Source organism: Hymenobacter sp. B1770 (genome assembly GCF_049896385.1).
Lineage (GTDB): Bacteria > Bacteroidota > Bacteroidia > Cytophagales > Hymenobacteraceae > Hymenobacter.
In genome coordinates this window covers 284318-341988 of sequence record NZ_JAFCUF010000005.1, presented here as the reverse complement: position 1 = coordinate 341988, position 57671 = coordinate 284318, and the positions used below count along the sequence as shown (strand labels likewise).

Here is a 57671-nt window from a genome sequence, read left to right as displayed (position 1 = left end):
ATAGCTTCCATGTGGGCAGCGCCGGCTTGGTGTTCACCACTCGGCGCCCCGACGATGACCAGACCACCAATTGGCGGGCCGGGTCGTTCGCGCTGGGTTTCACCCGCGTGGCTGACTTCAATATTGCTTCCAGCTACCAGGGCTCGATTAACAATAACCAATCGTTTCTCTCGCGCCTGAGGCCACAAGCCGGCGCCCGCGGCCAAGCTTTCTTTGATGACCTGGACGACCAATTCGACAACAACCAATACACCACTAATTTAGGCCTTGCCTATGGCGCCTATCTAGCCGACATCCGGCAGGCCCGCACCGGGGCCCGGCTCGACTCGGCGGTGGTGCTGCGGCAGCAGGGCAGCCTGCTTAACCAAGGCGAAGTGGTAACGAATTCGGGGTCGCAGTCGCAGTTCGACCTGGGCTATGGGGCCAGCTACCGCGACCGGCTGTATATCGGCGGCGCCATTGGCATCGTGAGCTCCAACTTCACGGAAACCCGCGTTCTCAGTGAAACCGATAATGACCCAAGCACCTATTTCATGGGCCTGCGCAGCCGCAGCGAGCAAACAACGGCTGGTTCCGGCTTTAATGCGCGACTGGGCATGATTTACCGGGCTACCGATAACCTGCGAGTGGGAGCTTCGGTGCAGACGCCCACCTACATGCGGTTTACGGAGACGTTCAACGAGAGCCTGACCTCCAATTTCAGCGCTCAGGGCGCCGACCGGGTACCCAGCGACCTGCCCGTAGGCGAGACAACCGTGGCCTTCGACCCAAATGATTACGAATATGCCCTGACTTCGCCGCTCCGAGCCAACGGCGGCGTAGCTTACACAATAGGCAAGCTTGGCTTTATCACCGGTGACGTGGAATATGTAGGTTACGGACGGGCCCGCTTCAGCAATGATAATAACACAGGCAGCGAGCTTATTACCGAAGAAAATAATGCCATTAAAACCCGCTACCAGAGCGCCGTCAACCTACGCTTTGGGGCTGAAGGGCGCTTCGATATTTTCCGGGCGCGGCTGGGCTTTGCGCGGTACGGCAGCCCTTACAAAACCGATACTGGCAGCGAGCGCGCCCAGAACTTTTATACCGGAGGCATAGGCATGCGGCAGGGCAACTTCTTTATCGACGCGGCCGCGGTGTACACCACCTTCGACCAAGTGTATACTCCCTACTCCTTAGTCAATGACTTGCAGCCGGTGGTGAACGTGAGCAACAACCGTTTCACCACCAGCATCACGGCTGGCGTTACTTTTTAGTATCGTTTTTGGTCTTTACGGCCCACAAGAAAAAAGGCTACTCCATTCCGGGGCAGCCTTTTTGCGTTTTGGCGGAGGCAGGCCTTGCGCTTAGATATCTTTTGGCATGAGCACCGTACCCGCCAGTCCGACTGACTTCTCTACTTCTGTACCCTGATGCTGCAATTGATTAGGGGAGCAGTTCCCGGCACTAGTTCTCCCACTAGCAGCAGGCCGTAGTACCCCTCGCCGGTGCGGAAAGCAACCACGCTGCCGCGGGCCAGCACGCCCGTCGATAAGCTGTCGCGGGTGAACGGCGTAGCCGCCGCAAAGGCCGAGGCGAAGCTGGAAGTGGTTCGCGCATCGGCAAACTGTGCAGCACTGAGGGTTGTGCGCAGCAGCCGGGTGGCGTTTCGGTTGGCCCGAGGCCAGCGGGCTCCCGACAACTGGCGCGCCAGACTATCGGCCGCCATGCCATCGAGCCGGATAGTGCCCCCGGTGCTGCTGGTCACACACACTAAGTCAATCAGTTTCTGATTGGGCTGCACTGTCGCTTCATTGTTCAGCACAGCGTACCGGGGCAGGAGCAAGCCATAGCGCAGGTTGAGAAACACCCGGGCCCGGTTGCGGAGGGTGTCGGAAGCCGTAGCGGGACGGGGACGCATCAGCACGGCATAGTTGTGAAACACGGCGGCAGAATCCGGCTTGCGCACCGTGATGCGGTAGGCCCGGGAAGCGCTTTCGCCGGCGGCATCCGTGGCAGTGTATTGCCAGAGCTCGGTGCCGGAGGTAGAGCGCGCCGAAAAACGGTTGTTAAAGATGTATTCGCCGCCTTTGTAGGGTGAAGTATAGGTGGGCGAGTTGGGAATGGGTGTTATCAGCGAGTCCAGGTAAACAATGGTTTGAGAACCCGGGGCATTATCAAGGTTAAAGTTTGACAGTGGCAGCGGATAGAGAATAGGGCTCAGGCCCGGGGCGTAGGTAACCTCGATACGCAGGCGTCGAAGCGGGCTTTCGTTGCCTACGGCGTAGGCCCGGGTGGTGAGCGTATCGTTGGGCCCGACGCTGCGGTTGCTGGAGGTCAGGGCGGTGTTGCCGATGAAGTCCAGACGCACCGGGGCATTCGTTTTGGAGCAAGCGCCGAGCAGCACGGACAAGAAAACTAACAGGAGGCGAAAACGCATGATGCAAAGGTAGCGGGAGGCGCGCCCTGCACAGGTGCTGCCGGTGGCTATTACCTTTAACGTTCTATTCCCTCCCTTATTTATCTCACGCTCTCTCAGTCTATGCGTTTTCGCTTTTTTGCGCTGGCCGCGCTACTGGCCACCAACGGACCGGCCCTGCTGCCGGGCTTCACCCCTACCACTGTTCAGGCACAGCAAAAGCTGCCGCTTACGTTAGAAGATATTTGGGCCAAACCCACGTTTCGCTCCGCGAGCGTGCCGGGATTCAACTGGATGAACGACGGCCGGTACTATTCGGCGCTGGAAGCCGGGGGCCTCGTGCAGCACGAAGTAACAACCGGCAAGGCCGTGCAAACATTGGTAGCGGCAACGGAGCTGCAGGTAGCCGGCACCAACAAGCCCTTGGCCGTGGATGGCTACTCCTTCAATGCCAATGAGCAGAAAGTGCTGTTTACAACCGAAACCGAGCCCATTTACCGGCACAGTGCGCGGGCCAGCTACTACGTGTTCGACCGCGGCACCAAAAAGCTCACGCCGCTGAGCGCGGGTGGCAAGCAGGGCTACGCCACGTTTTCGCCCGATGGCCAGCGCGTAGCTTTCACCCGCGACAACAACGTGTTTGTGACCGACCTGGCATCCATGCAGGAAACTGCTGTGACCACCAATGGCGTGAAGAACCAGCTCATCAACGGCTCCTCCGATTGGGTGTATGAGGAAGAGTTTGGCTTTGCCCAAGGCTTCTTCTGGTCGCCCGACAGCAAGCAGATTGCCTTCTATACCTTCGACGAAAGCCAGGTACCGGAGTACGACATGCAGAAGTGGGGTAACCTTTACCCCGAGGAGTACCGCTTTAAATACCCCAAAGCCGGCGAGAAAAATTCGGTGGTCAGCGTATCGACCTACGACGTGGCCAGCGCCCGCACCACCAAAATAGACGTAGGCCCCGAGCCCGACCAGTACATTCCCCGCGTGCAGTGGACCACCGCGCCCAATACGCTCAGCATTCAGCGCCTGAACCGCCTACAGAACAAGCTCGAAATTCTACACGCCGACTCCCGCACCGGTGCTACCCGCGTAGTGCTGACCGACACCAATCCGGCCTACGTGGAAATCAACGACGACCTGAAGTACCTGGCCGGCGGCAAGCAATTCATCTTTACCAGCGAGAAGGACGGCTACCAGCACCTGTACCTGCACGACATGAACGGCAAGCAAGTGCGCCAGCTCACCAAGGGTAACTGGGAAATCAGCGCCATTAACGGCTTCGACCCCAAAAGCGGCTACGTGTACTACACCAGCACCGAGGGCTCGCCGCTGCAGCGCCACCTCTACCGCATCAACCTGAAAGGCACGGGCAAAAAACGCATCAGCGACGCCGAAAACGGCATCGATGTGGTGAACATGAGCCCCGACACCAAGTACTTTCTCAACACGCACTCTTCGGCCGGCGTGCCGGCCCTGGTGAGCTTGCGCGAGGGCAGCACCGGCAAGCTGGTGAAGGTGTTAGAAGACAACTCCAAGCTGGTTCAGACTCTGACGCAGTACGACCTGGGCAAGTTTGAGTTCATCAATTTCAAAACCTCGGAAGGTGTGGACCTGAACGGCTGGATGATTAAGCCCAGCAACTTCGACCCCACCAAAAAATACCCTGTGCTCATGCACGTGTACGGCGGCCCCAGCTTCGGCAGCAGCAGCACCCAGACCGTGCTCGACAACGCCGGCGGCGGCACGGCCTTCACCAACTACCTCTGGCACCAGATGCTGGCCCAGCAGGGCTACATCGTGGTTTCGGTTGAGAACCGGGGTACTTCGGGCCGCGGCTCGGCTTTCCGCAAAGCCACCTACGCCAACCTGGGTAAGCTCGAAACCATCGACCAGGCCGAAGGCGCTAAGTATCTCGGCGGCCTCCCCTACGTCGACAAGTCGCGCATCGGCATCTGGGGCTGGAGCTACGGCGGCTACATGACCTCGCTGGCGATGACTAAAAATGCTGACCTTTTCAAAATGGGCATTGCCGTGGCGCCTGTCACCAACTGGCGCTACTACGACACCGTGTACACGGAGCGCTACCTCAAAACTCCTCAGGAAAACCCCGCTGGCTACGATGAGAACTCGCCTGTGCAGTTTGCCCAGAACCTGAAAGGCAAGTTCCTGCTCGTGCACGGCACTGGCGACGATAACGTGCACTTCCAGAATTCCATCGCCTTCGTCGACGCCTTGATTAAAGCCGACAAAGACTACCAAACGCTGTATTACCCCAACCGCAACCACGGCATTGGGGGCGGCAACACGCGCCTGCACTTGTACCGGCAGATGACGAATTTTGTGAAACAGAATTTGTAAGAAGCCCAAGCCCTATAAAAACAGAACGTCATGCTGAGCGTAGCCGAAGCATCTCACTTGTGTTAGCAACTCTATTGTGAGGTCGATGTGAGCGAAATGCTTCGGCTGCGCTCAGCATGACGTTCTATTGCATGGCAATTGTTAAATAAAAAAGGGCTCCCGATTGGGAGCCCTTTTTTATTACGCTGACACTGTGCTAATACGGCTTAGCGTCGTGGGCGAGTTCCTCGGCTTGCTCTACAGCTTCGCTGGCTTTGCTTTCATTAGCCTGCGTAGCACCGTTTTTGCCGTTGCGGGCATTTTGCAGACCCTCAGCCAAGCGGCGGCCCCAGTCGGCGTCGCACTGGGTGCAGAGGTCAATCATCTTGTCCTGGATAACCTGGGCTGCATCGGCCAAGGCACCGGTCATGTTGCTGATGAGGTCGTCGCGCTCCCAGTCTTCGTGCAGGCGGTAGCGTTCGCCGGCCTGCTTGAAGTTGTTGGTGCGGTCGATGGCCTGGCGCATCAGGCGGCCTTCGTAAGCGGGCATGTGCTCGGCACCGGCGCGGGGCGACTCCTTCAAACCCTGCAGGCTGCTGGGCTCGTAGTTCACGTGCAGGTTCTGGCCGGGGGCGGCATCTACGTGGTAAGCCATCTGGCCATCGCGCTGGTTGGTGGCCACGTGCTTTTTGGGCGCGTTGATGGGCAGTTGCAGGTAGTTAGTGCCCACGCGGTAGCGTTGTGTGTCCGAATACGAGAAGGTGCGGCCCTGCAGCATCTTGTCGTCGGAGAAGTCAAGGCCGTCAACCAGTACGCCGGTACCGAAAGCCGACTGCTCTACTTCAGCAAAGTAGTTCTCGGGGTTCCGGTTCAGCGTCATCTTGCCCACGGGCAGGTGCGGGAACTGGTCTTCGGGCCAGAGTTTGGTGTCGTCGAGCGGGTCGAAGTCGAGCTCGGGGTGCTCGCCGTCTTCCATTATCTGCACGCGCAGCTCCCACTCTGGGAAGTTGCCGGCCTTGATGTTGTCGAACAGGTCCTGGGTGGCGTGGTTGAAGTTTTTGGCCTGAATGGCTTCAGCTTCGGCCTGCGTCAGGTTTTTAATGCCCTGCAGCGGCTCCCAGTGGTATTTCACCAGCACGCCCACGCCTTCCTTGTTTACCCACTTGTAGGTATTCACGCCGGAGCCTTGCATCTGGCGGTAGTTGGCCGGAATGCCCCAGGGCGAGAACAGGAACGACACCATGTGCATGGCCTCGGGCGTGTTGCTGATAAAGTCGAAAATGCGCTCGCCGGTCTGGCGGTTGTGCACCGGGTCGGGTTTCTGCGAGTGAATCAGGTCCGGGAATTTGAGGGCGTCGCGAATGAAGAACACCTTCAGGTTATTGCCCACGAGGTCCCAGTTACCGTCTTCGGTGTAGAACTTTACCGCGAAGCCGCGCGGGTCGCGCAGGGTTTCGGGCGAGTGGCCGCCGTGGCCTACCGTGGAGAAGCGCACAAACACCGGCGTCTCCTTGCCGGGCGTATTGAACAGCTTGGCGCGGGTGTATTTCTCAATAGGCTCGTCGCCCACTTTGCCGTAGGCCACAAACACGCCGTGGGCTCCTGCGCCGCGGGCGTGCACCACGCGCTCGGGTACCCGCTCGCGGTCAAAATGACTGATTTTTTCCAGGAACTGATAGTTCTCCAGGGTAGCAGGGCCGCGGTTGCCCACGGTGCGCAGGTTCTGATTGTCGTAGACCGGGTGGCCCTGGCGCGTGGTCAGGGTGTTGGCGTCTTCGCCGGCGGCCATGCGACCATCCAGCGAGCTGCCCGCTCCGTTCACGGCCGTGCCGTGCTCGCCGGGCTGTTTGCCGGGCGTCAGCTCTTGCTCTTGACTCATAGAATAAGTAAGATTAGAAAAGGTTGAAAGAATAATTACGTGTGCTGCGCAAATAACGCCAAAAATGGGAAGGTTGTTTAAGATTATATGGCTTAAACATCAGCTTAGGATACCCGCTTGGAGCCATAGTCAGACTTTTTCATGAAGCAAAGCGCCTGCATGCCCAACTCAGCAACTATCCGGAAAGGAATTGACCGTCAATCCACCGCTGAGACAATAATGATGAGTCTACAATAATATACCTGGCCTTTCACCCCGCTCCGAACAGGCTGGGGTGCTGCACCCAACAAACTACTCACGGGTGCCGCGCACCACACGCGGCTTGTCGAACATATCGGCCAGCACGCGCACATCGGTGAAGCCGTACTCCTGCACCAAGGCCGCCGTTTCCTGCCCCAGCGCTTCGTTAATTTCCAAGTAAAGCCCACCTCCGGGACGAAGCAGTTCGCGCCCTACTTCGCACAAGCGGCGGTAAAACAACAGCGGGTCCTCGTCGGGCACAAACAACGCGGTGGCGGGTTCCCAGGCCAGTACGTTTTCCCGCATCTGGGTCCGTTCGCTTTCGCGCACATAAGGCGGGTTGCTCACGAGGATGTCGAGCGAAGCAGGCGGTATCGTAGCCGGCATCGCCTGCAAAATATCAACCCGCTCAAATGCTACCGTTGGGGCATAACGGGCGGCGTTGCGACGGGCCACGGCCAGCGCTTCCTCCGAAATATCCACGGCCAGCACCTGGGACTTGGGCAGCAGGCGCGCCAGCGCCAAAGCCAAGCAGCCGGAGCCCGTGCCCACGTCCAGCACCTGGAGGCCTGCCTGCCCCTCGCGCTCCATTCGTATCACCCGGACCAACTCTTCGGTTTCGGGGCGGGGAATGAGGGTGGCCGGGGTTACTTCCAGCGTCATTTCCTCAAAATACGCCTCTTGTAGCACGTACTGCACCGGCTCGTGGCGCAGCAAGCGCGCCTGTAGTGGCGGCAGGGCCTCCAGCGCTGCCGCGGGCACCTGCTCCTGGGCATCCATCATGCGCTGCAGGGCATCGATTTGCAGCAAAGACTCCACCACGAGGGTGGCAATTGCTTCGGCTTCGCGGTGGGGGTAGGTAGGCTGCAGCGCGGAGGCCAGGGTAGTGGTGAATTCGCGGATGGTCATCGGAACAAAGGTAGGCCCAAGGCGTAGCTATAACCCGTTCCCTACCTTCACCGAATGAAATCAGAAGATGTCATTTTCATGCGCCGCGCCCTCGATTTGGCACACTTGGGCACTGGCTATGCCCGCCCCAACCCCTTGGTTGGTTGTGTGGTAACTCACCAGGGGCGCATCATCGGGGAAGGCTGGCACCAGCAGTACGGCGGCCCACACGCGGAAGTAAACGCCCTGGCGGCCGTAAAAGACCAGTCGCTGCTGCGCCAGAGCCGCGTGTATGTGACGCTGGAACCCTGCGCGCATCACGGCAAAACCCCGCCTTGTGCCGACTTGCTCATTGCCAAGGGCGTGCCCGAAGTCGTGATTTGCAACGAGGACCCGTTTCCGCTGGTGGCCGGCCGGGGCATCGAGAAGCTGCGCGCTGCGGGCGCGAAGGTTGAAACCGGAGTGCTGGCCGAAGAAGGCCGCTGGCTCAACCGACGGTTTTTCCGCTTTCATGAAAAGAAAAGGCCTTACCTGGTATTGAAATGGGCCGAAACGGCCGATGGCTTTCTGGCCGGGCGCTTCTTCCAGCCGGTGCAAATCAGCTGCCCGCAAGCGGGCCTGCTCACCCACCAGTGGCGGGCCGAGGAGCAAGCCATTCTGGTGGGCACCCGCACCGCCCTGCACGACAACCCCCGCCTGAACGTGCGCGACTGGCCCGGCCCCCAGCCTACCCGCCTTGTTATCGACAAGAACCTGTGTTTGCCACCTTCACATAACCTGCTCGACGGCTCGCAACCTACCCTCATTTATACCTACCGACAGCCCCGCCACACCACCAACCTCGACCTCGTGACCCTGTCCGAAGCCGACGACCTCATCCCCCAAGTGCTGGCAGACCTATACCAGCGCCAGATACAATCGGTGTTTGTGGAGGGCGGACCTACTGTGCTCAACGCGTTGATAAACGCGGGCCAGTGGGACGAGATTCGCGTGTTCCGGGCGCCCATGAAGCTGGGCCAGGGCATAGCCGCCCCGCGCCTGGGCCTAAACGGTTTGCACGAGCGCCGGAACGTTGGGCCCGATGAGTTGTTCTGGTATGTGAACGAACAGTAGCCCACTCGCGGGCGGCTTGTAATGCGCCGCACCCTTTGGCGATTACTCTTGTTAAAAACCCACAACTACTACCGCGAACGGCCACGTTCGCATCATTTATACTATGGCCGAAAACCTCACCCTCGACACCACCCTTACCAAAGCCGAGCAATACCAGCAGCTACTGCCTCAAATCGAAGCCCTCACCACCGGCGAGCCCGACCTCACCGCCAACCTAGCCAACACGGCTGCTGCTCTGCGCCAGGCGTTTGGCTTTTTCTGGGTTGGCTTCTACTTAGTAAAGGAAGATGAGCTGGTGCTGGGCCCGTTTCAGGGCCCCATTGCCTGCACGCGCATCCGCCACGGCAAGGGCGTGTGCGGCGCTAGTTGGGCACAGGCCCAAACTTTATTGGTGCCTGACGTAGAAGAGTTTCCCGGCCACATTGCCTGCAGCTCCGATTCCAAGTCCGAAATCGTGGTGCCGATTATCAAGGAAGGCCGGGTGGTGGCTGTGCTCGACGTCGACAGCGACCAACTCAACGACTTTGACCACGACGACCAAACGGCGCTCGAGCAGCTCATGCAGTTGGCGGCCCGGTGGTTTTAAGGCTACTTTATTAATTCAGAAATTTCCCTGACTTTCTGCTCCAACTTCATGAAAAAGCACTTTCATCCCCTTGGCGACTGGCGGCGCAACGTGCTGCTGATTGCCGCTGCCAGCAGCCTCGGCCTCGCGCTGCCTGCCTGCTCCGATAACAACCGCGCTGACACCAACGGCGCCGAAGCCGGCTGGGGCGGCGACACCTACAGCCAGGGAGTAATCACGGAAATGACCGAAGTGCAGCCCGGCGAATGGAAAATCACGGCCGAGCGTCCGGCGGGCAAGGAAGAGGTGGCGGCGGTATTGCGTCATTTCGATGGCAAGGTTGATACCCTGCAGGGCCAAGCCCTACAACGTCAGATGCAGGAGTACAGCCGCAGCAACCCCGAAAACCGCGCCCAGGGCACCGGCATGATGGACATCCTTATGTGGAGCGGCATTGGCTACATGGCCGGTCGCTTCCTCACGCCCAACCGCGGCGCCTACGCCAACCCTGGCATCATCCAGCAGAACCAGGGCTGGCGCTCCAACGTGGCCCAGGAGCGCCAGACGCAGGGCCGCGGCTTTTATGGCCGGGGCTTTGCTGGTGGCCGCACCTCCCCCAACGCCGGCATACAGGAAAGCCAGTCCACCATGCGCACTTCCCCCCGGCCAGGTTTCCGCAGCGGGGCCCCGGCAGGCCGCAGCAGTGGGTTTGGCAGTCGCGGCGGCATGCGGGGCTTTGGCGGGTAAACGCTAAATATTTAGGTTGCCATCAAAACGGTCATGCTGAGCGGAGCCGAAACATGTCGCGTGGGGTAGCATTCCAATCGTTCAACGATGCGAGCGAGATGCTTTGGTCGCGCTCAGCATGACCGTCTTTAGGGCCTTCTTTTTAAATTCCTTGACTTACCATCTGCCATGATAAATCTCCTCCCCCTTAGCGGCGATGTATCGCCGGCCGTGCGCACGCTGGGCTGGGATTGGGCCATTGAGGAAGCCTGCCAGAACTATGTGGCGCGCGAAGCCGTGCAGCTTCGCGAGAACGAGGCCGAGGCTTTGCTCCAAGCCGCTGATTCGCTCTATGATATGATGGTAGAGGCCGTTCCTGACCCTATTCCGGATGAGTTTCTTCAGCGGCTGGCCATTCCATCCAACCTGTGGGAGGCCGTGCGCCACTCCTGGAACGATGAGCGCCACTGGCACCTCTACGGCCGCTTCGACCTGATAATGACACCAGAGGGCCCCAAATTACTGGAGTTCAACGCCGACACTGCCACCAGCCTACCCGAAACTAGCGTGGTGCAGTGGGCTAGTCTGGTGGCCACGGGACAATCTGACGAAGGCAGCCAAGCCAATGGCTTGTTTGAATGTCTCGAAGACCAGTTTCGTCACTGGCGCACCCTCAACATCGACCGGCAAGCAACCTTATTGCTTGTCTATTTGCCCGGCAGTCCCGAAGACGAAGCCAACTGCGCTGTGCTGGCCGAAGCCGCTCATGCGGCTGGCTTTGCAGACTTCCACATCTGCCCCGTCGACGACATGAAGGTGTCAATAGCTGGCGAGGACCGTGGCATTTGGGCCGAGACAGCACCCAACCAGTGGCAGAAATTCGACTTCTTATTCAAGCTGGTGCCTTGGGAAATTCTGGCTGAGGAAGAGCCGGAGCTCACCGCCGACCTCGTGCACCTGCAGCTTACCCGCGACGTGGTAACGGCCAATCCCGCCTATAGCCTGATGTTCCAGAGCAAAGCCCTGATGGCTCACCTCTGGGAGGTGTTTCCGCACCATCCGCTCCTGCTTGAAGCCAGCCTGACCAACCTGCCTGGGCACCACGTGCGCAAGCCCTTGTTCGGCCGGGAGGGCCAGAACGTGGCCGAAATTCAGCCCAATGGCCGCGCCAGCACCGAGGTGCCGGGCGACTATGCCCACCAGCCGCAGCTCTACCAGCGCTGGGCCGAGCTGCCGACCGATGCACAGGGGCGTAAGTACCAAGCGGGAGTTTTCTGGGCGGGAGAAGCCTGCGCCATTGGCTTTCGGCGCGAGGCAGGGCTGATTACCAACTTATCGGAGTTCGTGCCGCACGTATTAGTCTGAACCACGGATTCGTCGGATTTTACGAATTAATCGAATTTTATAGACGGTCTTTCTTTGCTTCGACTCGAACTAAGTATGAAACAAAAAGCCCGGCTGCATCAATGCAGCCGGGCTTTTTGTATGCTATTAAGCTAGTAGAATTACTTCACTTTGAGCTGACAAATTACAGTTTCGCCGCCTTTTACTTTCTGGCCAAGCTCCACTTTCACTTCGGTGTCGATGGGGACAAATACGTCGACGCGGGAGCCGAACTTGATGAAGCCAAACTCTTCGCCCTGGCTTACTTCGTCGCCCTCGTTCACGTACCATACGATGCGGCGGGCCATAGCGCCGGCAATCTGCCGGAAGAGCACCAGTGGACCGGCATCGCTTTCTACCACTACGGTGGTGCGCTCGTTCTGGGTGCTGCTTTTGGGGTGCCAAGCCACCAAGTAGTTGCCGGGGTGGTACTTGAAGTACTTTACCAGTCCCGAAATCGGGTTGCGGGTCACGTGCACGTTGATGGGCGACATGAAGATGCTGATTTGCTTGCGCTCATCTTCAAAATACTCGGGCTCGAACACGTTTTCGATTACCACCACCTTGCCGTCGGCAGGGGCCAGAAGCAGGTCTTCGTGAGTAAACAGGTGCCGGAACGGGCTGCGGAAGAACTGCAGAATCAACAAAAAGACAATGACCGTAGCCCCTGCAAAAAGCCGATTGAACAAGTCTGCGCCTTTATTGAAATTAAATACCAGTAAGTTGAGCACTAGCAGAATAAGCAGTGTAACAAACAGGATGCGTCTTCCTTCTTTATGAATCTTCATGCGAGTTGCGAATCGTGCCGCCGGGGGTGCAAGTTAGAGCCCTCTAATTAAACAACGGCCCACTTTACCGCAACGGGTAAAGTGGGCCGTATGTTCGCTTGGCACGCAAAACGTTGAGCTTGCGCTACCATCCAGCCAATTAGAACAGTTTCCTGCCTCAGCGGATGGGCTTAAATTATTAGAAACCGCCGCGGAACTTGTAGGTCTGGGCTACTTTATCGATGGCCACGACGTAGGCCGCGATGCGCATCGGCACGTTGTACTTCTGGCTGGTTTGGTACACTTTCTCGAACGCATCGTTCATGATGCGGTCGGCGCGGTCGGTTACCATGTCCAGGCTCCACTTGAAGCCCTGCTTGTTCTGCACCCACTCAAAGTACGACACCGTAACGCCGCCCGAGTTGGCGAGGATGTCCGGCACCACCATGATGCCCTTCTCGTTGATGATGGAGTCGGCTGAGGCCGAAGTGGGGCCGTTGGCGCCTTCCACAATCAGCTTGGCTTTGATGAGGTGGGCGTTATGCTCGGTGATGACGTCTTCCACAGCAGCGGGCACCAGCACGTCCACGTCGGAAGTCAGCAGGTCGTCGGGGTCCATAGGCGTAGCGCCGGTGAAGCCTTCGAGGCGGCCGTTGTGGGCGTTTTTGTAGGCCACAGCTTCGTCGATGTTGATGCCGTTGTCGTTCCAGTAAGCGCCCGAGATGTCGGAAACGCCTTTAATTTTCACGCCCTCGGCGTGGAGCAGGATGGCAGCCCAGGAGCCCACGTTGCCAAAGCCCTGCACGGCGGCCGAAACATCGTTGGGCTTCAGGCCCAGCTTTTTCAAGGCAGCCAGCGCCGACACCATTACGCCGCGGCCAGTAGCCTCAGTGCGGCCCAGCGAGCCGCCCATTACCAAAGGCTTGCCAGTCACCACGGCCGGTGAGGTCATGCCATTGGTTTTGGAGAATTCGTCCATCAGCCAGGCCATTTCGCGGGGGCCGGTGCCCATGTCGGGGGCCGGGATGTCGCGGTCGGGGCCAAAAATATCTTTCAGGGCGAGGGTGTAGCCACGGGTCAGGCGCTCAATTTCGCCGGCGCTCATAGTGGTGGGGTCGCAGATGATGCCGCCCTTGGCCCCGCCGTAGGGAATGTCGACCACGGCGCACTTCCAGGTCATCCAGGCGGCGAGGGCTTTCACCTCGTCGAGGTGCACGTTTTTATCGTAGCGAATGCCCCCCTTGCTCGGGCCCAGAATGGTGTTATGAATAACGCGGTAGCCCTCGAACACGCGAATGTGGCCATCGTCCATGGTTACCGGAATGTTGACGATAACCTGCTTATCGGCAACTTTCAGAACGTTGTAGGTGGCATCGTCAAGACCCAGAATGTCTGCTGCGATGTTGAAGCGCGACATCATGGATTCAAGCGGGTTTTCACGGTCCATTATCGGGGCCGGCTCTTTGTACACAGTGTGGTGGGCTGCCATTCGGTTGGAGAGGTTAGAAAAGTGTTGGGTGGGAGTGCTCGTGCGGTTTAGGGGCGCAAAGGTATTGCTTTTGCCAAGACAAAGAGCCGTTTTGGCGCAAACGTTTGTGGCAGTTTTTTAAGATAGTCTTTCAGTGTAAGAGCCGGCCACGCTAGGTGCCAATGGCTTCCTGCGCTGGCCCGCAACTACAAAGCGCCCGTTACCGTCAGGCTGCAATAACAAGTCCACTTTTTATCCAACCAGCAATTGCAGCAGCGCCAGCACCGGCAGCACCAGCAAAAACGCATCGAACCGGTCGAGCAGGCCGCCGTGCCCAGGCATCATGGTGCCCGAGTCTTTTACGCCCACGCTGCGCTTAAGCATGGACTCGGCCAAGTCGCCGAGTGGGCCAAAGATGGCCACCACGCCCGCCGCCACGAGGCGGTGCGCCAGCGGCACATCAGGCATCATAAAGCTCAATGCCCAACCCACTACTAATGTAAGCAAGAAGCCGCCGGCCCAGCCTTCCCATGTTTTGCCCGGTGAGATACTGGGGGCCAGTTTGTGCTTACCAAAAGTTTTGCCCGCGGCATAGGCGCCGATGTCGGAAGCCCACACGAGAAAAAGCAGAGCGAAAACGCGGCGGTAGTCGTAATACCCTCCGTTATTACTAGTAATGTTATCAATTATATGCGATGGACTAGCATAGGCTACCCCAATGAGCATTGTCATGGGCAAAGACACATATAGTAGGCCAGCCAGTGTAGCTCCAATATTTCCAAATGGGTTGCTGTAACGTGGCCATAGCATGATTTCGCGTATCAGTAACACGGTTGTGAATACCAATAGAGGAGCAAGAATCCATGCAAAAGGAAGAATTAACGTATGCCAACCCGGAGCTCCATCGGTCGCAAAATCTATGCTGGTAATACTTATGTGCATGTACAACTTTAGGTAAGCAGACACGCCGAATACATATACGCTCAAGCCTACCCCCATCCACTTCGCCGGCGCATACCCTGCCGCCCGCATCATCCGATAAAACTCCAAGAGCATTTTGACCTGCACCGCCGCGAAAAACAGCGCAAACGTCCACGCGCTGAACCACACGCTGCCGAGTAGCATGGTGGCCCCAATGGAAGCGTAGATAACCCGCAGGCGTAAGTTACTGGGGCCGCGTTTCTTATCCGTGGACTCGGCTAGTTCGGAGGTAATCGGAGGCGTAGAATTCGACAACGCGAAAGGATAAGGAGGTGCGGAAAGGTAAGTGGAAAGCGGTTTACGCTCAGGGCGCAGGATTAGTGACGGTGCAGGTCCACGCCATTGTGACTGAGCGTGAGCATCTGGGTGGGGGGCGCCGGGGCCGTCATGCGCCTGTAGAGGAAGTAGAGCAGCCCGGCCGAGAGCAGCGCCGACGGCACCACCAGCGTCCAGGGCAGCGCCTCGTTGCCGTCGGGGTCGAAGCCCCAGCCGAACTGCCCGCGCTGGGTGAGGTAAAGTATCAGCAGCTGAAAGGCATTCTGGGTGAAGTGCGCCACTATCGACACGAGGATATTGCCGCTCCACAGGTACAAGTACCCCAGCACCAGCCCGAGCACGAAGCGCGGCACAAACCCAAAAAACTGCATGTGGATGGCGCTGAAAATGGCCGCCCCCAGCCACACCCCCACGTGCGGCGAAAACCATCGCACCAAGTTTCTTTGAATCACCCCCCGAAACACCAGCTCCTCGCCCACGGCTGGCACCACGGCTATCACCAGCACCGCCACCAGAAACCGCGTGCTGGAGTTGAAGCGCGTCAGGTACTTGGTGAGGCCCTGGGCCCGGTCTTCGCTGGCCCGCGCCCACACCTCAAAATTGTGCAGAAAGCTCGGGAAACGAACCTCCGCATTCCAGGCAATGAGGCTGGACATGAAGGGCAGAATGATGACGATGAGCGCCGCGGCCGCCAGCAGCCACCACCCCGCGCCCAACCGGCGCGGGTTGAAATACTCAGCCCAACCGTAGCCCAGCGACGAGGCCAGGGCCAACGCCCCGCCCGCGCACGCCGAAAACAGCAGCACGCCCTGCGCCATCATCAGCAGGCCCCAGCCCTGCGGATAGGCCGACGGATAGGTCATGACTTTGCTCACTTCGGGTAACGAGAGCCCGAACGCCGTCTGCGCCACCCCAAAAATGATGGAATACCCCACACAGACCCCCGCCACCATGAGTACCAGCAGCATTAATACTTGGAGGCCCGGGTGCAGGGTGCGGGGCAGGAAACCTTTCATGGGAGCAGACTAGTTGGGAAGGGCGTAAATTTACCGCAGATTTAAATTAAGGCTTGAATAAACAAGCAAACTTGAACGTCAGGCACAGCAGAACCGTCATGCCGAGCGCAGCAACCCCAAGGTTGGCGCAGCGCAGCATCTCACTCGATTCGTTGAACGATTGGTTTACTGCTGCACACGTGACGCTTCGGCTCCGCTCAGCCTGACGTTCTGTAAAATATCGATAGCACCGTGGTTAACATAGGCCCCAACATCCAGCTCCCCGACTTCCCGCTCCTGCTCGCCCCCATGGAGGACGTTAGCGACCCGCCCTTCCGCGCCGTGTGCAAGGCCAATGGAGCCGATTTGATGTACACCGAGTTTATTTCTTCGGAAGGCCTGATTCGGGCGGCGGCCAAGAGCCGAAAAAAGCTGGACATCTTCGACTACGAGCGCCCCATCGGCATTCAGCTGTTTGGCTCCGATGTGGAAACCATGGGCGAGTGCGCGGCCATCAGCACCGAAGTGGGGCCCGACCTGATTGACATCAACTACGGCTGCCCGGTGAAGCAGGTGGCCTGCCGTGGCGCCGGGGCTGCCCTGCTGCGCGACGTTCCCAAGATGGTGGAAATGACGGCCGCCGTCATCCGCAACACCCACCTGCCCGTGACCGTGAAGACCCGCCTGGGCTGGGACGAGGGCACCAAGAACGTAGAAGAAGTGGCCGAGCGCCTGCAGGATATCGGCATTGCCGCCCTCACCGTGCACGGCCGCACCCGCGTGCAGCTCTACAAGGGCGAAGCCGACTGGCGCCTCATCGCCAAAATCAAGGACAACCCGCGCATTCATATTCCCATCTTCGGCAACGGCGACATTACCTCGCCTGAAAAGGCGCTGGAGTACAAAAACCGCTACGGCGTAGACGGCGTAATGGTGGGCCGGGCCAGCATTGGCTACCCTTGGATTTTCCGCGAAATCAAGCACTACGTGGCCACCGGCCAGCTGCTGGCCCCGCCCACGCTGGAAGAGCGGGTGGCCATGTGCCAGATGCACTTTGACAAAAGCGTGGAGTGGAAAGGCCCGAAAGTGGGCATCTTCGAGATGCGCCGCCACTACGCGCATTATTTCCGCGGCCTGGAGGGCGCCAAAGCTTGGCGCACTAGCTTGGTGAATGCCGAAACGCCGGACGTGGTATATGGCATTTTGCAGGAAATTGCCAGCAGCGACGCCGTGCTGGTGGGATAATTTCACCCTTGCCTTCGGTCCTACAGCCACTTTAGCACGTCATGCTGAGCGCAGCCGAAGCATCTCTATCGCAATAGTGAACCAACCAATTGAGTTAGTTACACGGTAGAGATGCTTCGGCTGCGCTCAGCATGACGTTCTTTATTAGAAATCGACTCCCGTTAATGATTATTCCGATTTACGACCAAAAATCCCGCCTCAAAATACTGATTGCAGTGCTGGCCCTGCTCATTGGGGCGGCCACCGTTGTGTACACCAACTTGCTGGTGCAGCGCGTGTCGGAAAGGGAGCAACAGCAGATTCAACTCTACGCCAAGGCCCAGGAGTTTATTATTAATTCTGAGCAGGACTCGAACACTCTCTTCGTGTTCAGCGAGATAGTGGACGCCAACGCCACCATTCCGGTTATTCTCAGCAGCGATGGCAATGACGTGCTGGCCGCGAAAAACGTTAAGATTCCGGCTCGCACCTCCCCCGAAGACTCGGTAGAGCGCCTCCATGACGAGCTGCAGCGCATGAAGCAGCAGCACCAACCCATAGTGGTAAAGTTTGGGGCAGGCCAAGTCAACTACATCTACTACCGCGACTCGCAGCTGCTGCAGCAGCTGCGCACCTATCCGCTGGTGCAGCTCATCGTCATTGGCTGCCTCGGCATCATTGCCTACTTCGCGTTCAGCTCCTCGCGCCGGGCCGAGCAGAACCGCGTGTGGGTTGGCCTGGCCAAGGAAACCGCCCACCAACTGGGCACGCCCCTCAGCAGCCTGGTAGGCTGGCAAAACTACCTGCGCGACTCCGACCGCTTCAAGGACGAGCCCATAGTAGAGGAACTGGGCAAGGATATTCGGCGCTTGGAAATCATCACCGAGCGGTTCAGCAACATCGGCTCCGTGCCGGTGCTTAAAGACGAAAACCTGTACCACACCACCCGCAACGCTATTGAGTACCTGCAAAGCCGGGTGTCGAAGAAGGTGCTGTTTAAGATTGAATCCGACCTTCCGCTCGACACCCCCGCCCGCATCAACGTGCCGCTGTTTGACTGGGTCATCGAGAACATCTGCAAAAATGCGGTGGACGCCATGGACGGCCGCGGCTCCATCACGCTGCACTTGCGGCGGGTACGCACTCGCCGCACCTGGTACCGGCGCACCGCCCCGGCCCGCCAGGTGGCCGTCGACATCACCGACACGGGCAAAGGCATCCCGAGCAATAAGCTGGAAAGCGTCTTTATGCCCGGCTTCACTACCAAGAAAAGGGGTTGGGGCCTCGGGTTGGCGCTGGCCAAACGCATCATCGAGAACTACCACGGGGGCAAGCTCTTCGTGAAGTGGAGTGAGGTGGGCCGTGGCACCACGTTCCGCGTGGTACTAAATCAGTGAGCGGAATGCTGTAGCGCGGACTTTTAGTCCGCGAGTAACCCATTCACATTCATTCGCGGACTAAAAGTCCGAGCTACGTTACCTATTCGTGATTTCCACGTAGGCGTTGCCCGTTACGGGCTTGCCGTTTTGGGTGCCCGTCACCCGGCACATGCCTTCCCAGTAGCTCAACTTCAGCACTTTGAAAAGGCGCATGTTCAACTCCTGGTTGGGCACCAGGGGCGTCACCGTCAGGTCGTAGCCTTTGCTGGGCACAGTGATGCGCCAGGTGGCCGGATACTTTTTCTTCGATTCAGGGCTGGTCCAGTACGTCAGGGGCTCCAGCTTGAAGTCGGTTTCGGCAAGGTGCAGGTTTTCGCCCTTGGTGCCAAAGTGCGAGCCGCCGCCGATTTGCTGGCCGGTTTTGGTTTCGTGCACGGCGTAGAGCATTATCTCTTCTTTGGGGTCGTCGAGCTGAATGCTTAGCCAGTCCCAGGCCACGTTGCGCTTGTTTACGCCGCCGCAGTTCCACTGCCGGTCGTACCAAAGCTCGCCGGTGACCTGATGGGTTTTGCCGCCTACTTCGATAATGCCGGTGGTGGCCAGGCGCGGGTAGCTGTAGTAGCCGGCCTGGGCCACTGGCCCGTATTGCTCGTAGCCAGTGCCGCCGTGCAGCAGCACGGGCTTGGCCGGCGTGGTGCTAAGGCTGATGGCCTGACCAGCCTTGTTGTTTGGCCCCTTGGTGCTCATGCGGGCATGCAGCTGATACCGGCCCTCCTGGCCAGTAAGAGTCCAGGTTTGGTCGTCTTTGCGCTGGCTAAGGTTGATGGGCAGTGCAGCGGTGAGCGGCACGGCCAGCTTACCCAAGTAGTAGTCGTACTCAAATGCCTGCGTTTGCGGGTCGGTCAGGGCGAAGTTCACCATCTGGTAGTCTTGCTTGCCGTCGGGGTTGAAGTGGAAGAAGACGTACTCCACGCCGAAATTTTCGCCGGTAACCACATCCTTCAAATGGCCTGTGAAGTACCACCACTCCAAGGAGTTTTTCACGTGCGGCGCCTCCTCCTGCGGCAGCTGGGCCCGCCCGGGGAATATGTCGTTTTTAGTAGTTGGCTTAAGGATAGAGCAAGCCGAAGCAATAGCAAGCAGCAGGGTGAAGCGCAGGAATCTCATACCCTTCCAAAAGGCTTTTTGAGCGCTAAAAGTTTGGGCTAATGGCGAGTTTAAAAGCATTTCGGCGAGGCAGCGAAGACCCAAGACCCTGGCGGCTACTTACGTGGTGGCTCAACCGGAGGCACAGGCCACTCAATTAAACCTACTATTTGTCCACGGTGCTCTATCGACTTCATCCGCACCACCAACGGGCCAGGCAATGGGGTATCACGCACATTTACGCTCACGGTTTGCTCCTCGAAATCAAATGGGTTGCCCATGAAGAGCAGCTCTACCGTGCCCCCAGCAATGGGCGTCCAATTAGGTGCCAGTTCCAACTCGAACCGACCTTTTTTATCAGTAGTCGTCCCGTATTGAGTCCCGTTGATGAAGACCCGGACGTCCTCCACCATTTTTTTAGTATTTCCATCGAAAACCTGACCGCGAATAATAATTCGCTGCAATTGCGCGGCGTCCGGGTCAACAGGAGCAGTTTGAAACGACAGTGGCTGGGGCGGCTTGGACGCACGCAAAATTCGACACCGCCAGCCGCGGCACGCGCGCCAATGCGCATACCCGCCGGCTGCCCTGCCGCGCCAGATACGCCATGATTTCCATGTCGCTCAAGTGTGTAAAGTCTACGACTTCGGTAGCGCAGGCGGCGCAGTGGCGGCCGTTGGCGGTGGGCGACATAGCGGCCCAGGGCTGGGCGCACGGCTGCGGAATGGAGATGCGGAGGGAAGTGGCCATGCGGCTAAAGTAGTGGCTTTGCGGGCGGAAGTCCCCAGGCCTAACCTGAGCGAAAGAGACGGGCAATTCTTTGCAGGAAAGAGGGCCGAGGCTTCTTGGTAGGTAAGGCAGGCTGCAGTTGAATGGGGTAGGCCGGCAATGGCATTATGCCCATGATAATCATTTGCTCCCTTCTCGGATAAGAAGCTAGTATTTCGGCCCCCGCAGCTGCGGGGTCGGGGCGCAGTTCAAGAGCGATGGTGTCAATCGCCTTACCGCCAACAGTCAGACGTATCGTTTGAGAGGTATAACCGGCGGCGTGGAAGACAAGGGTGTGTCGTGCGTCTGGGTTTCGGCCTGTGGGTACTAGCAGGTTAAAGCGGCCAGAAGAATCGGTGGTAGTAGCCCGATTTTCCCCTTTGAGAAATACTGCAACTCCCATCACGCCATCCTACGTGGCCGCATCTCGGACGACTCCGCTTATTCGCGTCTCAGCAGCATAAGACTGATGCCGCGGCTTTATCAACTTCTTTTCTCCTTCCGCAGTGCGGTGCTGCGCGCTTGCAGTCTGCGCCCCGGCCGCTGGGCTGGCCACCTCCCGCACGCCCCATATGGCTACAGCTGCTGCCAGCCATGCCCGCCAGCGGTTGGGTACTGGAATGGCGAGTGGCTGTAGTGGCCGGTCTAATTGTTGGCGGTAGAAGCGCCCGCAGGTGCGCCCAAGTGTGGCTCCGGCGAGATAGGCCAAGATTTCAGCGTCAGTTTTGAGGGTAAAGTCGATTACCGTTTTCTGGCAGGCGGCGCAATGGCGGCCAGCCATGGTGGGAGACATGGCCGCCCAGCTTTCGTGGCAGGGCTCTGGGATTGACAGAATGCGGCTGGACTTCATATTATTGAATACAGAATGTTATTGATCTGACTGCGGCTTGAACAGGGAATTGGAGCCTGTCCGAGCTATGGTAGCGCGGCCTCAAAAAGCTGCTTTTAGAGGCCCTGTAATCTCTAGTCTTTCCGAAAAGGACGCGTAATCCAATACTTACTCCAATGATAGAAGCGGCGGGGGTGCCAAGGCCACGGCTGATATTCAATACCGCCCATGATGACTACTACTCCTAATTGCCGCACGTCAGCGGCTAGGGCAAAGGTTTGTGGAGTGCTGGCTGCCGCCAGGGGTAAAGTATGTTGCCGGGTCATGAAGCCGACAGAAGATAACACCAGACGGATGCCGGTGGGCACCACTGACTCAGCCGGCACGGTTAGCTCAAAAGCTCCGGCTGCATTAGTGCTCACCCCGACAGTGGTACCCTGAAGCAGCACCGTCACCCCGGGTATCCCCTCTTTACTGGTAGAGTCGAGCACCACACCACGCACCACATGAGGCAGCTGGCTGACTTTGCTGTGCGGCTGGCTCGCTTCGTTGTCAAGCATGGTCTGGCCCTTCAGGTGATGGGGCACGGGGGCAGCTGTAACATCAGCAGGCGGTGTGGCCGGCGCTGGCCCGCCCCAGTACTGGGCGCGCCATTCCGTGGAGGTTTGAGCCGGTGCTACAGTGCTTGCTGTTTCCCGTAGGCCCCACACGGCTACGGCAGCCGCCAGCCAAGCCCGCCAGCGCGTTGGGGCAGCCGGCACGGCGCGCTGCAACGGCCGGTCCAGTTGCCCCGCCGCGAAGCGCCCGCAGATGCGAACGGTTGCGGCCCCAGCGAGATAAGCCAGGATTTCGGCGTCGGTTTTGAGGGTAAAGTCCACCACCATTTTCTGGCAGGCAGCGCAGTGGCGGCCCGCAGCAGCAGGGGACATGGCGTCCCAGCTTTCGGGACAGGGCTGCGGGATGGAAAGGGTGATGGGCGGCATATTTGGTGCAGTCAGTTAATGGCGTGTCCTGACCGATGCCTGAGGCAAAGAAATTACACACGTGCTGCCCAAATTTGCTGCGCCGCTGTGGGGAATTAACCAAACCCAAGCTCGCAAAACCTTGTATATTAGCTTCTATCAAAACATCGCAGTTCTTTTGCCCCACTCCCCGCCCCCTGCCATGAAAACCACTTACTGCACTGCCGTTGCTTTCATGCTGGGTTTGTCGCCAGCCCTGAGCCAAACCCAACTGAGCTCAACGGGAGCGGTGGGGCTTGAAATTCCGGCGCCGGCGCCGCCCAGCCAGGGAAATTTCCTTACGGGTGCCTACGTGCTGGGCAACTATACCCCTGCGCTGGCTACCACCGGGGGCATGGGCTATTCAGTGCAGCCTTACGTGCGCTACATGGTGGGTCCCAAAGCCCGCGCAAGGGGATTTATTCAATACAGCTTTGCTCCTTACCAGTTGCAGGCCTACAACGCCACCCCGCTTTATGCCCCCGACGGGCTGGCCCTTCCCGCCAACCCAGCGTTTGCGCCGCTCCCCATGCGCGGCATGTCCGCCAATGGCTTTGGCAGCAGCCTAGGCCAATTTTCAGTGGGTATGCCGGTGCGGCTTGGCGGCAGTCCGGTGATGCTGCACGTAGCGGGAAGTGCGCTCACCAACCTGCTTCGCTGAGGGAACGGGAGGAACCTGCCGGGCCAAAACCCGCATTAGGGCGTTATCTTTTGCCCTTCAAACCCGTCCCTCCCACCTTTCATGCGTTCTGAAAAGTCCTTGTTTCGCCGCAAAACCATCGCGGCCATTCTACAAAACCCACCCGCCGATGCCGAAGGCCACTCCGCCGGCGGCCTGGAGCGCCACCTCACTGTGCGCGACCTCACGGCCCTCGGCATTGCGGCCATCATTGGGGCCGGCATCTTCAGCACCATCGGCAAGGCCAGCCTGGATGGCGGCCCGGCGGTGTCGCTGCTGTTTGTGTTCACAGCCGTGGCTTGCGCGTTTTCGGCGCTGTGTTACGCGCAGTTTGCGGCTACCATTCCCGTCAGCGGCTCGGCTTACACCTACGCTTATGCTTCGTTTGGCGAGCTCGCGGCCTGGATTATCGGCTGGGCTCTCATCATGGAGTATGCCGTGGGCAACATCGTGGTGGCCATTTCGTGGTCCGACTATTTCACCGGCCTGCTCGATGGCATTGGGCTACACATACCGGCCTACTTGAGCACCGGCACCCAAAGCGCCTACCAGGGCTACCATGCCGTGATGGCCCTTATGCAGGCTAATTTACCGCTGTCGCAGGCTACCCCGGCTCAAATAGAAGGCTATAAAATCTGGACCACGGCCCCGCGCCTGTTCGGCGACTGGCACTTGGTGGCCGACCTGCCGGCCTTCCTCATCACGGTGGCCATCACGGCCTTGGTGTACGTGGGCATCAAGGAAAGCAAAACGGCTTCCAACATCCTGGTGCTGCTGAAGCTCATTGTGGTGGTGGTGGTTATCGCTGTCGGCGTCTTCTACATCGAGCCAGCCAACTGGAGCCCCTTCGCCCCCAACGGCGTGGGCGGCGTGCTCAAGGGCGTGTCGGCGGTGTTCTTCGCCTACATCGGCTTCGATGCCATTTCGACCACGGCCGAGGAATGCAAAAATCCCCAGCGCGACCTGCCCAAGGCCATGATGTACGCCCTCATCATCTGCACGGTGCTGTACGTGGTGATTACCATGGTGCTCACCGGCATGGTGCCCTACACCAAGCTCGGCGTAGGCGACCCCTTGTCCTTTGTGTTTGCCGAAGTAGGCCTGCCCAAGCTCTCGGGCCTAGTGGCGGTGAGTGCGGTGTTTGCCATGGCCTCGGTGCTGCTGGTGTTTCAGCTGGGCCAGCCGCGCATCTGGCTCACCATGAGTCGCGATGGCCTGCTGCCGAAAGTGTTTTCGCGCATTCACCCGCGCTTCCACACGCCATCGTTTGCTACCATTGTCACGGGCTTTTTCGTGGCGGTGCCAGCGCTGGTGCTGAACATGGATTTGGTGGTTGACCTCACCAGCATTGGCACGCTGTTCGCGTTTGCGCTTGTTTGCGGCGGCATCCTCATCATCGACCCCTACGGCCGGTCCGAGGCCCGGTTCCGGGTGCCCTACATCAACGGCCGGTTTCTGGTGCCGCTCATCCTGGCTTTGGGCGCCTACCTGATTTCCCGCTACAACGCCCCCGACAACCACGAGTTCTGGCTGGACGTGACCGGCCAGCGCGGCTGGCTCGCCACCGACGCTGTGAGCGGCGACATCACTGGCGGGTTTGCGCACCAGATTCCGACCCTCGTGTTTTTCGGGTTCTGCCTGGCGCTGGCCTGGGTGTCGTTTCGCAAGCGCCTCTCCACCCTGCCCGTACTCGGCCTGCTCATCAACCTATATCTGATGACGCAGCTCGGCATCAGCAACTGGACGCTATTTTTCGTGTGGCTGCTCATTGGCCTGGCCGTGTACTTCGGCTACGGGTACTCGAACTCCAAGCTGAACAAGCGGCCGGCGATGGTGTAACTCAGCGCTGAGCCGAAAACCACAATCAAAAGAGCCGCCCGCGACTGGTGCGAGCGGCTCTTTTGATAAGATAAGGAGTTTACTAGCCATACGGAGCTACAGCCCAAGGTTGCGGCAGGGCACGGGTAGCACCAGTAGCAGTGCAGCTGTGGTTCAGGACTTATCGGTGCGCATAGCTTTGGAACGCTCGCCGTGGCGACGGAGCATTTTCGCTTTCGCTACGCTGTGGTCAGTCGACATCGATTCATGACTCACCTGCGCCAAGCGCTCGGGCTGGAGTGAGCGCGGCGGGATGGTTTGTAGGTCGAGGGCAAAGCTTTGCGTCTCCTTGCCCACCGTTACCAAAAATTTATATTTCCCATCGGGCAACTGACTGATGTCAAACTTCTGGCCGAAGTTGATGTCTGAACTGCGCTTCGTGTATAGAATGTGGCCGGCGTCGTCGACCAAGCGCACGGTTCCGGGCAAGGAGGATGGGTTGCTGCCCGAAACCACGTATTTGAAATCATCAACTTTATTGACGCAGGCCCAGTCGGCGATGGCAATTTGTGCTTGAGCCGAACTACCAGGCAGGAAGCCAAGCAAGGCGCCCAACAAAAGGAGTGAACCGAGCCAGCCACTACGAGCCGCAACGGGCGAAAACAAATTTTTCATGACAAATAAAGTTTTAAACTGAAAAAAGGTGAGAAAAGCTTGCCAGGCAAAACCGGCAGCGCCGCAACTCGCTGTTGGCTTGGTTTGGTTAAGAGCCGTAGTTTGGATATTGGAAAGGAGGGACCAAGGGTAAGAGTGAAGAGGTGCAGGAGCTAGGCCCGTACCAAATTTCTAGTAGCGGGGTGCTGGGTCCGGTTCAATTTGCGCCCCGCGCGGCGGTCGGTGGGGTTGCGCTTGTTCAGGCCCGGGCAGAGGGCGGCGATGATGTCGTCGTACATTAACTGGTCCTGGAGGTCATGAAACTGGACCATGTTGTAATAGTGAACCACAGCGGTGGAGTCGGGTCGCGTTCCACCATGGTCAGCGGACGGGGTCGGAGCGACAATCGCTGGGCTTGACTGGGCCTTTGACTGGGCCTGGACGCTTGCTATTGGCAGCAGCACCAGCAGTAAGACTCTCAGCTGCCGGGCGGCAATAAGCAGAAATAAAGGTTTCATGGCTTAGTTGTAAAAAAAACGAGAATCGGCAAACTAATTTTCACTGTGTAGCAGGCCCGCCGGGCTGCAATTGTCCGACCAGCACACACCACGTTTCAACGCCCCAGCATCGGGTTCGCCCGAGACAACATCCTTCTCTACATTCCGACCGAGCTACACTTGGCGCGGAGTGACATGCGAGAAAAAGGGCGCTGCGGGCTCGCAGCCTGTATTCTTCGTCGCGACGATACGAGTATACCTGTAGCTCCTGCTACTCGTACCGTTTGTTTAAAGGACCATGAAAAGGCCAACTTGGGTACTATGAGGCCGGTTACGGCCCTCACTGTCATAAGACAGCGCACATCTATTTGTAAGGTTAAGCAAAGTTAAAGCGCAAATTATTCAAAGCATTGTACAAATACGACAATTTCCTAATGCTCCTAAATAATTACTTGACGCACGCAAGCTGAGCGAAATAGCCTTTGGGGGTTTCGCCGGTAAAGCGCCGGAATTCCCGAATAAAATGGGCTTGGTCAAAGTAGCCGCAGGCGTAGGTTATATCCGACCAATTGGCCTGTGGCTGCTCGTGTAGCAACTGAAACACATGGGCAAAGCGCGTCATCTCGGTAAATAGCTTGGGCGGTACCTTTAGAACATCACGAAAGCGGCGCTCAAGTTGGCGCCGGCTTATGTTGGCTTCCCGGGCCATTTCGTCCACACTCAGCTGGCCGTTGCGCTCCAGTACCACCGTTATCAGCGACTCAATGGCCGCTGCCTTGGACTTCCCGCGGCGCAGCTGGGCCAGCATCAGGGCTTCAGCAGCGGCTACGCGCTGGACGTAGGTGGGCGCGGCACTCACCTGCTGGGCGAGGGCTTGGCCAAAGCGGTCCACAGCGCCATCGGCGCCGTCGGGGAGTTGCGCATCCGTTGTCACGGGCACTCCCAGCAGCCGGTTGAATCCGCAAGGCCTGAACAATATCCCAAAAATGCCCTTGGGCAGCGTGCAGCGCAAGCCGATACGGCGGTGCACAACCAGCAAAGGGACGGTGGCAGCATCAGCAGCCGCTGCAGCGGGCAGCACCACCAGGGCCGTATGAATGGGCGACGCACTCCCAACTTGCCCATCAGCTATCAACGCGTCTTTTTCCGCGAATGGCAAATAGCGCTCTACCACATTCTGCAGAGGGGGCGAAGGCTTAAAGTCGTGTCGTTCCATTTAGCCAATCCCTTCGGCCACAGCCAAACCCACAGGCGGCGTCGCGTTTGTTAATGAATAGATTGAATTTATGATTATTACAACTAAAAATATTGTATAAAAGCGACCATTCACCAAAATCAAGTTGCCCCAACTCATTCTGATAGGCGAAGCGCTTGGCTTTCTGGCCGAGCCGAAATCCCAGGCGCTGATAATAACTTTCTTGTGATAGGGATAGTTGCTTAGGGTCGAATACTACAGCGCTACTTCCTACCTTCGGGCAACCCTAATGCACATCAACACCAGGGACAGAAGCACGTGGCCTATGCCGCTCCTTCCACCGATATACTATGCTTGACCAATTAGAAGTGTTTCGCCACATGCTGGAGGGAAGTCCTGTGCTTCTTTTCGCCTACAGCGTCAGCACCGGTCAAGTACTCTACGTCAACGACACCTACGAGCGGATGTTCGCTCCGGCCAAACTGGCCACCATCAACGACGACCTGCTGTGGCTGCTGAGCTGCCTGCCGCCCGAAGACCAGCAATACGCCCTCAGCTGCCTGACTGACCTGGCCAACGGCGAAATGCACGACGACCTGCTGCTGCGCATGCAGCGGCAGCCCAATGCGCCCATTCAATGGCTGTGCATGCGCGCCCGCCGCACCGTGGCCAGCGACGGGCAGGTGCTGCTGTGCGGCAGCGTGCAGGACGTAACCGTGGACCACGAGTACACGCGCAACGCCGACAAGTTCATGGCCAAAAAGAACACCACGCTGGAGATTCTCTCGCACGACCTGGCCGGGCCGTTCAATATGCTGCAGCAGCTGGCCACCTTTTTCCAAGAGCGAACCCAGTCGTTGCAAGACCCCCAGCTCGAAAAGATGGTGACCGTGATGCAGGACACCTGCCGTGACAGCGTGAACCTCATCCGCGAGTTTGTCGACAGCGAGTTTGCAGAGTCGGCCAGCGTGCAGCTCAAGCGGACCCGGTTCGACTTGGCGGCCAGCCTGCGCCAGGTGATGGAAACCTACCAGCGGTCGGAGCACCTAGTGGCCAAGCGCTTCAGTTTCAGCAGCACGCCCGAGGAAATTTACATAGAGCTCGACAACAACAAGTTTTTGCAGGTTGTAAACAATCTCTTGTCCAACGCCATCAAGTTTACCCGGGAAGGCGGGCACATCTCCCTGACCCTGGAGCAGGAACAGGACCATGTGCTGGTGACCGTGACCGACGACGGCATCGGCATCCCCGAGAAAATGCAGCCCGTGCTGTTTGAGAAGTTCACCAAAGCCCGGCGGCCGGGCTTGCTCGGGGAAAAAACCACGGGCCTGGGTATGTCCATTATTCAGTCGCTGGTGCGGCTGCACAACGGCACCATCTCGTTTGAGAGCCAGGAAAACCAGGGCACTACTTTCTACATCCGTCTGCCCTTATAGCCGTGTACGGCAAGGGCAGCACGCAACCCTTATTGGAGGCTGTTGGCAGTTTCTACCTGGGCGCGCACGGCTTGAATCTGGGGAGCATCCAAGGGCTTGTGAATGAGGCCGGTCACCAATGGGAAATCGCGGATTCGGGTGGCATCAGACTGGGCCAGCGAGGACGTAAGAATGTACACATGGCAACGCCCCAGCAGCAGACTTTCCTGCGGCCTCAGGGCTTCGAGAAAGTCCCAGCCGTCCATCACCGGCATGTTGAGGTCCAGAAGGATAAGTTGGGGGAGGCTATTTGGCTCAGCTGTTTGCACGAACCCCAGGGCGTCTTGGGCAGAAGAAAAAGAGGTGATGCTCCCGGTAAAGCCTTCGCGTTTCAGCAGTCGTTCGTTAAGAAACAGGCCGATGGAGTCATCGTCAATTAATAAAATATGCATGCTGGAATCAGCGTAAGTTCAAGATAAATTCGGTGCCCTGGTCCACGGTGCTGCTTACTTCAATCTTGCCGCCCATGGTTTCTACGTGGGTTTTCACGAGGTACAAGCCCATGCCGCGGCCGGATTGGGCAGTGTGAAACCGCTTATAGAGGCGAAAGATGTCGGGGCCGGCTTTTTCAGTATCAAAGCCCGACCCATTGTCGGCAAACAGCACGCGGACGCCCTGGCTGGGCCGCCCCGTGGCCGTTACGCTAATCCGCAGCGGACGCTTTTCGGAGCGGTACTTTATTGAGTTAGAGAATAGATTAAAGAAAATGCTATACAGGTACGCACGGTTCCCGAGCACGCGCAAATCGGCCGAAATATTGATAACTACCTCGGCCTTGCACTGCACCAGTGCCTCTTCCAGGTTCAGGCGGGCTTGCTGCACCACATCAATCAGGGGCACGTGTTCGGGCTCGTTCACGTCCTGCTTGTCCCGAATCGATAGAATGGTGTTCATGTCGCGCAACACCGCATCCAGCTGCTGGGTGCTGGCTTTCAGGTTGTGGAGTGCTTCGTCGTAGTCGGGTGAACTCTTGTCGAGGCTGCCTAGCAAGTCAACCAATCCCAGGGCATTGGCCAGGGGCGCGCGCAGGTTGTGCGACACGATATAGGTGAACTGCTGCAAATCCTGGTTTTGCCGGTACAGCTCTTCCTGCGAGCGCACCGCGTCGGTAACATCGGAAAAATAGACCGACAGCCCTTCCATCGATGGAAAGGCCTTGACTTCCAGCCACAACTTCATCCGCTCGAAATAAGCTTGGAAATGCACGGCCTGCTTGGTTTTGATGGCGTGCTGAAAACGCTCCTCAAACACGCCGTTCTGCTCCTCAGGAAATACTTCCTGCATGGTGCGGCCCAACAAGTCCTCACGCTTTATACCCAGCAGCCGCTCGACTTCGCTGTTCACGAAGGTGTAGCGCCACTGCGAGTCCAGCAGAAAGAAAGCATCGGTGATGCTCTCGAAGATGGTGTTAAGCTTGTGCGCTTGTTCGCGAATGACCTGATGCGAGGCGTACACCTCGGTCATGTCGCGTAGTACGGCGTGTACGCCCGTAATGGCGCCCTCCACCACCAACGGCACCTTGGTTACCGATAGCATGAAGGTGCGGGCAGTGTCCACAAACCGGACTTCCGAGTCAAACTGCACTTTATGGCCCTCAAAGGCCTCCCGCAACTTTTGCGTAAACAGGCCCCGCAGGTGCGGTGGCAAAAACTCTTCAAAAGGGCGGCCTACTACCTCATCCCTAGACTTTTCCAGAACGTTCAGGTACGCCGGATTGGCGTCGAAAATGATGCCTTCCCGGTCCTGAAATAAGACCAAATCGGGGTTATTCTCAAACAGGGCACGGAACCGCTGCTCGCTTTCCTTCAATTGAAAAATGTCACTCATAAACCACTGTGCTGGATAAGCCGTGCCCGCTGTGCCCCTGGGTAGAAGGACCATTCTCATTTTACGGTAAAGGCTGTTTTTGGTCGTCAGCAAAGCCAAAAAAATGATTTTTTGTGCTAAAAACATACTTTTCGACAACAAGCCTGCTCAGTTGATAGCTTATTTATGTCAGTAAAGTGCAAATTCAACTTCATCAGAAGCGTGGGCTTTTGGCCTATGCAACAGGAAGAAATTCAGCAGCCCAGTAGAGCTGTTAGTTAGTGGGATTAGCTTTCCGAGAATACTAACCTGCTTTTACTTTACTGCCCCCCCCTTCTATGCCCCTTCCCGCCGGCGAAACCTCTTTTCTTACCTTCCGCTTGCACGGTTCCATCCCGGCTACTACCGGCCGTGCCCTGAAAGCGGAGCTGCGCCAGGCCCAGGAGGCCAGCAGCACGCACCACCGCGCTCAGAAACAGTTTTTCGTCAAGTTCGACGCCGTGCTCGACCGTGCCCCCATTGGCCCTGCTTTTTTCGAAAACGAGAAGCTGGCCGAAGTGCTGGCGGGCGAAATCATGATGCTGGAAGAAACCGGCTTTGCGGTTCCCGCCTTCGCCATTCTGCCCAACCACGCACACCTTGTGCTGCACTTGCCGGCCAGCAGCCGGCTGTCGTTCGCCAAAGCCATCAACCTGCTACACCTGCGCACCGGCACCAACTGCCGCCGCCTAGTGCGCCCCAAGCTACCGCCCGAAGCCGAGTTCTGGCAGGTGGGCTGGTTCGACTACCCCGTGCAGGACGAGCCCGAACTCGCCCGGGTACTGGCCTACGTGCGCGGCAACGCCCGGCAAGCTGGCCTGCCAGCCCGCTTTCAGGAGTGGCCCTACGTGGGCCCGGAAATGTAGGCGGGTCTCAACCCATAAGCCCCTGCCCCGCCGTATGTGCCCCGCAGGAGCCCATCGGCTTCTTATCTGCTCCCGCCATGCGCTTCCCGCTTTCGTTTCTTTTAGTATGGCTGCTGACCGGCGCAAGCCATGCGTGGGCCGCCCCTGCCCCGCCCGATACGCTGCACCCCACCAGCCCCGACCGCCTGCTGCGCTACACCTACGCCAACGATTTTTTCTACCGCACCGATTACTATTTCACCCAGGGCATGACGCTCACGCTGGTGCTGCCCAGCCTAGCCCACCTTCCCACCCAACGGCTCCTGCTGCGGGGGCCGGCCGGCAGCACGCAGTACCACGGCCTGACGTTGCGCTACCACGGCTTCACGCCCTTGCGCATTCAGGACCCGTTTATTCGCGTCGGCGACCGGCCTTACGCGGCGTACATGTACGCTTCGTTCTTTCGCGTCAGCAACCAACTCACCCAGCGGCAACGGCTGACCTCGGCTCTGGAGGTTGGTTTTATTGGCCCTGCTGCCCTGGGCAAAGAGTTTCAAACGGCCATTCACCGCGCCACTAACGACCCCACGCCGCGCGGCTGGGACTACCAGATTCAAACCGATGCCGTGCTGGGCTACCGCTTAGGGTATGAGCGGCAATTGCTAGCCGCCGGCGGCGTGGCCGAGGTCATTGGCACGGCCGAGGCTTCGCTGGGCACGCTCTACACGCATGCCAGCGCCGGGGCCCAGCTGCGCATGGGCTTGCTGCAGCCCTACTTTTCCAGCCTGGGCGTGGCGGGAGCTACGAGCCGGGCCGGCCAGCAGCAGTGGCAGCTCTACGCTCACACCTCGCTGGAAGGGCGCTTGGTAGGATATAACGCGACGCTACAGGGCGGGCTTCTCAATCAATCGAACCCCTACGTGCTGGCAGCCGGGGGTGTAGAGCGCGCTGTGCTGCGCAACACCACCGGGTTGGCAGTGGCCTATAAGGGCTTCAGCCTGGCGGCTAACTCAACTTGGGTGTCGCCGGAGTTTGCGGGGGGCCGCACGCACCGGTGGGGGCAACTTGCCATTACCGCTGCTTTTTAGAGAAGCCCGGCGCTATTTAGCGCGGTGAATAATGAGCACGCCCGCCAGAATAATTACCATGCCGGCAAAGTGCCAGAGGTTGAAGGCCTCACCATCCAGCGCGCCCCAGGCCAGGGCCACAATCGGAATTAAATAAGTGCTGGAAGATGCAAACAGCGCCGTTGACTGCTGAATAAGCCGGTTGAAGAGCACCATGGCCACCGCCGTGCTCATGGTAGCCAGCAGGGCAATGTAGCCAAAGGCCGTCCAGGCGCCGCGCACATGGGTCAGCTTGTGCAGAAAGTCCGTGCCCACCAGCAGGTATGCCAGCGCCGGCCCGCCAACAAGCAGCAGCAGCACCGCCGTCACGGCCATGGGCGTCAGGCCACCCAGTTTGTACTTGATAACGTTGACGCTCACCCCGTAGCCCATGGTGGCAATCAGGATATAGATGCCGTACCAGGCATTGCCCTCGCCAGTAGGCGTGTCGGTACCGCCACTGCCGCCCAGCAGCAGCATCACCACCGTGCCCGCCAGCCCCAGTGAGATGCCCAGCACCCGCAGCGCCGTGAGCCGCTGCCCAAACAGAAAGGCGCCTACCAGCAGCGTAAATACTACCGTGAGGGCATTGAGCACGCCCGCCAGCCCGGAGGCCAGCTTGGTTTCGGCGTAGGCAAACAGAAACGCCGGAATAAGCGTGCCTACTACCCCGCTCACCGCCAGCCACTTGAAGCGGCTGCGCTCTACCGTGCCCACGTGGCGCAGGGCAAAGGGCAGCAGCAGCAGCGCTGCCACGCTCACGCGGGTGGCACCCAGCTCCATGGCCGAAAACACGACTAATCCTTTTTTCATCAGAATAAATGACGTGCCCCAGATGCTGGCCAGCACAAACAGCAGCACCCAGGCCATGGGCGTGGTTACGCTGGGGGTGGCATTGCCGGCACCATCTGGTGCTTTTGGAGCCTTGGGACCAGTAGAAGCCGTTTTGCCGACTACCCCGCTCCCGCCCGAAGCCGCGACAATGGGGTCGGCAGCGCGTGGAGAATCGGTAACGGTTGGGTTTGTTGAGGACATGACACAAAGGTACGAGGACCCTCCCGGAGGTTTCTCGGCTAAATACTAACAGCCCCGAACCGGAGTATTGCTCTGGCTGTTTCATTCTTGACGATTCCTGCCGTAATTTTGTGGTCCGGTTTCGTGCCGATTCAGTCTATGTCGCATCCGTTCAAGGCCGTTAGCCTATCCTTTAAGAAAGCTCCGCTGGCCATCCGCGAGCTGCTTTCGCTGGACGAGGCCGCTTGCCGCCGTTTCCTGCACACCCTGCACCACGACCTGGGTCTTTCCGACCTGCTGGTGCTGAGTACTTGTAATCGCACCGAGGTATACTACGCGGCCGAAGACGACCGCAGCCGCGAAATCATTCTTGCCCTCGGCTACCTGAAGGACCGCGCCGACATCGGCGCCTTCCTTCCCTACTTCGACCTGCTCCTCGACACCGGTGCCGCCACCCAGCACCTCTTCGAGGTGGCCATGGGCCTCGATGCCCAGGTCGTGGGCGATCTGCAAATCAGCAACCAGGTAAAGACGGCCTATCAGTGGTCGGCCGATGCCGACGCGGCGGGGCCGTTTCTGCACCGCCTGCTGCACACGGTGTTCTTCACCAACAAGCGCGTGCAGACCGAAACCAGCTTCCGCGACGGGGCTGCATCCATCAGCTACGCCGCCCTCGAATTGGTTGAAGAGTTGACGGCCGATGTGGCCAACCCCCGCGTGCTGGTAGTGGGCCTGGGTGAAATCGGGGCTGATGTGTGCCGCCACCTGGCTGCGAGCAAAGGCTTTGGCGACATCACCATCTGCAACCGCACCCGCGGCAAGGCCGAGGCGCTGGCCGAAGAATGCGGCATGCGCTTGGTGGACTTCGAAAACCTGGTGCCCGCCCTGAAGGAGGCCGATGTCATCATCTCCTCCATCAACCGCGCCGAGCCTTTTTTCACCCGCGAGTTAGTGGAGCACCTTGACGTGCTCAGCTTCAAGTTTTTTGTGGACCTGAGCGTGCCCCGCAGCATTGCCTCCGATGTGGAGCAAGTGCCCGGTGTGCTGGTTTACAACATCGACGCTATCCAGAGCAAGGCGTCGGCTGCACTGCAAACCCGCTTGGCGGCTGTGCCCCAGGTGCGGGCCATCATTGCCGAGAGCATTACCGGCCTGCAGGGCTGGGCCAAGGAAATGATGGTATCGCCCCTCATCCAGAAGATGAAGGCCAGCCTCGAAACCATGCGCCAGGAAGAGTTGGACCGCTACCAGAAGCGCGCCACCCCCGCCGAAAGCAAGCTCCTCGACGAAGCCACCCGCTCGTTGATGCAGAAGATTCTCAAGCAGCACGTGCTGCAGCTCAAAGCGGCCTGCAAGCGCGACGATGCCGGGCAGCTAGTAGAGCTGATGGCTGACCTCTTTGATTTGGAAAAGCAGAACGAGTTGGCTTAGAACCGCCTGTCATTGCGAGCGGAGTGCGCCCCCATCTCAGCGACCACCCACGTAACATAAAAAGCCCCGGTACTGCGCAGTACCGGGGCTTGTCGCTTTAAAAATGTCTGGTATTGACGAGACGGATTGCACCGTCGTGTCTCCTCGCAATGACAGATGCCCTTTTCCGGGCTACTCGGCCATCATCGCTTCGCGGGCTTTCACGCGCTTGTCGTTGTTCACGGCCGTGGGCACCACCGTTACCACCACGTACTTCGACGTGGGCGTGTTGCTGACCTTAGCCACACTGCCCAATGGCACCAACGGGTTGGCTTCGGGGAAGTAGGCGCAGACGTTGCCTTTGGGAATGTCGTAGGGCACGGCCACGAATTTCTCGACCCGGCGCTCCACGTTTTCGAAGTGGCTGGTGATGTCAATCAAATCCTTGGCTTTGATGCCGCGCTCGGCCATGTCCTCGCGGTTCATGAATAGTACGCGGCGCTCGCCGTGAATGCCGCGGTAGCGGTCGTTGTACTCGTAGATGGTGGTGTTGAACTGGTCGTGGCTGCGCACGGTCATGAGCACCAGTTGGTCGGGCGCAAGGTGATGCTTTTCCAGCTCGGTGGTGCTGAAGTTAGCCTTGCCGTTTTTGGTGGTGAAGCGGCGCTCGCGCGGGCCGTTGGGCAGGTAGAAGCCGCCGGGCTGCCGCAGCTGCTCGTTGAACTTCTCAAAGCCGGGAATCACCCGCGAAATGTGGTCGCGGATGACGTCGTAGTTCTCGGTCATGGCCACCCAGTCGGCAATGTTGGTGCGCTCGCCCAGGGTGGCGATGGCCACGCCAGCCAGAATGGCTACTTCGCTCAGAATCTGGTCAGAAAGCGGCTCAAGCACACCCTTGTTCTGACTTACCACGCCCATGGAGTTTTCGCAGGACGTGATTTGCTGCCCCGACTTCTGCATGTCGATGTCGGCATGGGTGAAGCAGGGCAACAGCAGGCTGGTTTCGCCAGTCACTAGGTGGCCGCGGTTGAGCTTGGTGCCCACATACACGGTCAGCTTCTGCTTGCGCATGCCTTCGGCAATGACTTCGGTGTCGGGGCCGGCGGCCAGCAGGTTGCCGCCCAGGCCGAAGTACACCTTGGTTTTGCCCTTGTACATGGCCTTGATGGCTTCGACCGTGTCGTAGCCGTGCTCATAGGGTGGGGTAAATTTAAACTCCTTGCCAAGTGCGTCCTGAAACTCTTTGGTGGGCTGCTCCCAGACGCCCATGGTGCGGTCGCCCTGCACGTTGGAGTGGCCGCGCACCGGGCAGGTGCCAGCGCCAGGCTTGCCAATGGCGCCCATCATCAGGTGCAGGTTCACAATTTCCTGGATGGTTTGCACGCCCTGGCGCTGCTGCGTGACGCCCATGGCCCAACAGGTAATGATTTTTTTCTTCGTGGCCAGCATATTGGCCGCTTCCAGCAGCTGGGCGCGGCTGATGCCGCTCACCTCCTCGATGTCTTCCCAGCGGGTGTTGCGGATGTTCTGCTCAAACGACTCGAAGCCCGTGGTGTGCTCGGCAATGAACGCGCGGTCCACCACTTGGCCGGGGTTGCGGTCTTCGGCTTCAAACAAGTGCTTCATGATGCCGCGCAGCAGGCCCATGTCGCCGTCCACGCGCACCTGCAGGTACAGGTCGGTGATTTCCGTGCCGTCGCCCATCAGCGCGCCCAGGGCCCGCAGCGGGTTCATAAAATCCTGAGGGTTTTTGAAGCTGACGAGGCCGGCTTCAATCAGCGGGTTAACACTGATGATTTTGCCGCCGTTGCGCTTGGCCTGCTGCAGGGCCGAAAGCATGCGTGGGTGGTTGGTGCCCGGGTTCTGGCCGATAACGAGGATGACTTCGGCCTCATGAATGTCGTTGAGCGTGACGGAGCCCTTGCCCAAGCCCAGCGTGGGGCTCAGGGCCGCGCCGCTGCTTTCGTGGCACATGTTGGAGCAGTCGGGCAGGTTGTTGGTGCCGAACTGCTTGGCAAACAGCTGAAACAGGAAAGCTGGCTCGTTGGGCACCTTGCCCGAGGTGTAGAACAGGGCCTCGTCCGGCGAGGCCAGGGCGTTCAGGTTGTCGGCAATGAGCTGGAAAGCGTCAGGCCAGGCAATGGGCTTGTAGTGATTGCCGCCGGGGCGCTTCACCATGGGGTGGGTGAGGCGGCCGGCGTTGTTCTGGTCGCGGTCGGTCATCCGCGAAAGCTCGGCCAAGCTGTGCTTGGCAAAGAACTCGGGGCCGGCAATGCGGTGGTCGGCATCAGAGGCGCTGGCTTTGGCGCCGTTTTCGCAGAACTCGGCCACTGAGCGGTGTTCGTCGGGGTCGGGCCATGCGCAGGAAGAGCAGTCGAAGCCGCCTTTCTGGTTCATGCTCATCAGCACGCGGGTGCCGCGGTTCATGCCCGCCTCGCCCCAGCTGAACTGCATGGATTTGATAACAGCTGTGACGCCAGCGGCTACTTTCTGGCGCTCTTCCAGGCGGAGGCCGGTGAGGGCTTCGGGCGGCTGGGCCAAAATGGGGTGCCGGTACTTGGCCATGGCAATGTCTATGCCCGGCACGGGGCTTTGCTCCCGCTCGCCTTGGGGGTCGGGGCGGTAGTGGTCGTTGGTGGGTGCGGCGCCCTGGTCGGGGCGCTCGCCGCTTTTGGGGGCGTTGGCTTCAGCACCTTGCTGTTCGGTGTGGCCAGCCTTGCTGGGGTCTTCGGCGGGGGATTTTTCCATGACAAGCAGAACGAGTGAGTTAAGAATAGCAAGCTGAGCCAGACACTCTAAATGCCGGGCGTTGAACTTTGTTCGAATGAAAATTCAATCAATTGATTTTCAGCAACTATAGCTATAACTGAAAATCGAAGTTGGTCAGGAGTAATCTAATTCTGCAAAAGCTCACTGGTGAGTGTCAAACAGCGGTTGGCAGTGCTTTCCGGGCGGGTCAATTGCCTGGTCAGCTAATTCTTGAGCAGCCTCAAAGCGCTGCGTGGCTGCCGCCGCAAGCAACGCCGCCACAGCGTCGAAGCTACATAAGCCCAACCGAAAATCCATACCGCCACGCTTTGGATGAACATCATTTGAAGAATCAGACGCAGATATGGCGGCTGAGGTTGCCAAACCAGTCAGGATTTGCGCGGTGGACTCTCAGCAGCCAAGACAGGGCAAGGGTGTTTTCGTCCAGCGAAAAGGCCCAGTCGCTTGCAGAGTTGGACCTTGAAATAACACACGCCGGGCAGAAACACACGGGCTCGGGTGCCTCTATGGGGACGGCCGTTCGGGATGTGTTGGGTGCTTAACGCCGGAATTGAACAATTGCAAACCCAGAGCAAAGCCAACCCGGCGCTAGTGGCGGCAGTCAAGGTCCTTTTCAACCAACACTTTTAAGGGCTGGCTTTCCGCCATCATCAGCGTAGCCGACAGACCGTTCTGGTCAGTATTCGTCCACTGCGTAGCCAGAGCGGCCGGCACCTTGATGGTGATGGCACCAGCGCCGTGGGTAATGCGAAACTCTTCCGATTCGGACCGCTCCAGCGCGTAGGTCAGGCTTTCGCGGTCGGTGAGGCCCAGTGGCACCACCACTGCCACCCGCCCGGTTTGAGCGAAATGCGCTACTTCGGCTTCGGAAAGACGGAGGCGTATGGAGTGGTCTTCAAAGCGGAGTTTCATGGGGTCAGGGAATTAAAATTTGGAATGATTATTTACGCAGGAAAACCGTAAAAGATAAACAAACCCACAGTAAACGAGAACTTAACTTTCTACTGTTCAGTATTGTCGATTACTTCAGCCACTATGCGCCAGGCCCCGCAGTATATGTTGTATCGCTGCTGCCGTACGAAGCCTAATACCGTCATGCCGAAGCTTTCCGCCGCCTGCACGGCCAAGCTGCTGGGGGCGCCCACGGCGGCCAGCACGCCAATGCCTGCTGCCGCCGCTTTCTGCACTAGTTCGAAGCTTACACGGCCGCTCACCAGCAGCACGTGCTGATGCAGGGGCAGCCAGTCGGCTAGCAGCGCCGCCCCGATTACCTTATCCAGGGCATTGTGACGGCCCACGTCTTCGCGCAGCAATAGCAGCTCGCCGCTGGGCGAAAACAGCGCAGAGGCGTGTTGGCCGCCGGTTTGCTCGAAGCCGGCCTGGGCGGCGCGCAGGCGCTCGGGCAGCTGGTGAACGGTATCGTAAGTTAGGTAGGGGCCATTGGCGGGCAGCACAGGGCAGGAGGCAGTGCGCACGGCGTCAATGCTGGTTTTGCCGCACACGCCGCAGCTGGAACTGGTATAGAAGTGCCGCTCCATGGCCGAGAAATCAACTTTAACGTGGGCGGCCAGCTCGGCGCGGGTCACGTTGCCGGCTTCTTCGGCTTTCTGCACGTCGGGGCAGGGAATGATGCCCAGCAGGTCGGCTTTCTGTTGGATGATGCCTTCGGTGAGCAAGAAGCCGGCGGCCAGTTCTTCGTCGTGGCCGGGCGTGCGCATGGTGACCGACAAGGTGCGGTGCCGGCGCTGGCCATCGGCCTCGTAGCCCACGCGGATTTCGAGCGGCTCTTCAGCAGCAAGCTGGTCGGAGGCCGACACGGGTGGGCCGGCGCCGCTCACTTTTTGAATGGTGGCAAACTCGTAGCTGGCGGCAGGCAACAGGATAGCAGGCTCCATAAATAGCAGAAAAACGAAAGGTATAATAAAACGAAAACGGCAAAGGGCTCGGTAAGGCTGCATAGCCAAGCTAAACAGGGCTGCCGCTACCAAAAAAATTTCACAATCGATTTCGGTGTTAACGAGCACAGATTTTGGGCTTAAAACAGTATATTGCAGTAGGATGTTAGGAGCATCGATAAGCCGAGTGCCTAGCACGTCTCTCTAAAGTTGAGTAATACTGTCCTTGCCCCTTCTTTTTCTATCAACTCAACGCTTTAGTCCATTGCCTCATCAAGCACCCTATGCGCGTGTTATCCTCGACGAGTACCGCTGCTACCCTAGTTACCTGGGGCGATGATGAATTGGTACGTGCGCTAGCGCAGAATGATGAAAAGGCCTTTGCGGAGATTTATGAGCGGTATTGGCAGCCCCTACACCAGCAAGCCGTGCGCAAGCTGAGCCGCCACGAAGATGCCGAAGAAGTGGTGCAGGACTTATTTGTGACGCTCTGGAACAAGCGCCACACTGCCAATATCCAGCAATTAGATAGCTACCTGTTTTCGGCGCTGAAATACAAGGTGATTGATTGCGTGCGGGCCCAGCTGGTGCGCAAAACCTATGCTGCCAATGACCCTGACCGATTCAAAGCGCCCAACCGCTGTACCGAGGAGACCGTGGCCGCCACTGACCTGACGCAGGCGCTGGATGCCAGCTTGCGCAACCTCCCCGACCATTCCCGCGAGGTGTTTCGGCTGAGCCGGCAGGAGCACCAGTCGGTGCCGGAAATTGCGGCCCGCCTCCAGGTTTCGCCCAAAACGGTAGAATACCACCTTTCCCGCTCGTTGCGCCTGCTGCGGGCTCACCTGAGGGACTTTTTAGTAGTAGGCCTGGCACTGCTTCAGCTTAATAACTAATGTTACGCTGTGAGTTGCTGGCGCGCATCTACAACCCACAGCGTAGCATTAGTAAGTAATAAGCCAATCGAATAGGCAAAACAGACGGTCATGCTGAGCGCAGCCGAAGCCTCTCTACCGCATAGCTAAATGATTTACTCTCGTAGCAGAGAGGCTTCGGCTGCGCTCAGCATGACGTCCTATCCATGACCGTCCTTTTTACCTATCCAGATAAGCTCTTAGATAAAGCCCCCGATGCTTTGGGCAGCTCCATCGCAGGCGCTAAAAATATTTTTAGCTGACGACTAGGGATGTTACCTCCTGAGTCGACTAGAAGATACGGCCCCGCTTGGGCTGGCTCTCCATGAAGAAACCCTACTTATCGGAACTACTCAAGCGCTACCTGCACAACGATTGCACCGAGGGCGAAGCGTGGACGGTGGAGCAGTGGTACGAAGCGCGCGACGTGCCCCGGCCCGCTGCCCTTACCCCAGCCGAAACTGCCGCCACCAAAGCCAAGATGTGGCGCCAGGTGCAGGCCCAGATGCAGCCGCAGCCCGCATTGTGGCACTCACCTGTACTGCGCTGGGCAGCGGCAGCTATTCTGGTTCTGGGGGTTGGGCTTTCCATGCTCGTGGCCCTGCAGCGGCCGGCCGTCGGAACAAAGGCCGCCTTGGGTAGGGCCGCAGTGGTGCGCTTCAACGCAGCCAATGGCTGGATTACCTGCACCAACCCAACCACAAAAGCAACCACAGTCGCCTTGGCCGATGGCAGCACGGTGGCCTTGCAGCCGAACAGCCGCCTGCGCTACCCCAAGCGCTTCGACGGACCGGAACGGTGCGTGACGCTTTCCGGCGAAGCCTTCTTTGAGGTAGCGCACGACCCGCGCCACCCCTTCCGGGTGCTGACCGACAAACTGGAAACCACCGTGCTGGGCACCAGTTTTACGGTTCGGGCCTTCCCCGGGCAGGCCGATGCCGCCGTGATGGTGCGCACCGGCCGCGTGCGCGTAGCCCCCAGCCCCACACCTTTGGCCGATGCCCAGCGGGCAACCCCACCCGCCATTGTGCTGCTGCCTAACCAGCAAGTAGTGTATTCGGCTGTCGCGCCCGAGCTGCGGCGCGAGCTGGTGGCGCAACCGGCCCAGCTCGCGCCGCAGCTGCTCACCTTCGATGAGCGGCCGGTGGCCGAGGTGCTGGCCTCACTCCAGGCGGCTTACGGCGTGCCCATTCTCTACGACGGCGCCGCACTGGCCAACTGCACCGTGAGCCTGGCTTTCGGGCAGGAATCGCTCTTCGACAAACTGGACTTGCTCTGCAAAACGCTTGGCGCCAGCTACGAGCGCGAAGACGAGAAAATCGTCTTCCGCAGCCGCGGCTGCCACAGCGAATAGCGCACGGCTACGCCTTTCCTTTATCTCAAAATTCCCACCAAATCCATTTTTTTTATGAACCGTTCTTTACTGTTTTTCCGTCCTCTCGGGCGGGTTTTTCATGCGGCGCTGGTGGTGCTGCTTTTACTGCTGGCTGCTGAAGCCGCAGTAGCCGGCCGGCCAGCCGGCGACAATATCCTGGCCCGCCACGTGACCATCAGTCTGGCCGAACAGCCAGTAAAGACGGTACTTAACATTATCGAAAGCCAGGTCAATATTCACTTCCTGTACAGTCAACAGCTCATTGGAGCTGAGCGCCGCGTGAGCGTGCAAGCCGTAGACCAACCCCTGAGTGGGGTGCTGCATTCCTTGTTTGACCCACTCAACATTAAGTACGAAGTGGTGGCCAGCGGCATTTTGTTGGCCCCCCTAACAATAGCGGCTACACCCGCAGTGCTTGCCGCCGAAGTGCCCATCAGCGGCCGGGTGCTCGACGGCGATGGGCAGCCCATGGCGGGCGCCACCGTGCTGGAGCAGGGCACCAACAACGGCACCGGCACCGACGGCAACGGCAGGTTTTCGCTGCGTGTGCAGCCGGGTGCCACGCTGATTATTTCGGCCATTGGCTTCAAAACCCAGCAAATTGCAGTTGGCACCCGCGAGTACATTGAGGTGCGCTTGGTAATGAGTGCCACCGACCTGACCGACGTGGTGGTGGTGGGCTCCCGCGGCCTGCCCCGTACCGATGTGGAGCGCCCCTCGCCCGTCGACGTGCTCAACGCCCGCGAGCTGCAGGCCACCGGCCAAGTCGATTTGGGTCAGCAGGTGCAGTTCAACTCGCCCTCCTTCAACTCGGCCAAAACCGGCGTGAACGGCGTGGCCAACTACGCCGACCCGGCCACACTGCGCGGCCTCTCGCCTGACCAGGTGCTGGTGCTGGTAGACGGCAAGCGCCGCCACCAGTTTTCGGCCCTGAACCTGAACGTGACCGTGGGCGCCGGCACCGTGGTTACCGACCTGAACGCCGTGCCGGCGCTGGCCATTGACCGCATTGAGGTGCTGCGCGACGGCGCGGCGGCCCAGTACGGCTCCGACGCTATTGCCGGTGTAATTAACCTGGGGCTGAACAAGAGCACGGGCATCGCCACGGTGCGCACCCAGTACGGCATCACTAAAGAGGGCGACGGTGCCCAGTACCTGGCCGGCGCCAACTACGGCCTAAAGCTGGGCAAAACCAATCCCGGCTACCTCAACATGACGCTGCAGTACCAACGCCAGGAGCAAACCAACCGCAGCGACAACTACGTGGGTGGCATCTACACGCCGTTTCCGGCGCTGCCCGCCCAGCCCTCGGCCACCCAGATTGCGAATGAAAACCGGATTCGGACTGAAAGAGGCAATATATACCCACAGGTTGGGCAGCCTTTCAGTGTAGGGGTGTACGGCAGCAACCAGGCCAATATCTACCAGGGATTCTATAATTTTGGGCTACCAATAGGCGGAACTGGCTGGTCGATTTACAGCTTTGGCGGGGTGTCGCGCAAGGACATCCTGGCCTATGGTTTCTTCCGCAACGCCCAGCCCAACAACGTAAACTTCAGCCCCCGGCATCCCAACGGCTACCTGCCCGAGCTGCCCGGCCGCAGCGACGACTACTCGGCGGTAGTAGGCCTTAGCCGCAAGCTGGTTGGCGGCTGGAACTTGGACTTCAGCACCGGCTACGGCTACAACTACCTCGATTTGTTTGCTAACAAAACCGCCAACCCGTCGATGGGGGCCGACTCGCCCACCGATTTCTACGTGGGCCGCAGCGCCTTCGGCCAGAGCACGAGCGAAGTGAACGTGTCGCGCAACTACGCCGGCCTGTTCGGCACCAAGTCGTTCAACGTGGCTTTGGGCAGCCAGTTCCGGGTCGACCGGTTTGAGTTGGAGCGGGGCAGCCCGGAGTCGTACTTCGTGGGCCCGTTTGCCCTGGCGGCGCCGGCCACGCCTACTTCCCCCGCGCGCACCGCCAAGGCCCCCGGCTCGAGCGGTCGACCAGGTATTGCGCCCGACGACGAAACCAACACCACCCGCTCCAACGTGGGCGTGTACGTCGACGTAGAAAGCGACCTCAACGAACGGCTGCTGCTGACCACGGCCCTGCGCTACGAGAACTACTCGGATTTTGGCAGCAACATTTCGGGCAAGTTTGCCTCCCGATTTAAGATTACCGAGGGCATCTCGCTGCGCGGCTCCATCAACCGCGGCTTTCGGGCCCCGTCGCTGCAGCAAACGTTCAACAGCGTGACTACTTCCACCGTGCAAAGCGGTGAGATTGTGCAAACCAAGCAGCTGCGCAACAACGACCCCCGGCTGGTGCCGCTGGGCGTGGCCGCTCCCAAAGCCGAAACCTCCTGGAACTACAGCGTGGGCGTGGCCGCCAAGCTTACCGAGAACGTGCTGTTTACCCTCGACGCTTATCAAATTGACATCGCCGACCGCATCATCAACAGCGAGCGGCTGATTAAGGGCAGCGCTGCTAACAACACGGGCATCCGGGCCCTGCAAACGCCCGCTTTCGCGAACATCAGTGAAATCCGCTTCTTCACCAATGCCATCGACACCCGTACCCGCGGCATCGACCTGGTGACGACTTACAAAACCGATTTCAGCGAGCGCAGCCGCCTGAGTGCCAGCCTGGCCCTGACTTTCAACGCCACCAACATTGTGGCCACCCGCAACACCCCGGCCGAGCTGCAAGCCGGCACCCCCAACCGTATTTTGCTAATTGACACCGTGAGCATCGGCCTGATTGAGCGGGCCCAGCCGCGTCAGAAAGTGCTCCTCTCCGCTACCTATACGCTGGGCAAGTTCAGCATCACGCCCCGCGCCTCGTATTTCGGGTCCGTGACGGCCTTTGAGAAGCCAGTGGCCACGGCTGCCCGCCCCAACCCGCCCCACATCAGCCAGAAGTTCGCTGGTAAGACTCTCTACGACCTGGCCTTGGTGTACAACCCTGCCCGCGTGGTATCGGTGACGCTGGGTGCCAACAACATCACCAACGTGTACCCCGATAAGGTGGACGCTGCCCGGTTTGCCAGCTATTCCAATGGCGAAATCCCTTATTCGCGCAACGTGGCGCAGTTCGGCTTCAACGGCGCGTACTACTACACCAACGTGACGCTGACGTTTTAACGAAACACTCGGAAGCACAACACTCCCAACCCTATGACAAACCTGGTTCTGCTGCTGGTGTGCCTGGGGTTGGGAGCGGCGCTGCGGCGCTGGCGGCTGGTGCCGCCTGGCTCGCACGTTATTCTCAATCAGGTGCTCATTGCGGTGCTGCTGCCGGCGCTCACGTTTCTGCACTTGGCGGAGGCGCAGCTCGACCAGCGATTTTTGCTGCCCATGCTCATGCCCTGGCTGATTTTTGGGGCCGGCTGGCTGTTCTTTGCAACGCTGGGGCGGCACCTGGCCTTGCCCCGCGGCACCGTGGGCGCCCTGATTCTGACGGGTGGGATTAGCAGCGTGTCGTTTGTGGGGTTTCCTATTTTTGAGCTGCTCTACGGCAAAGCCGGCCTGGAAATGGGCATCGTGATGAGCCTGGGCGGCTCGATTTTGATTTGCGTGACGCTGGGCGTGGTGGTGGGCTCGTGGTACGGGGAAGCCCGGCCTTCGTGGCGCACCATGGGCGCCAACGTGCTGCGGTTTCCCCCGTTTCTGGCCTTTGTGCTGGCCGTGGGAGCCAATGCGGCAGGCTACCGGCACCCGGCGCTGGTGCGGGGCGTACTAGAGCGGCTTGCTTCGCCGTTTCCGGTTATTGCCCTGCTTTCGGTGGGCTTGCAAATGCGCCTGGTGGTGCCCCGGGCGCAGGTGCGGCTGCTGAGTCTCGGGCTGGGCTACAAGCTGCTGCTGGCGCCTTTGCTCGTGTGGGCCGTGTACCAGGGCCTGGCCCAGCGGCACGGCTTCACGGTCGACCTTTGCGTGCTGGGCGCCGCCATTGGCCCCATGAACACCGCAGCGGCCGTGGCCGACCGCTACGGCCTCGACCCAGCCCTGGCCGCCCAGATGGTGGGCCTGGGCATTCCACTCTCGCTGCCGCTGCTGGCCCTGCTGGGCTGGTGGCTGAATTAGTTGTCCGTTGCTCGTTGTCCGTTGTCAGCTTGTGCTGATTATTGCCAGCGTCGGAAACCTGACCCCAATCTATTAGCAACAGACCACTAACAACGGACAACTAGCAACGAATAATTAGCAACTATTATGACATTACAAAAACTCACCCGCAACCTCACCCTTTGGGTGTTGCTAGCCATAGTGGCCGGGGCGCTGCTGGGGCATTTTGAGCCGGCCACCGCCGTGAAGATGGAATTTCTGGGCAAGCGCTTCATCGACGTGGTGAAGCTGTTTATCAACCCCATTATCTTCCTCACCATCACCTTGGGCATCAGCACCATGGGCGACCTCAAAAAGGTGGGTCGCATTGGGGGCAAGGCCCTTATATATTTTGAAGTTGTGACCACCCTGGCCCTGCTCATTGGGGTGGTGGTGGCGGCCGTGGTGCGGCCCGGCGATGGCGTAGCCGTGGGCAACCTGAGCGGGGCAGCCGTGGGCGAGTACACCAAGCGGGCCGGTTCGTTCTCCTGGGGCCACTTTCTGGCCGACAACCTCACCTTGCAGGTGCTCATCATCGCCATTATCCTGGGTGTTGCGCTCAGCAAATTTGCCGGCCGCAAGCCCGTCATTCACGTCCTGAAAACCGCCTCGAAATACGTGTTCCGGGGCCTGCACTTCGTGATGTTGCTGGCGCCCATCGGGGCATTTGGCGGCATGGCCTACACCATTGGCAAGTACGGCATTGCCACGCTGCTGCCGCTGGGCAAGCTCATGGTGACGGTGTACCTGACCATGGCGGTGTTCATTTTCCTGATTTTGGGCGGCATTCTGCGCTACGCGGGCATTGGCATGTGGTCGTTTCTCAAGTACATCAAGGCCGAGCTGCTCATTGTGCTGGGCACTTCCTCGTCGGAAGCCGGCCTGCCGGGCCTAATGGAAAAGCTGGAGGGCATGGGCTGTGCCCAGCCGGTGGTGGGGCTGGTGGTGCCCACGGGCTACTCCTTCAACCTCGACGGCACCACCATCTACCTTTCGCTGGCCACGCTGTTTCTGGCCCAGGTGTTCAACGTTGATTTATCGACCGGCCAGATTATTACCATGATGGGCATCTTGATGGTAACCAGCAAGGGCGCGGCCGGCGTGGCGGGCAGTGGCTTTGTGGTGCTGGCCAGCACACTCACGGCCATGAAGGTGATTCCGGTGGAAGGGCTGGCCCTGCTGCTGGGCGTCGACCGATTCATGTCGGAGGCGCGCTCCATCACCAACTTCATCGGCAACGGCGTGGCCACCATATTTCTGGCCCACAACGAAGGCGCCCTCGACCACGACATGGCCGAAGCCGTGCTGGGCAAGCGCCTGAAACCCCTGCGCCTGCGCTTCCGGCGCCGCCGCAACCTGAGCAGCGGCGAATACCTGGGCGAAGTAGCCGAGGAAGTGGCCGAAAAAGCCGAGCCGCAGTAGCGTGTAGTCGCGCGACCGTGCCCGGTAGGGACTCTGCAGTTCGCGTCTCTACGCCTTCCACCAAACTCGAAATGCGCGGGGACGCGAACTGCAGAGTTCGCGCGGCTGCCCGACCTTTGCGCTTGTGGAACCCTCAACCCTGACCCAGGCCAAACCGCGCCCCGCCCCTACCCGCCCGCCCATTCGCTTCGACCGCAACGAGCTGGCCGGCGCCTTTGGCGACCTGGGCACCGACTTGCCGCTGCTCATCGGCGTCATTGCCGCCTCGGGTGTCGACAGCGCCGGGGTGCTCATTCTGTTCGGGCTGATGCAGGTGTTTTCGGGGCTGTGGTACCGCATGCCCATGCCCGTGCAGCCGCTCAAGGCCTTTGCCGCGCTGGTCATTGCCCAAAAGATTCCGGGCCGCGTCATCTTTGGGGGCGGGCTGGCTATTGGGGTCAGCATGTTTTTCCTGTCCGTAACGGGGCTGATTGATGCGCTGGCGCGGCTGGTGCCCAAGCCGGTGGTACGCGGCATTCAGTTTGGGCTGGCCCTGCAGCTGGCCACGCTGGCCCTGAAAGAATACGTGCCTGCCGATGGAGTGCCCGGCTTTGCGCTGGCAGCCGTGGCTTTTGTGCTGACGGTGGTGTTGCTGGGCAACCGGCGCTGGCCGGCCGCGCTGGTCGTTATTACCTTGGGCGCGGCGTACGCGCTGGTTTTCAAGCTCGATTTAGCTACGGCGCAGCGCGCCATCGGCCTGCACCTGCCCTCCTGGCACGTCCCCCAAACGGCCGATATCCTCACCGGGGCCGTGCTGCTAGCGCTGCCCCAGATTCCGCTATCGCTGGGCAACTCGGTGCTGGCCACCCGCCAGATTGCGGCCGATTACTTCCCTGAACGCAACCTCACGGTGCGCAAAATCAGCTTTACTTACTCTTTAATGAACCTGGTGAGCCCCTTTTTGGGTGGCTTTCCGGTGTGCCACGGCTCGGGTGGCATGGTAGGCCACTACACCTTTGGGGCCCGCACAGGCGGCTCGGTGGTGATATACGGCGGCTTGTTTTTGGTGCTGGGCTTGTTCTTCAGCCAGGGGTTTCAGCAAGTGGTGCAAATTTTTCCGCTGCCCATTCTGGGCGTGCTGCTGCTATTTGAGGCCCTGACGCTGGCTACACTACTACGCGACATCAGCGGGCGGCCCGCCGACTTGCTGGTGGCGCTGCTGGTGGGCCTGCTCTGCGCTGGGCTGCCCTATGGCTACTTGGTGGGGCTGGTGGTGGGCACAGCTATATATTATGCCATGCAGCGCGGCTGGGTGGGGCTGGGGAGGTAAAGACAAGCGGCTTTATTCTTTTTCAATATTCCAATCATTAAGCTTTGGCAAACGGGTCGTATCAAGTTGGTCAACGCCGCTATTCCACTCTAAATTAAGCTCTTGCAGCTTTCGCAACCGGTGCAACTCATAAAGCTGATGCTCCAGCCCTTTAATAGTGCCGTTGTCTTTCAAGCTCAGCGAACGTAGTTTTCCTAAATAGTAAAGTGCAGTAATGTCCTCCAATTGGTTTCGGCGTTTCACATTCCAGAATCCATCCAAGCTCAGTTTTTCCAGATTCACCAACTGCTGAATCTGGGTAGGAAGGAACCGCAAATTGGTATTATCGAGGCCAAGGACCCGCAAGCTAGTAATGGCATTAACCGCCATTGGGTAATGGTTCAAATTATTATCACCCAAATTCAACTTGTTTAGCTGCCGAAGTTGCGCCACCCTTGGCGGGATGCTGTCGAGTCGGTTCCATTCCAAATTCAGTTCCTGCAAGCTATCCAAGGCAAAGACTACTTCGGGAAATGTGGTAAGACGGTTATAACCCAAATCCAGCCTCTTAAGGCGCTTCAGTTTGCGCATGCTTTCCGGCAAACTTTCCAGGTGATTTAAATGGAGATTGAGTTCTTTTAAATTGTAAAGTTCGCCCAACCGTTGGTATAGAGTATCAAGCCCGGTGTCTTTCCCGTTTCGCTTATCATACTGAATGGCATAGGTGACAAGGTCTAACGACTTAACCTTCGCGGGCTCTTTTAATGCCAGCCGCAAGTCGTCGTATTTGCCTTTGTAGTCAACTTTTCGGTCCTGGAAATAAGTAGAATCGTTGCGGAACCACAGGATGTCCTCGACCAGTACAGCCAGCTTTCCTTTAGGGTCGGCATACTTAAGGCTTATTTTTAGTCGATGTCCGGTAGCAGTGGAGGCTAAACGGGTGATGGTTCCGGTAATTTTTTGACGGCTCTCGAAATACCAAGTGCCTTTCAGGTACCCGGAAACAGTAGCCGCCGTCCCCGGAATGGCTACAAGCTGCCCCGCTGGTAGGTCATCTAATGCTTTTATCTTAATGAACACCGAGTTATCGCTCCACACATCACTGTGATTCGGAATGTCGAAATATCTTTCGTAGTGAAACAGTAGATAGCGCCCAGTGTCAATTTCAACGCCGCCAATCAGCTCGGCACCACTGATAGCAGTCGCTGTGTTAGTGTAATGCCCGGCTCTCGTCGCGGGATGCAGGAGTCTGCATGCAGGCATGAACCACATCAGGAATAAGCCAGTGCAGAGGAATCGAAACATACTAGAAGGAGCTACCCAATTTTAGGGTCAAGTTACTCCGTCGGCGGTGGCGCCTCGGCATTGCTCTTGCGCAGGGGCAGCTCGGGCACAAACAGCGTCATCAGAAAGGCCCCCGATACCAACAAAATGTTGACGAGGTACACCCGCGAGATGGCTTTTGAAAACGCGGCCCGCATCAGCGGCGAAGCGGCGGCGCCATTGGTGGCTACCGGCAAGTCCGGTCCCTCGCCTATTACCCTTTCCTGCACCGGCGTTAGCGGAGGGGTGCCCGCGGCAGGCAGGTATTGCGCCAGCGTGAAGGTGAGCACCGCGCCCAGCACTGAGGCCGTAATGGCTCCGCCAATCTGCCGGAAAAACTGGCTGGCCGAGGTAGCCTGCCCCAGCAGGTGCGGCTCGATGGCGTTTTGAATGGCCAGCGTGTAGAGCGGCATGGTGGGCCCCAGCCCGATGCCGCACAGCAGCAAATAGCCCAGCACCTGATAGTAGCTCACGTTTTCGGGCATGGTGGCCAGCAACGAGAGCCCCCCGAGCAGCACCACAATGCCCGCCAGCATCCAGCGCTTGTAGTGACCAAAGCGCGACACCATTTGCCCGGCCAACAGCGAGCCCGCCACCACGCCCATGGAGAGCGGAATGAGGCTGACGCCCGCCCGGGTAGCCGACGCCCCGAGCACGTTCACCATAAACAGGGGCTCGAAAATGATGATGCCGAGAAAGGCACCACCCAGCAGAAACAACGCAGCGTTGGCGGTGCGAAAAACCGGATTTTTGAATAGGCTGAAATCGAGAATGGGATTTTCGTGGCGCAGGCTGCGAAACACAAAAGCGACCAGCGAGGTCACCGCTACGGCCAGCAAGCCCAGCGTAAAGGGGCTGCTCCAGCCGTACACGGCTTTGTTGAGCTGCAGGGCCATCACCAGCGGTACCAAGCCCAGCATCAGCAGCACGGCCGAGAGGTAGTCGAAGGGCTTGGGCTGGCTGCGCGGGCGCAGGGCGGGCATTTGCGTCAGAATAAACCACAGGGCCAGCAGGCCCAGCGGCAGGTTCACGTAGAACACTAGTCGCCAGCCTTCCACGCCCGGAATTAGGTTGCTGCCGTGGTCGGTAAGAAAGCCACCGAGGAAAGGCCCCAACACCGACGAAGTACCGAACACGGCGCCCGTAAAGCCCTGGTAGCGGCCGCGCTCGGCGGGCGGAAACAAGTCGGCAATGATGATGAAGGCCATGGCAAACAGCCCGGCGCCCCCCAGGCCCTGCACGGCCCGGAATATGACCAGCTGGTTCATGCCATCGCCGATAAGCGGCAGGGGTCCAAACTCGCCGGCCAGCCCGCAGAGCATCGAGCCGATGAGGAAAATGATGACGGCCGTCACCTCAATCTTGCGGCGCGAGTACATATCGGCCAGCTTGCCATATATGGGCACTAGCGCCGTGCTGGCCACCAAATAGGCCGTGGCCACCCACGTAAACCGCTCCAGGCCGTTCAGCTCGTCCACGATGCGCGGCAGGGCTGTGGAAACAATGGTTTGATCGAGCGCACCGAGAAACATGGCTAGCAGCACGCCGGCAAACGTGAGCATCTTCTGGCGCTGGGCAAGGGTATTCGGCAAAGCAGCGGGGGTAATGAGTTGAAAGTGCTTGGCGGCCCGCGCTTGCCGGGCTGCCCGCTGAGAAATGTCGGACTTCTCCTACTCGTACTTACCTAAACATGTTACTTGCAGGCTGCCTTATTCCGCAGCCACAGGCAAGGCGGCGGGCACCAGCGCCGCAGGAACTGCCGCGCCGATGCGGCGCACCACCAACAAACTAAGCAAGTTGCCGACCACGGCCATGTAGCCCACCCATTCGAAATGCAAGAGGCTGCCACCGGCGGTTTTAACCACAATGAGCCCGGCCAAGTAGGCTGCCGTGCCCGCCGCTAACTGCTGCACCGATGAGTTCAGGCTCATAAAGGAGCCGCGCTGCTGGGGCGGCACCACGCTCGTGGCCAAGGCCGTGGCCGGCACAAACCGCCCACTGACCGCAAACAGCAGCGCCGCCAAAAACAGCACCTGCGGCAGCGGCGCGGGCGTGAGCCGGGTGAGCACCAACATCACCGGCAGGGTGGCGAGCGTGAACAGCGTGAACACCGGAACTTTGCCGTAGCGGTCAGACAGCCGCCCTGCCAGCGGCGAGGTAACGAGCGTGACGGCCCCGCCCACCAGGTACACGTAGCTCAATTGCGCATTAGTGAAGCCCACGTTGCTTACCAAATAAGGACTCATAAAGGAAATAACGCTGAAATGCCCCAGCATCATCAGGGCCGTGAGCAGCAGGGCGAAGCGCACCGATGAGTTGCGGAACAGCCCGAATACCGCCGCGGCCCGCTCGCCAAACGGCACCGCCCGGGGTCCGATGTGCCCGCGCATGTCAGGCATCACGAAATAGATAACCGCCCAAATAATCAAGCTCAGCCCGCCCAATACGAGGAAGGGCAGGTGCCAGGAGAAGTGGCTGGCCAAGTACAGGCCCAGCGGCACGCCCACCACCGAAGCCACCGAAAACGCTCCCATCACAATGCCAATGGCCTGCCCCCGGCGACTTTCAGGCACCGCGTCGCCTACGGTGGCCAGCACCAGCGAGCCCAGCACCCCACCAAATGCTCCGGTGAGCACCCGCGCCGCCACCAGCCAGCCGTAGCCTGGCGCCAGGGCGCACGCCACTGTGCCCAAGCCAAAGCCCAAGTACAGGGCCAATAGCGCCGTTTTACGGTTGAAGCGGTCTAGGAAAAAGGCCGCTGCCAAGCCCGTAGTCCCCGCACTAAAAGTATAAGCCGAGATAACCATCCCAAACTGCCTGGGGCTAATGCCGAGCTGCGGCATCAACTGCGGTCCCAGCGGCATCATGATAACAAAGTCCAGGATGTTGGTGAACTGCACGGCCGCGAGCAGGTATAGCAGCAATTTCTCTTGTTTCATAGCGGTGCCCGTGTGAGCATAAATAGCAGCAATAACCGGATGGCCACGGACTTGTTGGGTGGCAGAATGTGAATACCCCAACACGGTCATGCTGAGCGCAGCCGAAGCACCTCGCGTGCAGTAGTAAACCAATTGACAGGATTACTACCACACGCGAGGTGCTTCGGCTGCGCTCAGCATGACGTTGTTCGTTCATCAACTGAACCGTTTTCCGCAAGTCTTCTATTCCAACGCCCTTACAGCAGCGAGCGAATCCAGCCGCCATCTACGGCAATCGAGCTGCCGGTGATGTAACTGGCGCGCTCGGAGCACAAAAAAGCCGCCAACGCCGCAAATTCGCGGGGCTCGCCCAGGCGCCGCATCGGGATTTCGGCCTCCCAGCGGGCAGTTGCGTCAGCGGCCGAAATGCCGTCGCGGGCGGCCACGGTATCGGCCAAGCTCACCACGCGCTCGGTGCGGGTGTAGCCTGGCAGAATGTTGTTGACGGTGATGCCAAATGGGGCTACTTCGTTGGCCAGCGTGCGGGCCATGCCGGTCACGGCAGCCCGCAGGCTATTTGAGAGCAGCAGGTTATCTACTGGCTGCTTGGCCGCAATGGACGTCACGTTGAGAATGCGGCCCCAGCCCCGCTCCTTCATGCCGGGCAGCACGGCGCGCGTGAGCTCCACCACGCTGGTAAGCAGCAGGTGCGTGGCCGACTCCCACATTTCGCGGCTCAGGGTGTCGAAAGTGCCGGCGGGTGGCCCGCCGGCATTCGTGACGAGGATATCGACGCGCCCGAACCGGTTCATGGCGGCCTGCACCACGCGGGCCACGTCGGCGGGGTCGGCTACATTAGCCGCCACGCCGAGCACGGGCACGCCGTGGGCTGCCGTGATGGCGGCGCAGGCTTCCTGCAGCGCTTCATCGCCGCGGGCGCAGAGCACCAGCGAGGCCCCTTCGGCAGCCAGTTCTTCGGCCACAGCGCGGCCCAGGCCCTTGCTGGCGGCGGCCACCAGGGCAATTTTTCCTTTTAATCCGAGGTCCATGGGCTATTTCTTGCGCAGGTAGTCGTCGGACTTGTCCAACCAGTCCTGGCGGGGCGGGCTGAAGATATCCACGTCGAGCGTGTCTTCAATGGCTTCGGCCTTATGGGGCACATTGGAGGGAATGTGGAGCACCTCGCCCACTCCCACCACAATCGGCTCGGCATCTTCCGAACCTATCCAGAAGCGCAGGGCGCCTTCCAGGATATAGGTAATCTGCTCGTTTTCGTGCTGGTGCAGGGGCACGATGCAGCCTTTTTTCAGATAAACGTGGGCCAGCATCACTTTATCGCCGGTGATGAGGCGGCGCGAGAGCTGGTCCGACAGCTGCTCTTTCGGCATGTCTTCCCAGCGGTACTGGGTTACTTGTTGGGTGTCTTCCATGTGATTGGGATGGGTTTTGGTTGTTTGGATTGTAGGCAGGATTTCGGCGCTCAAGAACGTCATGCTGAGCTTGTCGAAGCATCTCTACTGCGATACTAACTCAAATGTTAGGATTACTCACGCGGTAGAGATGCTTCGGCAAGCTTAGCATAAAGGTCATTATTCTTTGGCCGCCCAGCTATGCTCACCTACACCCGCACCCGACTCGCTACCGCCGATACGCACAAGCCCATAAACGCAATAAACACAAACGACACCCGCAGGCTGGTGGCTCCCGCTACCAGCCCAATCACCGGCGGCCCCAGCAGAAACCCCAGAAACCCAATGGTCGATACCGAAGCCAGGGCCATGCCGGCCGACATATGAGTTGACCGGCCCGCGGCGCTGTACACCAGCGGCACCACCGCCGACGTGCCAAACCCCACCAGCAGAAAGCCAAACACCGCCGTGCCCAGCGTAGGCAGCAGCACAGCAATGGCCAGGCCCGTAGCCGTGAGCAGGCCGCACAGTTGAATCACGCGCCGGGCACCCAGTCGTTCGGCCAGTTTATCGGCCCCGAAACGACCCAGGGCCATGGTGCTCATGAATGCCGTGTATCCCGCTCCCACCCAGTCCTTATCGGCCTGAATCACCTTTTTGAAGTACACGCCGCTCCAGTCGAACATGGCGCCCTCGCAAATGAGGGCGCAAAAAGCAATGGCGCCCAGGCCCAGCAGCTCCTTATCGGGCTTAACGAAAATGGGCTGGTTGGGGTCGACGTTAGAATCTTGGCGCACGGTGTAGCCGGCGCTCACCACCAAGCCAGTGCCAATGAAGAGCGCAATCAGCAGGAAGTGCACGCCCGGGGGCACGGCCCGCCCTATCATAAACGAGCCGATGGCAGCGGCTACAAAGCCCGCCAGGCTCCACAGCCCGTGAAAGGAAGCCATGATGGGCTTGTGCTTGTACAACCGCTCCACCCCCACGGCCTGGGTATTCACCGAAATATTGGTTAGGTTGCCGCCCACGCCAAACAGCATCAGGCACGGCAGCAACTGGTAGAGGCTGCTTGCCCAGCCCAGGCCCACCAGGGCCACCGCGTAGAGCACCACTCCCCAAATCACCACCTTGCGGCTGCCTTCTTTGGCCACCAGCCACCCGGTAACGGGCAATGAGAGCAGCTGGCCGATGGGCAGCGCCAGCAGCACCAGGCCCAGCTGCGCTTCGGAAATGCCCATGCGTTGCTGGATGCTGGGAATGCGCGAGGCCCAGCTGGCAAAGCACAAGCCCAACAGAAAAAACAAGGCACCCACGGCCACTCGATGGGCTTTCCGGGAGATGGGCCGGGCAGTTGCAGTCAACGAAACCATAATTCACTATCCTCAGCGCGGCGAGCAACGCCCGGCGCCGGAGCCACAAAAATACAAGCTCCCCCAACGCCCGCCGGCGGCAGGAAGTTGCTGCCCCAGAGGCCTCGCCCCATTTTTATGTATTCAGCTTCGATTCGCTGCTCGCAAAGGCGCCGTCTCTAACGGGTAATGGGCTAATGGGCGCAGACATAAAACTGCGTTCATTAGCCCATTACCTGATTCTATGCGCCCGCCCGGCCAAAAAGCGCTGGCTGCCTGCTGAGTATCGGCACCGACTTAGTGGAGGTGTAGCTTGTGTTGCAAATCCGACTTGATTTGAGTGGTTATCTCACGCAGGAGCAGTGCCAAGGCTTCCACCAGCGGCGGCAGGGCCACGGCGTCGAAGCCGCCTCCCCACTGGTCGAGGGCTTCTACCGGGGCCAGCATGTGCAGGGCACCGAGATGCACGAGGCTCGGCCGCAGGGTATGCGCCGCGGTTTTTAGCAGCGTTATGTCGCTGTCGTTCAGGCCCTGGCTCAGCTGCTCAATGGCTTCTTCGCAACTTTCTACAAAAGTTTGCAGCATGAAATCGACAAATGACTCGTCGCCCTGACCTGCTTTCAGCAGTTCGCCCACATGATACAGCTTGGCCTTGGCAGCCGGTGCAGCTTGCAGCACCAAGGGCAGCACAGCTGCCGCCGGGGCAACGGCCTGTCCCTGTGGCAGCACCCACTTGCTGAGCATTCTCAGCAGCTCTTCTTCTTTAAAAGGCTTGGTGAGGTAATCGTTCATGCCCGCCACCAGGCACTTTTCGCGCTCCCCGTTGATGGCATTGGCGGTGAGGGCCACAATGGGCGTAGTCAGGGCGAGCTGCTGGCGCAGGAGGGCTGCGGCGGCGTATCCGTCCATCACCGGCATCTGAATGTCCATCAAAATGAGGTCGAAGCGGTGTTGCTGGGCTAGCTGCACGGCCATGACGCCGTGCTCAGCCTCGACTACCTGCACGTGGGCATGGCTCATGAAGGTCTTGGCAATCTGGCGGTTGAACCGGTTGTCTTCCACCAGCAGCACCTGCTTGTTGCGCAGGCCCTGGCGAACGGGGCTATCGGGCGGCAACACCTCTTTGGGCGGCAGGTCGTGGGCCGAGCCCACGGCCAGGTGCAGCACAAAGCGCATCAGCGTGCCCTTATTTTTTTCGCTTTCCAGCTCCACGTCGCTGCCCATGAGCTGCAGCAGGTTGCGCGAAATACTAAGCCCCAGCCCCGTGCCGCCAAACTTGCGGGTAACGGACGAGTCTTCCTGGCTGAATTCCTGAAAGATTTTCTTCACGAACTCCGGGTCGATGCCCACGCCCGTGTCCGTCACCTCAAACACCACGTCGCCGCTGCCCGGGTCGGGGCCAGCCACAAACTCGCAGGAAATGCTCACGCATCCGCTCTCCGTGAACTTGATGGCGTTGCCGGCCAGGTTCAGCAGCACCTGCCGGATGCGGTAGGGGTCGCCGAGAAATACATCGGGCACACCGGGCGCCACCCGGGCGTCCAGGCACAGGCTTTTTTCTTCGGCCTTGTAGCGCAGCGTTTGCTCTATCTCGCTTAGCAGCTGCCGGGCGTCGAAGCCCATCCGCTCCAGCTTCATCTTGCCAGCCTCCAGCTTCGAGAGGTCGAGAATGTCATTGATGATGACCAGCAAGTGCTCGGCCGAGGTGGTAATGGCCTGCCGGTAGCTGTCTTGGTCGGGCGCCAGGGGTGTTTTGGCCAGCAGCTGGCTCATGCCCAGAATGGCGTTCATCGGCGTGCGAATCTCGTGGCTCATGTTGGCCATGAAAATCTCGCGGGCCCGCACGGCCGACTCGGCCGCCACCTTGGCGTGGCGCAGGGCCTGCTCGGTTATCACGCGCTCGGTGATGTCGATGCCGTAGGCCACAATCAGGTGCAGGCTGCCGTCGGGGTGGAACACGGGCTGCAGGCACCGGTATTGGTAGCGGGGGCCGTCGGGGTGGACGGA

At 59.3% G+C, this 57671-nt stretch carries 48 protein-coding genes (2 of these 48 running past the window's edge); 20 read left to right on the top strand and 28 right to left on the bottom strand.

What is annotated here, in order from left to right:
- Positions 1–1259, top strand: partial view of an OmpP1/FadL family transporter gene (locus ACP7AJ_RS12725; RefSeq protein WP_426060586.1) — the 3' portion only. It extends 304 nt beyond the left edge of the window; only the last 1259 of its 1563 coding nucleotides appear in the window; the start codon falls outside the window, past its left edge; it ends in the stop codon at positions 1257–1259.
- Between the two features lie 140 nt (positions 1260–1399).
- On the opposite strand, the gene ACP7AJ_RS12720 is transcribed toward ACP7AJ_RS12725, so the two are convergent.
- On the bottom strand, positions 1400–2422 hold the full coding sequence (locus tag ACP7AJ_RS12720) for a hypothetical protein (protein ID WP_426060585.1): 1023 nt from the start codon (positions 2420–2422) through the stop codon (positions 1400–1402).
- A gap of 102 nt (positions 2423–2524) precedes the next feature.
- On the opposite strand from ACP7AJ_RS12720, the gene ACP7AJ_RS12715 reads away from it, so the two are divergent.
- Positions 2525–4765, top strand: a complete 2241-nt coding sequence (locus ACP7AJ_RS12715; RefSeq protein ID WP_426060584.1) for a S9 family peptidase — start codon at positions 2525–2527, stop codon at positions 4763–4765.
- 196 nt (positions 4766–4961) lie between these two features.
- Here ACP7AJ_RS12715 and ACP7AJ_RS12710 read toward each other — a convergent pair whose 3' ends face one another.
- Both ACP7AJ_RS12710 and prmC read right to left on the bottom strand, forming a co-directional pair.
- Complete coding sequence (locus tag ACP7AJ_RS12710; RefSeq protein ID WP_426060583.1) at positions 4962–6623, bottom strand: catalase; 1662 nt, start codon at positions 6621–6623, stop codon at positions 4962–4964.
- A gap of 291 nt (positions 6624–6914) precedes the next feature.
- Positions 6915–7772, bottom strand: a complete 858-nt coding sequence (prmC, locus tag ACP7AJ_RS12705; RefSeq protein ID WP_426060582.1) for a peptide chain release factor N(5)-glutamine methyltransferase — start codon at positions 7770–7772, stop codon at positions 6915–6917.
- Between the two features lie 54 nt (positions 7773–7826).
- Here prmC and ribD point away from each other — a divergent pair, with 54 nt between their 5' ends.
- The 4 genes from ribD (at position 7827) to ACP7AJ_RS12685 (ending at position 11520) form a co-directional block, all read left to right on the top strand.
- Positions 7827–8864 carry a bifunctional diaminohydroxyphosphoribosylaminopyrimidine deaminase/5-amino-6-(5-phosphoribosylamino)uracil reductase RibD gene (gene ribD, locus ACP7AJ_RS12700; protein WP_426060581.1) on the top strand — a complete coding sequence of 346 codons (1038 nt, stop codon included), beginning with the start codon at positions 7827–7829 and terminating at the stop codon, positions 8862–8864.
- Between the two features lie 103 nt (positions 8865–8967).
- Positions 8968–9450, top strand: coding sequence for a GAF domain-containing protein (locus ACP7AJ_RS12695; protein ID WP_426060580.1), 483 nt, complete (start codon positions 8968–8970; stop codon positions 9448–9450).
- A 48-nt stretch (positions 9451–9498) separates the two neighbouring features.
- Positions 9499–10176 (top strand): hypothetical protein, encoded by a 678-nt coding sequence (locus ACP7AJ_RS12690; protein ID WP_426060579.1) that lies wholly within the window; start codon positions 9499–9501, stop codon positions 10174–10176.
- Positions 10177–10344: 168 nt separating this feature from the next.
- Positions 10345–11520: a glutathionylspermidine synthase family protein gene (locus ACP7AJ_RS12685; protein ID WP_426060578.1), complete on the top strand. Its 1176-nt coding sequence runs from the start codon at positions 10345–10347 to the stop codon at positions 11518–11520.
- 140 nt (positions 11521–11660) lie between these two features.
- On the opposite strand, the gene ACP7AJ_RS12680 is transcribed toward ACP7AJ_RS12685, so the two are convergent.
- The 4 genes from ACP7AJ_RS12680 to ACP7AJ_RS12665 all read right to left on the bottom strand — a co-directional run bounded on the left by ACP7AJ_RS12680 (position 11661) and on the right by ACP7AJ_RS12665 (position 16046).
- Complete coding sequence (locus ACP7AJ_RS12680) at positions 11661–12326, bottom strand: phosphatidylserine decarboxylase family protein (protein WP_426060577.1); 666 nt, start codon at positions 12324–12326, stop codon at positions 11661–11663.
- Positions 12327–12504: 178 nt separating this feature from the next.
- Entirely contained in the window at positions 12505–13794 is a 1290-nt protein-coding gene (locus tag ACP7AJ_RS12675; protein ID WP_426060576.1) for a Glu/Leu/Phe/Val family dehydrogenase, read from the bottom strand.
- Positions 13795–14025: 231 nt separating this feature from the next.
- A complete protein-coding gene (locus ACP7AJ_RS12670) occupies positions 14026–14898 on the bottom strand; it encodes a phosphatidate cytidylyltransferase (protein ID WP_426060575.1) in 873 nt (290 codons plus the stop codon).
- 173 nt (positions 14899–15071) lie between these two features.
- On the bottom strand, positions 15072–16046 hold the full coding sequence (locus ACP7AJ_RS12665) for a CPBP family intramembrane glutamic endopeptidase (RefSeq protein WP_426060574.1): 975 nt from the start codon (positions 16044–16046) through the stop codon (positions 15072–15074).
- A gap of 231 nt (positions 16047–16277) precedes the next feature.
- Here ACP7AJ_RS12665 and dusB point away from each other — a divergent pair, with 231 nt between their 5' ends.
- Together dusB and ACP7AJ_RS12655 are read left to right on the top strand one after the other, a co-directional pair.
- The gene (gene dusB / locus ACP7AJ_RS12660) at positions 16278–17270 is read left to right on the top strand and encodes a tRNA dihydrouridine synthase DusB (protein WP_426060573.1); all 993 of its coding nucleotides are present in this window, start codon (positions 16278–16280) and stop codon (positions 17268–17270) included.
- A 164-nt stretch (positions 17271–17434) separates the two neighbouring features.
- Positions 17435–18646, top strand: a complete 1212-nt coding sequence (locus ACP7AJ_RS12655; protein WP_426060572.1) for an ATP-binding protein — start codon at positions 17435–17437, stop codon at positions 18644–18646.
- A gap of 78 nt (positions 18647–18724) precedes the next feature.
- Here the strand turns inward: ACP7AJ_RS12655 and ACP7AJ_RS12650 are convergent, their stop codons facing one another.
- From ACP7AJ_RS12650 to ACP7AJ_RS12630, 5 genes are all read right to left on the bottom strand, one after another.
- A complete protein-coding gene (locus ACP7AJ_RS12650; protein WP_426060571.1) occupies positions 18725–19795 on the bottom strand; it encodes a lipocalin family protein in 1071 nt (356 codons plus the stop codon).
- 95 nt (positions 19796–19890) lie between these two features.
- Positions 19891–20238, bottom strand: a complete 348-nt coding sequence (locus tag ACP7AJ_RS12645) for a carboxypeptidase-like regulatory domain-containing protein (protein ID WP_426060570.1) — start codon at positions 20236–20238, stop codon at positions 19891–19893.
- A gap of 16 nt (positions 20239–20254) precedes the next feature.
- Positions 20255–20524 carry a hypothetical protein gene (locus tag ACP7AJ_RS12640; RefSeq protein ID WP_426060569.1) on the bottom strand — a complete coding sequence of 90 codons (270 nt, stop codon included), beginning with the start codon at positions 20522–20524 and terminating at the stop codon, positions 20255–20257.
- 40 nt (positions 20525–20564) lie between these two features.
- Positions 20565–20945, bottom strand: a complete 381-nt coding sequence (locus ACP7AJ_RS12635) for a carboxypeptidase-like regulatory domain-containing protein (RefSeq protein ID WP_426060629.1) — start codon at positions 20943–20945, stop codon at positions 20565–20567.
- A gap of 560 nt (positions 20946–21505) precedes the next feature.
- The gene (locus ACP7AJ_RS12630; protein ID WP_426060568.1) at positions 21506–22354 is read right to left on the bottom strand and encodes a carboxypeptidase-like regulatory domain-containing protein; all 849 of its coding nucleotides are present in this window, start codon (positions 22352–22354) and stop codon (positions 21506–21508) included.
- 181 nt (positions 22355–22535) lie between these two features.
- Here ACP7AJ_RS12630 and ACP7AJ_RS12625 point away from each other — a divergent pair, with 181 nt between their 5' ends.
- Together ACP7AJ_RS12625 and ACP7AJ_RS12620 are read left to right on the top strand one after the other, a co-directional pair.
- On the top strand, positions 22536–23033 hold the full coding sequence (locus tag ACP7AJ_RS12625; protein ID WP_426060567.1) for a hypothetical protein: 498 nt from the start codon (positions 22536–22538) through the stop codon (positions 23031–23033).
- Positions 23034–23114: 81 nt separating this feature from the next.
- The gene (locus ACP7AJ_RS12620; protein WP_426060566.1) at positions 23115–24890 is read left to right on the top strand and encodes an amino acid permease; all 1776 of its coding nucleotides are present in this window, start codon (positions 23115–23117) and stop codon (positions 24888–24890) included.
- A 153-nt stretch (positions 24891–25043) separates the two neighbouring features.
- Here the strand turns inward: ACP7AJ_RS12620 and ACP7AJ_RS12615 are convergent, their stop codons facing one another.
- From ACP7AJ_RS12615 to ACP7AJ_RS12605, 3 genes are all read right to left on the bottom strand, one after another.
- Complete coding sequence (locus ACP7AJ_RS12615; RefSeq protein WP_426060565.1) at positions 25044–25544, bottom strand: hypothetical protein; 501 nt, start codon at positions 25542–25544, stop codon at positions 25044–25046.
- Between the two features lie 152 nt (positions 25545–25696).
- A complete protein-coding gene (locus tag ACP7AJ_RS12610; protein ID WP_426060564.1) occupies positions 25697–25855 on the bottom strand; it encodes a hypothetical protein in 159 nt (52 codons plus the stop codon).
- 613 nt (positions 25856–26468) lie between these two features.
- A complete protein-coding gene (locus ACP7AJ_RS12605; protein WP_426060563.1) occupies positions 26469–27236 on the bottom strand; it encodes a helix-turn-helix domain-containing protein in 768 nt (255 codons plus the stop codon).
- Between the two features lie 329 nt (positions 27237–27565).
- On the opposite strand from ACP7AJ_RS12605, the gene ACP7AJ_RS12600 reads away from it, so the two are divergent.
- Entirely contained in the window at positions 27566–28651 is a 1086-nt protein-coding gene (locus tag ACP7AJ_RS12600; RefSeq protein ID WP_426060562.1) for an ATP-binding protein, read from the top strand.
- A gap of 29 nt (positions 28652–28680) precedes the next feature.
- Here ACP7AJ_RS12600 and ACP7AJ_RS12595 read toward each other — a convergent pair whose 3' ends face one another.
- Positions 28681–29082, bottom strand: a complete 402-nt coding sequence (locus tag ACP7AJ_RS12595) for a response regulator (RefSeq protein ID WP_426060561.1) — start codon at positions 29080–29082, stop codon at positions 28681–28683.
- A 7-nt stretch (positions 29083–29089) separates the two neighbouring features.
- Positions 29090–30517: a PAS domain S-box protein gene (locus ACP7AJ_RS12590; RefSeq protein WP_426060560.1), complete on the bottom strand. Its 1428-nt coding sequence runs from the start codon at positions 30515–30517 to the stop codon at positions 29090–29092.
- A gap of 317 nt (positions 30518–30834) precedes the next feature.
- Here ACP7AJ_RS12590 and ACP7AJ_RS12585 point away from each other — a divergent pair, with 317 nt between their 5' ends.
- A complete protein-coding gene (locus tag ACP7AJ_RS12585; RefSeq protein ID WP_426060559.1) occupies positions 30835–31401 on the top strand; it encodes a transposase in 567 nt (188 codons plus the stop codon).
- Positions 31402–31478: 77 nt separating this feature from the next.
- The gene (locus tag ACP7AJ_RS12580; protein ID WP_426060558.1) at positions 31479–32468 is read left to right on the top strand and encodes a lipid A deacylase LpxR family protein; all 990 of its coding nucleotides are present in this window, start codon (positions 31479–31481) and stop codon (positions 32466–32468) included.
- A gap of 12 nt (positions 32469–32480) precedes the next feature.
- On the opposite strand, the gene ACP7AJ_RS12575 is transcribed toward ACP7AJ_RS12580, so the two are convergent.
- Positions 32481–33521, bottom strand: a complete 1041-nt coding sequence (locus ACP7AJ_RS12575; protein ID WP_426060557.1) for a DMT family transporter — start codon at positions 33519–33521, stop codon at positions 32481–32483.
- 138 nt (positions 33522–33659) lie between these two features.
- On the opposite strand from ACP7AJ_RS12575, the gene hemA reads away from it, so the two are divergent.
- Positions 33660–34931, top strand: a complete 1272-nt coding sequence (gene hemA / locus ACP7AJ_RS12570) for a glutamyl-tRNA reductase (protein ID WP_426060556.1) — start codon at positions 33660–33662, stop codon at positions 34929–34931.
- Between the two features lie 171 nt (positions 34932–35102).
- On the opposite strand, the gene ACP7AJ_RS12565 is transcribed toward hemA, so the two are convergent.
- From ACP7AJ_RS12565 to fdhD, 3 genes are all read right to left on the bottom strand, one after another.
- Positions 35103–37658, bottom strand: a complete 2556-nt coding sequence (locus ACP7AJ_RS12565; protein ID WP_426060555.1) for an FdhF/YdeP family oxidoreductase — start codon at positions 37656–37658, stop codon at positions 35103–35105.
- Positions 37659–38267: 609 nt separating this feature from the next.
- A complete protein-coding gene (locus ACP7AJ_RS12560) occupies positions 38268–38591 on the bottom strand; it encodes a DUF7009 family protein (protein WP_426060554.1) in 324 nt (107 codons plus the stop codon).
- An 89-nt stretch (positions 38592–38680) separates the two neighbouring features.
- A complete protein-coding gene (gene fdhD / locus ACP7AJ_RS12555; protein ID WP_426060553.1) occupies positions 38681–39574 on the bottom strand; it encodes a formate dehydrogenase accessory sulfurtransferase FdhD in 894 nt (297 codons plus the stop codon).
- A gap of 284 nt (positions 39575–39858) precedes the next feature.
- Here fdhD and ACP7AJ_RS12550 point away from each other — a divergent pair, with 284 nt between their 5' ends.
- The 6 genes from ACP7AJ_RS12550 to ACP7AJ_RS12525 all read left to right on the top strand — a co-directional run bounded on the left by ACP7AJ_RS12550 (position 39859) and on the right by ACP7AJ_RS12525 (position 48686).
- Positions 39859–40470 carry an RNA polymerase sigma factor gene (locus tag ACP7AJ_RS12550; protein WP_426060552.1) on the top strand — a complete coding sequence of 204 codons (612 nt, stop codon included), beginning with the start codon at positions 39859–39861 and terminating at the stop codon, positions 40468–40470.
- 343 nt (positions 40471–40813) lie between these two features.
- A complete protein-coding gene (locus ACP7AJ_RS12545; protein WP_426060551.1) occupies positions 40814–41842 on the top strand; it encodes a FecR family protein in 1029 nt (342 codons plus the stop codon).
- 54 nt (positions 41843–41896) lie between these two features.
- The gene (locus ACP7AJ_RS12540; protein WP_426060550.1) at positions 41897–44998 is read left to right on the top strand and encodes a TonB-dependent receptor domain-containing protein; all 3102 of its coding nucleotides are present in this window, start codon (positions 41897–41899) and stop codon (positions 44996–44998) included.
- Between the two features lie 33 nt (positions 44999–45031).
- Positions 45032–45937 carry an AEC family transporter gene (locus ACP7AJ_RS12535; protein WP_426060549.1) on the top strand — a complete coding sequence of 302 codons (906 nt, stop codon included), beginning with the start codon at positions 45032–45034 and terminating at the stop codon, positions 45935–45937.
- Positions 45938–46063: 126 nt separating this feature from the next.
- Positions 46064–47377: a cation:dicarboxylate symporter family transporter gene (locus ACP7AJ_RS12530; protein ID WP_426060548.1), complete on the top strand. Its 1314-nt coding sequence runs from the start codon at positions 46064–46066 to the stop codon at positions 47375–47377.
- 124 nt (positions 47378–47501) lie between these two features.
- Complete coding sequence (locus ACP7AJ_RS12525) at positions 47502–48686, top strand: putative sulfate/molybdate transporter (RefSeq protein ID WP_426060547.1); 1185 nt, start codon at positions 47502–47504, stop codon at positions 48684–48686.
- Between the two features lie 12 nt (positions 48687–48698).
- On the opposite strand, the gene ACP7AJ_RS12520 is transcribed toward ACP7AJ_RS12525, so the two are convergent.
- The 7 genes from ACP7AJ_RS12520 to ACP7AJ_RS12490 all read right to left on the bottom strand — a co-directional run.
- Entirely contained in the window at positions 48699–49970 is a 1272-nt protein-coding gene (locus ACP7AJ_RS12520; protein WP_426060546.1) for a leucine-rich repeat domain-containing protein, read from the bottom strand.
- Positions 49971–50002: 32 nt separating this feature from the next.
- A complete protein-coding gene (locus tag ACP7AJ_RS12515) occupies positions 50003–51580 on the bottom strand; it encodes an MDR family MFS transporter (RefSeq protein WP_426060545.1) in 1578 nt (525 codons plus the stop codon).
- 117 nt (positions 51581–51697) lie between these two features.
- A complete protein-coding gene (locus ACP7AJ_RS12510) occupies positions 51698–52927 on the bottom strand; it encodes an MFS transporter (RefSeq protein WP_426060544.1) in 1230 nt (409 codons plus the stop codon).
- Positions 52928–53163: 236 nt separating this feature from the next.
- On the bottom strand, positions 53164–53955 hold the full coding sequence (locus tag ACP7AJ_RS12505; RefSeq protein WP_426060543.1) for an SDR family oxidoreductase: 792 nt from the start codon (positions 53953–53955) through the stop codon (positions 53164–53166).
- 3 nt (positions 53956–53958) lie between these two features.
- Positions 53959–54399 carry a cupin domain-containing protein gene (locus ACP7AJ_RS12500; RefSeq protein ID WP_426060542.1) on the bottom strand — a complete coding sequence of 147 codons (441 nt, stop codon included), beginning with the start codon at positions 54397–54399 and terminating at the stop codon, positions 53959–53961.
- 125 nt (positions 54400–54524) lie between these two features.
- Positions 54525–55685 carry an MFS transporter gene (locus ACP7AJ_RS12495; protein ID WP_426060541.1) on the bottom strand — a complete coding sequence of 387 codons (1161 nt, stop codon included), beginning with the start codon at positions 55683–55685 and terminating at the stop codon, positions 54525–54527.
- Positions 55686–55961: 276 nt separating this feature from the next.
- Positions 55962–57671: the 3' portion of a response regulator gene (locus ACP7AJ_RS12490; protein WP_426060540.1), read on the bottom strand. 1209 nt of this gene lie beyond the right edge of the window; only the last 1710 of its 2919 coding nucleotides appear in the window; the start codon falls outside the window, past its right edge; its stop codon occupies positions 55962–55964.

What these genes read in the sequence shown, in the direction of transcription:
- ACP7AJ_RS12550 (WP_426060552.1), top strand. Translation starts at nt 39,859, where the DNA reads ATGCGCGTGTTATCCTCGACGAGTACCGCTGCTACCCTAGTTACCTGG.
- ACP7AJ_RS12655 (WP_426060572.1), top strand. Translation starts at nt 17,435, where the DNA reads ATGATTATTCCGATTTACGACCAAAAATCCCGCCTCAAAATACTGATT.
- ACP7AJ_RS12545 (WP_426060551.1), top strand. Translation starts at nt 40,814, where the DNA reads ATGAAGAAACCCTACTTATCGGAACTACTCAAGCGCTACCTGCACAAC.
- ACP7AJ_RS12620 (WP_426060566.1), top strand. Translation starts at nt 23,115, where the DNA reads ATGCGTTCTGAAAAGTCCTTGTTTCGCCGCAAAACCATCGCGGCCATT.
- ACP7AJ_RS12690 (WP_426060579.1), top strand. Translation starts at nt 9,499, where the DNA reads ATGAAAAAGCACTTTCATCCCCTTGGCGACTGGCGGCGCAACGTGCTG.
- ACP7AJ_RS12635 (WP_426060629.1), bottom strand. Translation starts at nt 20,945, where the DNA reads ATGGGAGTTGCAGTATTTCTCAAAGGGGAAAATCGGGCTACTACCACC.
- ACP7AJ_RS12610 (WP_426060564.1), bottom strand. Translation starts at nt 25,855, where the DNA reads ATGGTCCAGTTTCATGACCTCCAGGACCAGTTAATGTACGACGACATC.
- ACP7AJ_RS12595 (WP_426060561.1), bottom strand. Translation starts at nt 29,082, where the DNA reads ATGCATATTTTATTAATTGACGATGACTCCATCGGCCTGTTTCTTAAC.
- ACP7AJ_RS12540 (WP_426060550.1), top strand. Translation starts at nt 41,897, where the DNA reads ATGAACCGTTCTTTACTGTTTTTCCGTCCTCTCGGGCGGGTTTTTCAT.
- ACP7AJ_RS12670 (WP_426060575.1), bottom strand. Translation starts at nt 14,898, where the DNA reads ATGCTACTCGGCAGCGTGTGGTTCAGCGCGTGGACGTTTGCGCTGTTT.
- ACP7AJ_RS12575 (WP_426060557.1), bottom strand. Translation starts at nt 33,521, where the DNA reads ATGTCCTCAACAAACCCAACCGTTACCGATTCTCCACGCGCTGCCGAC.
- fdhD (WP_426060553.1), bottom strand. Translation starts at nt 39,574, where the DNA reads ATGGAGCCTGCTATCCTGTTGCCTGCCGCCAGCTACGAGTTTGCCACC.
- ACP7AJ_RS12720 (WP_426060585.1), bottom strand. Translation starts at nt 2,422, where the DNA reads ATGCGTTTTCGCCTCCTGTTAGTTTTCTTGTCCGTGCTGCTCGGCGCT.
- ACP7AJ_RS12685 (WP_426060578.1), top strand. Translation starts at nt 10,345, where the DNA reads ATGATAAATCTCCTCCCCCTTAGCGGCGATGTATCGCCGGCCGTGCGC.
- hemA (WP_426060556.1), top strand. Translation starts at nt 33,660, where the DNA reads ATGTCGCATCCGTTCAAGGCCGTTAGCCTATCCTTTAAGAAAGCTCCG.
- ACP7AJ_RS12615 (WP_426060565.1), bottom strand. Translation starts at nt 25,544, where the DNA reads ATGAAAAATTTGTTTTCGCCCGTTGCGGCTCGTAGTGGCTGGCTCGGT.
- ACP7AJ_RS12495 (WP_426060541.1), bottom strand. Translation starts at nt 55,685, where the DNA reads ATGGTTTCGTTGACTGCAACTGCCCGGCCCATCTCCCGGAAAGCCCAT.
- ACP7AJ_RS12530 (WP_426060548.1), top strand. Translation starts at nt 46,064, where the DNA reads ATGACATTACAAAAACTCACCCGCAACCTCACCCTTTGGGTGTTGCTA.
- ACP7AJ_RS12535 (WP_426060549.1), top strand. Translation starts at nt 45,032, where the DNA reads ATGACAAACCTGGTTCTGCTGCTGGTGTGCCTGGGGTTGGGAGCGGCG.
- ACP7AJ_RS12505 (WP_426060543.1), bottom strand. Translation starts at nt 53,955, where the DNA reads ATGGACCTCGGATTAAAAGGAAAAATTGCCCTGGTGGCCGCCGCCAGC.
- ACP7AJ_RS12590 (WP_426060560.1), bottom strand. Translation starts at nt 30,517, where the DNA reads ATGAGTGACATTTTTCAATTGAAGGAAAGCGAGCAGCGGTTCCGTGCC.
- prmC (WP_426060582.1), bottom strand. Translation starts at nt 7,772, where the DNA reads ATGACCATCCGCGAATTCACCACTACCCTGGCCTCCGCGCTGCAGCCT.
- ACP7AJ_RS12520 (WP_426060546.1), bottom strand. Translation starts at nt 49,970, where the DNA reads ATGTTTCGATTCCTCTGCACTGGCTTATTCCTGATGTGGTTCATGCCT.
- ACP7AJ_RS12565 (WP_426060555.1), bottom strand. Translation starts at nt 37,658, where the DNA reads ATGGAAAAATCCCCCGCCGAAGACCCCAGCAAGGCTGGCCACACCGAA.
- ACP7AJ_RS12630 (WP_426060568.1), bottom strand. Translation starts at nt 22,354, where the DNA reads ATGCCGCCCATCACCCTTTCCATCCCGCAGCCCTGTCCCGAAAGCTGG.
- ACP7AJ_RS12500 (WP_426060542.1), bottom strand. Translation starts at nt 54,399, where the DNA reads ATGACGTTCTTGAGCGCCGAAATCCTGCCTACAATCCAAACAACCAAA.
- ACP7AJ_RS12585 (WP_426060559.1), top strand. Translation starts at nt 30,835, where the DNA reads ATGCCCCTTCCCGCCGGCGAAACCTCTTTTCTTACCTTCCGCTTGCAC.
- ACP7AJ_RS12650 (WP_426060571.1), bottom strand. Translation starts at nt 19,795, where the DNA reads ATGAGATTCCTGCGCTTCACCCTGCTGCTTGCTATTGCTTCGGCTTGC.
- ACP7AJ_RS12580 (WP_426060558.1), top strand. Translation starts at nt 31,479, where the DNA reads ATGCGCTTCCCGCTTTCGTTTCTTTTAGTATGGCTGCTGACCGGCGCA.
- ACP7AJ_RS12510 (WP_426060544.1), bottom strand. Translation starts at nt 52,927, where the DNA reads ATGAAACAAGAGAAATTGCTGCTATACCTGCTCGCGGCCGTGCAGTTC.
- ACP7AJ_RS12695 (WP_426060580.1), top strand. Translation starts at nt 8,968, where the DNA reads ATGGCCGAAAACCTCACCCTCGACACCACCCTTACCAAAGCCGAGCAA.
- ACP7AJ_RS12710 (WP_426060583.1), bottom strand. Translation starts at nt 6,623, where the DNA reads ATGAGTCAAGAGCAAGAGCTGACGCCCGGCAAACAGCCCGGCGAGCAC.
- ACP7AJ_RS12625 (WP_426060567.1), top strand. Translation starts at nt 22,536, where the DNA reads ATGAAAACCACTTACTGCACTGCCGTTGCTTTCATGCTGGGTTTGTCG.
- ACP7AJ_RS12605 (WP_426060563.1), bottom strand. Translation starts at nt 27,236, where the DNA reads ATGGAACGACACGACTTTAAGCCTTCGCCCCCTCTGCAGAATGTGGTA.
- ACP7AJ_RS12675 (WP_426060576.1), bottom strand. Translation starts at nt 13,794, where the DNA reads ATGGCAGCCCACCACACTGTGTACAAAGAGCCGGCCCCGATAATGGAC.
- ACP7AJ_RS12665 (WP_426060574.1), bottom strand. Translation starts at nt 16,046, where the DNA reads ATGAAAGGTTTCCTGCCCCGCACCCTGCACCCGGGCCTCCAAGTATTA.
- ACP7AJ_RS12600 (WP_426060562.1), top strand. Translation starts at nt 27,566, where the DNA reads ATGCTTGACCAATTAGAAGTGTTTCGCCACATGCTGGAGGGAAGTCCT.
- ACP7AJ_RS12680 (WP_426060577.1), bottom strand. Translation starts at nt 12,326, where the DNA reads ATGAAGATTCATAAAGAAGGAAGACGCATCCTGTTTGTTACACTGCTT.
- ribD (WP_426060581.1), top strand. Translation starts at nt 7,827, where the DNA reads ATGAAATCAGAAGATGTCATTTTCATGCGCCGCGCCCTCGATTTGGCA.
- ACP7AJ_RS12560 (WP_426060554.1), bottom strand. Translation starts at nt 38,591, where the DNA reads ATGAAACTCCGCTTTGAAGACCACTCCATACGCCTCCGTCTTTCCGAA.
- ACP7AJ_RS12640 (WP_426060569.1), bottom strand. Translation starts at nt 20,524, where the DNA reads ATGGCCACTTCCCTCCGCATCTCCATTCCGCAGCCGTGCGCCCAGCCC.
- ACP7AJ_RS12715 (WP_426060584.1), top strand. Translation starts at nt 2,525, where the DNA reads ATGCGTTTTCGCTTTTTTGCGCTGGCCGCGCTACTGGCCACCAACGGA.